Annotated in this window: 56 protein-coding genes, 1 tRNA gene, 1 other RNA gene and 1 riboswitch (1 of these 59 only partly in view); of the genes, 29 read left to right on the forward strand and 29 right to left on the reverse strand. The window is 35.0% G+C overall.

Translation table 11 applies throughout. The features are described from left to right. Window positions 1–534 carry the 5' portion of a PLP-dependent cysteine synthase family protein gene (locus E2R68_RS11295; RefSeq protein WP_134277793.1) on the reverse strand. 513 nt of this gene lie to the left of the window's left edge, so the window shows 534 of its 1,047 coding nt (coding positions 1–534); the start codon lies at window positions 532–534; the stop codon falls past the left edge of the window. A gap of 165 nt (window positions 535–699) precedes the next feature. Between E2R68_RS11295 and E2R68_RS11300 the strand changes: the two genes are divergently transcribed. From E2R68_RS11300 to E2R68_RS11350, 11 genes are all read left to right on the forward strand, one after another. Then, window positions 700–1,161, forward strand: coding sequence for an Lrp/AsnC family transcriptional regulator (locus E2R68_RS11300; RefSeq protein ID WP_134277794.1), 462 nt, complete (start codon window positions 700–702; stop codon window positions 1,159–1,161). A gap of 83 nt (window positions 1,162–1,244) precedes the next feature. Beyond that, window positions 1,245–3,602 (forward strand): AsmA family protein, encoded by a 2,358-nt coding sequence (locus E2R68_RS11305; protein WP_134277795.1) that lies wholly within the window; start codon window positions 1,245–1,247, stop codon window positions 3,600–3,602. An 82-nt stretch (window positions 3,603–3,684) separates the two neighbouring features. Further along, on the forward strand, window positions 3,685–3,900 hold the full coding sequence (locus E2R68_RS11310; RefSeq protein WP_134277796.1) for a (2Fe-2S)-binding protein: 216 nt from the start codon (window positions 3,685–3,687) through the stop codon (window positions 3,898–3,900). 129 nt (window positions 3,901–4,029) lie between these two features. Then, window positions 4,030–4,153, forward strand: a riboswitch (TPP riboswitch). Window positions 4,154–4,215: 62 nt separating this feature from the next. Continuing rightward, on the forward strand, window positions 4,216–5,058 hold the full coding sequence (gene thiD / locus E2R68_RS11315; protein WP_445177087.1) for a bifunctional hydroxymethylpyrimidine kinase/phosphomethylpyrimidine kinase: 843 nt from the start codon (window positions 4,216–4,218) through the stop codon (window positions 5,056–5,058). Between the two features lie 9 nt (window positions 5,059–5,067). Then, a complete protein-coding gene (locus E2R68_RS11320; RefSeq protein WP_134277798.1) occupies window positions 5,068–5,823 on the forward strand; it encodes an ABC transporter ATP-binding protein in 756 nt (251 codons plus the stop codon). Next, the gene (locus tag E2R68_RS11325; RefSeq protein ID WP_134277799.1) at window positions 5,816–6,613 is read left to right on the forward strand and encodes an ABC transporter permease; all 798 of its coding nucleotides are present in this window, start codon (window positions 5,816–5,818) and stop codon (window positions 6,611–6,613) included. Before E2R68_RS11320 ends, E2R68_RS11325 begins: the two co-directional genes overlap by 8 nt. Window positions 6,614–6,671: 58 nt before the next feature. After that, entirely contained in the window at window positions 6,672–7,622 is a 951-nt protein-coding gene (locus E2R68_RS11330) for an ABC transporter substrate-binding protein (protein ID WP_134277800.1), read from the forward strand. A 48-nt stretch (window positions 7,623–7,670) separates the two neighbouring features. Then, complete coding sequence (locus E2R68_RS11335) at window positions 7,671–8,348, forward strand: TenA family protein (RefSeq protein WP_134277801.1); 678 nt, start codon at window positions 7,671–7,673, stop codon at window positions 8,346–8,348. Between the two features lie 5 nt (window positions 8,349–8,353). Further along, complete coding sequence (thiM, locus tag E2R68_RS11340; RefSeq protein ID WP_134277802.1) at window positions 8,354–9,169, forward strand: hydroxyethylthiazole kinase; 816 nt, start codon at window positions 8,354–8,356, stop codon at window positions 9,167–9,169. Window positions 9,170–9,202: 33 nt separating this feature from the next. Next, window positions 9,203–9,832 (forward strand): thiamine phosphate synthase, encoded by a 630-nt coding sequence (gene thiE / locus E2R68_RS11345; RefSeq protein ID WP_134277803.1) that lies wholly within the window; start codon window positions 9,203–9,205, stop codon window positions 9,830–9,832. A gap of 190 nt (window positions 9,833–10,022) precedes the next feature. After that, window positions 10,023–10,910, forward strand: coding sequence for a LysR family transcriptional regulator (locus tag E2R68_RS11350; protein WP_134277804.1), 888 nt, complete (start codon window positions 10,023–10,025; stop codon window positions 10,908–10,910). 121 nt (window positions 10,911–11,031) lie between these two features. Here E2R68_RS11350 and E2R68_RS11355 read toward each other — a convergent pair whose 3' ends face one another. The 4 genes from E2R68_RS11355 to E2R68_RS11370 form a co-directional block, all read right to left on the reverse strand. After that, the gene (locus E2R68_RS11355; protein WP_134277805.1) at window positions 11,032–11,763 is read right to left on the reverse strand and encodes an EF-hand domain-containing protein; all 732 of its coding nucleotides are present in this window, start codon (window positions 11,761–11,763) and stop codon (window positions 11,032–11,034) included. A 333-nt stretch (window positions 11,764–12,096) separates the two neighbouring features. Next, a complete protein-coding gene (locus E2R68_RS11360) occupies window positions 12,097–12,765 on the reverse strand; it encodes a response regulator (protein WP_208380217.1) in 669 nt (222 codons plus the stop codon). A gap of 9 nt (window positions 12,766–12,774) precedes the next feature. Then, window positions 12,775–14,175 (reverse strand): ATP-binding protein, encoded by a 1,401-nt coding sequence (locus E2R68_RS11365; protein WP_134277807.1) that lies wholly within the window; start codon window positions 14,173–14,175, stop codon window positions 12,775–12,777. Between the two features lie 176 nt (window positions 14,176–14,351). Beyond that, window positions 14,352–16,580: an NADP-dependent isocitrate dehydrogenase gene (locus tag E2R68_RS11370; protein ID WP_134277808.1), complete on the reverse strand. Its 2,229-nt coding sequence runs from the start codon at window positions 16,578–16,580 to the stop codon at window positions 14,352–14,354. Window positions 16,581–16,848: 268 nt separating this feature from the next. Between E2R68_RS11370 and E2R68_RS11375 the strand changes: the two genes are divergently transcribed. After that, the gene (locus E2R68_RS11375) at window positions 16,849–17,544 is read left to right on the forward strand and encodes an rRNA large subunit pseudouridine synthase E (RefSeq protein ID WP_243834667.1); all 696 of its coding nucleotides are present in this window, start codon (window positions 16,849–16,851) and stop codon (window positions 17,542–17,544) included. 52 nt (window positions 17,545–17,596) lie between these two features. Here E2R68_RS11375 and murI read toward each other — a convergent pair whose 3' ends face one another. Next, window positions 17,597–18,424: a glutamate racemase gene (gene murI / locus E2R68_RS11380; protein WP_134277809.1), complete on the reverse strand. Its 828-nt coding sequence runs from the start codon at window positions 18,422–18,424 to the stop codon at window positions 17,597–17,599. A 191-nt stretch (window positions 18,425–18,615) separates the two neighbouring features. On the opposite strand from murI, the gene trmA reads away from it, so the two are divergent. Beyond that, the gene (gene trmA / locus E2R68_RS11385; RefSeq protein ID WP_134277810.1) at window positions 18,616–19,719 is read left to right on the forward strand and encodes a tRNA (uridine(54)-C5)-methyltransferase TrmA; all 1,104 of its coding nucleotides are present in this window, start codon (window positions 18,616–18,618) and stop codon (window positions 19,717–19,719) included. Between the two features lie 97 nt (window positions 19,720–19,816). Here the strand turns inward: trmA and E2R68_RS11390 are convergent, their stop codons facing one another. The 7 genes from E2R68_RS11390 to ftsY all read right to left on the reverse strand — a co-directional run bounded on the left by E2R68_RS11390 (window position 19,817) and on the right by ftsY (window position 26,387). Further along, window positions 19,817–20,740 (reverse strand): dienelactone hydrolase family protein, encoded by a 924-nt coding sequence (locus E2R68_RS11390; RefSeq protein WP_134277811.1) that lies wholly within the window; start codon window positions 20,738–20,740, stop codon window positions 19,817–19,819. Window positions 20,741–20,916: 176 nt separating this feature from the next. Next, on the reverse strand, window positions 20,917–21,759 hold the full coding sequence (locus E2R68_RS11395; protein ID WP_134277812.1) for a prephenate dehydratase: 843 nt from the start codon (window positions 21,757–21,759) through the stop codon (window positions 20,917–20,919). Between the two features lie 63 nt (window positions 21,760–21,822). Beyond that, window positions 21,823–22,671: an RNA polymerase sigma factor RpoH gene (gene rpoH, locus E2R68_RS11400; protein ID WP_134277813.1), complete on the reverse strand. Its 849-nt coding sequence runs from the start codon at window positions 22,669–22,671 to the stop codon at window positions 21,823–21,825. 113 nt (window positions 22,672–22,784) lie between these two features. Then, on the reverse strand, window positions 22,785–23,105 hold the full coding sequence (locus E2R68_RS11405; RefSeq protein ID WP_134277814.1) for a hypothetical protein: 321 nt from the start codon (window positions 23,103–23,105) through the stop codon (window positions 22,785–22,787). Window positions 23,106–23,234: 129 nt separating this feature from the next. Beyond that, window positions 23,235–24,224 (reverse strand): permease-like cell division protein FtsX, encoded by a 990-nt coding sequence (gene ftsX, locus E2R68_RS11410; protein ID WP_134277815.1) that lies wholly within the window; start codon window positions 24,222–24,224, stop codon window positions 23,235–23,237. After that, the gene (ftsE, locus tag E2R68_RS11415; RefSeq protein ID WP_134277816.1) at window positions 24,214–24,897 is read right to left on the reverse strand and encodes a cell division ATP-binding protein FtsE; all 684 of its coding nucleotides are present in this window, start codon (window positions 24,895–24,897) and stop codon (window positions 24,214–24,216) included. The genes ftsX and ftsE overlap by 11 nt, the downstream gene beginning before the upstream one ends. Then, a complete protein-coding gene (ftsY, locus tag E2R68_RS11420) occupies window positions 24,894–26,387 on the reverse strand; it encodes a signal recognition particle-docking protein FtsY (protein ID WP_134277817.1) in 1,494 nt (497 codons plus the stop codon). The genes ftsE and ftsY overlap by 4 nt, the downstream gene beginning before the upstream one ends. A gap of 95 nt (window positions 26,388–26,482) precedes the next feature. On the opposite strand from ftsY, the gene rsmD reads away from it, so the two are divergent. Both rsmD and E2R68_RS11430 read left to right on the forward strand, forming a co-directional pair. Further along, on the forward strand, window positions 26,483–27,088 hold the full coding sequence (gene rsmD / locus E2R68_RS11425; RefSeq protein WP_134277818.1) for a 16S rRNA (guanine(966)-N(2))-methyltransferase RsmD: 606 nt from the start codon (window positions 26,483–26,485) through the stop codon (window positions 27,086–27,088). Between the two features lies 1 nt (window position 27,089). Next, a complete protein-coding gene (locus E2R68_RS11430) occupies window positions 27,090–27,356 on the forward strand; it encodes a DUF1145 domain-containing protein (protein WP_134277819.1) in 267 nt (88 codons plus the stop codon). 743 nt (window positions 27,357–28,099) lie between these two features. Here the strand turns inward: E2R68_RS11430 and E2R68_RS11435 are convergent. From E2R68_RS11435 to E2R68_RS11465, 7 genes are all read right to left on the reverse strand, one after another. Next, window positions 28,100–29,059, reverse strand: coding sequence for a KpsF/GutQ family sugar-phosphate isomerase (locus tag E2R68_RS11435; RefSeq protein ID WP_134277820.1), 960 nt, complete (start codon window positions 29,057–29,059; stop codon window positions 28,100–28,102). A 41-nt stretch (window positions 29,060–29,100) separates the two neighbouring features. After that, window positions 29,101–29,177 (reverse strand) — tRNA-Pro (locus tag E2R68_RS11440). A gap of 187 nt (window positions 29,178–29,364) precedes the next feature. After that, window positions 29,365–30,561 carry an enoyl-ACP reductase FabV gene (fabV, locus tag E2R68_RS11445; RefSeq protein ID WP_134277821.1) on the reverse strand — a complete coding sequence of 399 codons (1,197 nt, stop codon included), beginning with the start codon at window positions 30,559–30,561 and terminating at the stop codon, window positions 29,365–29,367. A gap of 186 nt (window positions 30,562–30,747) precedes the next feature. Beyond that, window positions 30,748–31,968 carry an FAD-dependent monooxygenase gene (locus tag E2R68_RS11450; RefSeq protein WP_134277822.1) on the reverse strand — a complete coding sequence of 407 codons (1,221 nt, stop codon included), beginning with the start codon at window positions 31,966–31,968 and terminating at the stop codon, window positions 30,748–30,750. After that, window positions 31,965–33,230 carry a 2-octaprenyl-6-methoxyphenyl hydroxylase gene (gene ubiH, locus E2R68_RS11455; RefSeq protein WP_134277823.1) on the reverse strand — a complete coding sequence of 422 codons (1,266 nt, stop codon included), beginning with the start codon at window positions 33,228–33,230 and terminating at the stop codon, window positions 31,965–31,967. Before ubiH ends, E2R68_RS11450 begins: the two co-directional genes overlap by 4 nt. Beyond that, the gene (gene pepP, locus E2R68_RS11460; protein ID WP_134277824.1) at window positions 33,223–34,524 is read right to left on the reverse strand and encodes a Xaa-Pro aminopeptidase; all 1,302 of its coding nucleotides are present in this window, start codon (window positions 34,522–34,524) and stop codon (window positions 33,223–33,225) included. The genes ubiH and pepP overlap by 8 nt, the downstream gene beginning before the upstream one ends. Window positions 34,525–34,535: 11 nt before the next feature. Beyond that, window positions 34,536–35,105: a UPF0149 family protein gene (locus E2R68_RS11465; protein ID WP_134277825.1), complete on the reverse strand. Its 570-nt coding sequence runs from the start codon at window positions 35,103–35,105 to the stop codon at window positions 34,536–34,538. A gap of 172 nt (window positions 35,106–35,277) precedes the next feature. On the opposite strand from E2R68_RS11465, the gene E2R68_RS11470 reads away from it, so the two are divergent. The 5 genes from E2R68_RS11470 (at window position 35,278) to serA (ending at window position 38,855) form a co-directional block, all read left to right on the forward strand. Beyond that, window positions 35,278–35,580 (forward strand): cell division protein ZapA, encoded by a 303-nt coding sequence (locus E2R68_RS11470; protein ID WP_134277826.1) that lies wholly within the window; start codon window positions 35,278–35,280, stop codon window positions 35,578–35,580. Between the two features lie 159 nt (window positions 35,581–35,739). Further along, window positions 35,740–35,923: non-coding RNA, 6S RNA (gene ssrS / locus E2R68_RS11475), on the forward strand. A 129-nt stretch (window positions 35,924–36,052) separates the two neighbouring features. Further along, window positions 36,053–36,682: a 5-formyltetrahydrofolate cyclo-ligase gene (locus tag E2R68_RS11480; protein ID WP_134277827.1), complete on the forward strand. Its 630-nt coding sequence runs from the start codon at window positions 36,053–36,055 to the stop codon at window positions 36,680–36,682. Between the two features lie 112 nt (window positions 36,683–36,794). Continuing rightward, entirely contained in the window at window positions 36,795–37,451 is a 657-nt protein-coding gene (gene rpiA, locus E2R68_RS11485; RefSeq protein ID WP_134277828.1) for a ribose-5-phosphate isomerase RpiA, read from the forward strand. A gap of 174 nt (window positions 37,452–37,625) precedes the next feature. Then, the gene (serA, locus tag E2R68_RS11490; RefSeq protein ID WP_134277829.1) at window positions 37,626–38,855 is read left to right on the forward strand and encodes a phosphoglycerate dehydrogenase; all 1,230 of its coding nucleotides are present in this window, start codon (window positions 37,626–37,628) and stop codon (window positions 38,853–38,855) included. A 138-nt stretch (window positions 38,856–38,993) separates the two neighbouring features. On the opposite strand, the gene E2R68_RS11495 is transcribed toward serA, so the two are convergent. Continuing rightward, entirely contained in the window at window positions 38,994–39,422 is a 429-nt protein-coding gene (locus tag E2R68_RS11495) for an organic hydroperoxide resistance protein (RefSeq protein WP_134277830.1), read from the reverse strand. Window positions 39,423–39,544: 122 nt separating this feature from the next. Between E2R68_RS11495 and E2R68_RS11500 the strand changes: the two genes are divergently transcribed. Beyond that, a complete protein-coding gene (locus tag E2R68_RS11500) occupies window positions 39,545–39,988 on the forward strand; it encodes a MarR family winged helix-turn-helix transcriptional regulator (RefSeq protein WP_134277831.1) in 444 nt (147 codons plus the stop codon). Between the two features lie 21 nt (window positions 39,989–40,009). Here E2R68_RS11500 and E2R68_RS11505 read toward each other — a convergent pair whose 3' ends face one another. The 6 genes from E2R68_RS11505 to hrpB form a co-directional block, all read right to left on the reverse strand. Next, window positions 40,010–41,188: a BamA/TamA family outer membrane protein gene (locus tag E2R68_RS11505; protein WP_134277832.1), complete on the reverse strand. Its 1,179-nt coding sequence runs from the start codon at window positions 41,186–41,188 to the stop codon at window positions 40,010–40,012. Between the two features lie 45 nt (window positions 41,189–41,233). Then, window positions 41,234–42,196, reverse strand: a complete 963-nt coding sequence (gene rlmF, locus E2R68_RS11510) for a 23S rRNA (adenine(1618)-N(6))-methyltransferase RlmF (RefSeq protein WP_134277833.1) — start codon at window positions 42,194–42,196, stop codon at window positions 41,234–41,236. A gap of 231 nt (window positions 42,197–42,427) precedes the next feature. After that, a complete protein-coding gene (locus tag E2R68_RS11515; protein ID WP_134277834.1) occupies window positions 42,428–43,234 on the reverse strand; it encodes a DUF3108 domain-containing protein in 807 nt (268 codons plus the stop codon). Then, the gene (locus E2R68_RS11520; RefSeq protein WP_243834668.1) at window positions 43,227–43,646 is read right to left on the reverse strand and encodes a SufE family protein; all 420 of its coding nucleotides are present in this window, start codon (window positions 43,644–43,646) and stop codon (window positions 43,227–43,229) included. The genes E2R68_RS11515 and E2R68_RS11520 overlap by 8 nt, the downstream gene beginning before the upstream one ends. Window position 43,647: 1 nt before the next feature. Further along, window positions 43,648–45,834 (reverse strand): penicillin-binding protein 1B, encoded by a 2,187-nt coding sequence (mrcB, locus tag E2R68_RS11525; protein WP_134277835.1) that lies wholly within the window; start codon window positions 45,832–45,834, stop codon window positions 43,648–43,650. Window positions 45,835–45,915: 81 nt separating this feature from the next. After that, window positions 45,916–48,417: an ATP-dependent helicase HrpB gene (gene hrpB, locus E2R68_RS11530; RefSeq protein ID WP_134277836.1), complete on the reverse strand. Its 2,502-nt coding sequence runs from the start codon at window positions 48,415–48,417 to the stop codon at window positions 45,916–45,918. A gap of 262 nt (window positions 48,418–48,679) precedes the next feature. Here hrpB and dksA point away from each other — a divergent pair, with 262 nt between their 5' ends. The 8 genes from dksA (at window position 48,680) to E2R68_RS11570 (ending at window position 55,894) form a co-directional block, all read left to right on the forward strand. After that, window positions 48,680–49,129 carry an RNA polymerase-binding protein DksA gene (dksA, locus tag E2R68_RS11535; protein WP_134277857.1) on the forward strand — a complete coding sequence of 150 codons (450 nt, stop codon included), beginning with the start codon at window positions 48,680–48,682 and terminating at the stop codon, window positions 49,127–49,129. 69 nt (window positions 49,130–49,198) lie between these two features. After that, the gene (gene gluQRS / locus E2R68_RS11540) at window positions 49,199–50,089 is read left to right on the forward strand and encodes a tRNA glutamyl-Q(34) synthetase GluQRS (RefSeq protein ID WP_134277837.1); all 891 of its coding nucleotides are present in this window, start codon (window positions 49,199–49,201) and stop codon (window positions 50,087–50,089) included. A gap of 220 nt (window positions 50,090–50,309) precedes the next feature. Beyond that, complete coding sequence (gene pcnB / locus E2R68_RS11545) at window positions 50,310–51,635, forward strand: polynucleotide adenylyltransferase PcnB (RefSeq protein WP_279587479.1); 1,326 nt, start codon at window positions 50,310–50,312, stop codon at window positions 51,633–51,635. After that, a complete protein-coding gene (folK, locus tag E2R68_RS11550; protein WP_134277839.1) occupies window positions 51,628–52,110 on the forward strand; it encodes a 2-amino-4-hydroxy-6-hydroxymethyldihydropteridine diphosphokinase in 483 nt (160 codons plus the stop codon). Before pcnB ends, folK begins: the two co-directional genes overlap by 8 nt. Before the next feature lie 60 nt (window positions 52,111–52,170). Continuing rightward, complete coding sequence (panB, locus tag E2R68_RS11555; RefSeq protein WP_134277840.1) at window positions 52,171–52,965, forward strand: 3-methyl-2-oxobutanoate hydroxymethyltransferase; 795 nt, start codon at window positions 52,171–52,173, stop codon at window positions 52,963–52,965. Between the two features lie 26 nt (window positions 52,966–52,991). Continuing rightward, window positions 52,992–53,846 (forward strand): pantoate--beta-alanine ligase, encoded by an 855-nt coding sequence (gene panC / locus E2R68_RS11560; RefSeq protein ID WP_134277841.1) that lies wholly within the window; start codon window positions 52,992–52,994, stop codon window positions 53,844–53,846. Between the two features lie 69 nt (window positions 53,847–53,915). Beyond that, the gene (gene panD, locus E2R68_RS11565; protein ID WP_134277842.1) at window positions 53,916–54,296 is read left to right on the forward strand and encodes an aspartate 1-decarboxylase; all 381 of its coding nucleotides are present in this window, start codon (window positions 53,916–53,918) and stop codon (window positions 54,294–54,296) included. 458 nt (window positions 54,297–54,754) lie between these two features. Then, window positions 54,755–55,894, forward strand: a complete 1,140-nt coding sequence (locus E2R68_RS11570; RefSeq protein ID WP_134277843.1) for a glycerate kinase — start codon at window positions 54,755–54,757, stop codon at window positions 55,892–55,894. A 21-nt stretch (window positions 55,895–55,915) separates the two neighbouring features. Here the strand turns inward: E2R68_RS11570 and msrQ are convergent, their stop codons facing one another. Together msrQ and msrP are read right to left on the reverse strand one after the other, a co-directional pair. Then, window positions 55,916–56,545: a protein-methionine-sulfoxide reductase heme-binding subunit MsrQ gene (msrQ, locus tag E2R68_RS11575; protein WP_134277844.1), complete on the reverse strand. Its 630-nt coding sequence runs from the start codon at window positions 56,543–56,545 to the stop codon at window positions 55,916–55,918. A gap of 32 nt (window positions 56,546–56,577) precedes the next feature. Next, window positions 56,578–57,594 carry a protein-methionine-sulfoxide reductase catalytic subunit MsrP gene (msrP, locus tag E2R68_RS11580; protein ID WP_134277845.1) on the reverse strand — a complete coding sequence of 339 codons (1,017 nt, stop codon included), beginning with the start codon at window positions 57,592–57,594 and terminating at the stop codon, window positions 56,578–56,580. Window positions 57,595–57,671 lie beyond the last annotated feature (77 nt).

The following is a 57,671-nucleotide window of genomic DNA, read 5'->3' on the forward strand; positions in this document are numbered from 1 at the left end:
TGGTTCATTTAGCATCTGTTCAAAAATAGAATCTGCAATATTATTATTACCTCGCCAATCCGTTGCGCGTTCTGCATTAGTGAATTGATCCATATAATAACCATTTAATTCTTTTGTTAATCGTTCTGATTCAGCATAAATTAAATCAGTCGAATCAACTAAAAAGCACTCTCCACCATAACGTTTTATTTCATTAATTTTTTGTATGCTGGTCGATTTTGCCATGACAGCAATAAAACGCAGACCTAATAATCTTGAAAAATACGCTTCAGAAATAGCAGTACTACCCGATGAGGCTTCAACAACAACTGTATTTTCTTTTATTTTTCCATTACATAATGCATATAAAAATAATGAACGGGCTAAGCGATGCTTTAAACTCCCCGTTGGATGGGTGCTTTCATCTTTTAAGTAAATATCAATGCCTGATAACTGAGGCAAATCAAGCTTGATCAAATGTGTATCAGCACTGCGCTGAAAATCAGCCTGAATTTTAGCGATAGCAGAAACAACCCATTGACGTTGACTACTCATAATACGTTTCCCATGTTTAATTTATCTTTTAATTTTACACTTAAATATAAAGAATAAACGCCTCATATATCTTTAAATTTTTTAAAATAAAGAAAATTATCCTTTTTTAGTTAAAATAAAAGAAAATAACACTAAAAGTTCAAATATTAAAATAAGGTAGATAGTATGAATTTAGATAAAATCGACAAAAAAATTATTAACCTACTACAACATGATGCTTCAATCTCATTACAACAATTAGCAGAAAAGTTAAATTTAACAAGTACTCCCTGTTGGAATAGAATTAAACGTTTAGAACAAAATAGAATCATTCAAAAACGAGTCGCTTTAATCGATCCAGAAAGTGTAGGCCTTGAACTAATTGCCTTTGTACAAATAAAAACACGTCAACATTCAGAGGCTTGGTTGAAGGATTGTGTGCAACAAGTAAAAGGATTTGCACAAGTACTAGAGTTTTATAGAATGGCTGGAGAATATGACTATCTTTTAAAAGTCATTGTTAAGGATATGCGTAACTACGATCAGTTTTATCAACAACTAGTAAATAATGTCACAGGGTTAACCGATGTAAATTCTAGCTTTGCTATGCAACAACTTAAGTTTACTACAGAGTTACCAATCTCTTGATGAAATAATGACCATCAAGCCTTAACGTATTACACTATGCACTGCATTATGCTCAAATATATTTCTCTTATAAGGATATTTTAATGAAACTGTTTTTAAAATTGGCATCTATCTCAATTGTCCTTTTGTTATCCATCATTGTTGTTGTGATCTCGATTATTGATCCCAATGATTATAAACAACAAATTCAAGACCAAGTTAAAAACAATATTAACCGAGAATTAACTATTACAGGCGATCTCGGCTGGAGTTTTTATCCCATTTTAGGATTTAAAAGTGGAGAAATAACTTTACACAATAGCCCTGAATTTACTGAAAAAACATTATTAAAAGTTAACAATACAGCGATCTCAATTAATGTATTACCTTTACTTAAGGGAAAAATACAAATAGGAAAAATAATATTAGAGGGAGCTGAATTCAACCTAATTACTAATAAAGATGGTTTATCAAACCTTGATAATTTACAACCTGCAGTATCTCAAGTTGAACAGGAAAAAGAAGTTACAACAAATATCACAGAAGAAAATAGCAAAACAGAAGTTGTTGACCTTTCTGAGTTTGTGTTATCAGGAATAAGTATCAGCGATGTAAAATTACAAATCATTGATCACCAGAAAAAGGATCATCAAGAAATATCTATTAATAAGATGGAACTAGGCGAGTTTGCTTTTGATAAAACAGCACACTTTAGTTTAAGTAGTATTATTAAAAACAAACAATTAGCAGCGGATATTGCATTAGAAACAGATTTATTTATTGATTCCGCATTAACAACCTTCTCTCTTACAAATTTAAATGTAGAGAGTGAAATACTAACTCAAGCTTTACCTGGCACCACCATTAATACAACTTTGACCAGTGCTTTAAAATACCAAATAAATTCACAGCAATTAGAAGTATCCCCTATTACGATTAATAATGTTTTAACTGGTGCACCTTTAAGTGGGGACATTTATATTGAGACTAGTAATATTCAGGTTATGGATAACAATAAACTAAGTCTTGATAAGTTAGCAATGACTAGCAACTTGACTGGTGATAGTTTAGAAAAAAACCAATTAGAAACTTATTTTGATAGTAATCTTGCACTAAACCTACAGAAGAAAACGGCAAGCATTAATAAATTTGAATTAACAAACACGCTCACAGGTACAGATTTGCAAGGGAGTATGAATATAACACTGAAACAACTTGAAGTGAGCAACTTTGAAAATATAGCTATTAAGCACCTAAAAATGCTCAGTGAGTTTAATGCACCTAACGTACATAAAGAGAAGATAAATACCCTAGTTGAAAGTGATATTACATACGATCTGACTCAACAAAAAGTAAGTTTGACCGACTTAAAATCAAAATTAAACGACCTCCGCTTAGATGGTGATATCAGCTTCAAACAACAATCAATCCCTGTTATTCGATACAACTTGAAAGGTAATGTCTGGAATGTAAATCCATATTTAAATAAACCAGCAATAAAAGAAGAAAAAAATACTCAAGTTACCGCTACGACAGTGACTGCTGAGCAGAAAGAACCTGATTTAAGCATTCTAAAATCATTTGATGTAAAAGGTAATTTAACGCTTGATGGTCTTTTATATGAAGAAATCGTTATAGGTAAAATCACAAACCATTTAATCGTTAAAAATGGTAAAGCAACCTTATCTCCTTTAACTGCAAAATTATATAATGGTACGTTAAATGTAAATGGCTGGACTGATGAAGCGAAAGGCAAAAATAAATATAAGGTAACCACTAAAATAAAAAATATTACCTTAATGCCATTATTAAAAGCTGCTGCTCAAATAGATATGCTTAGCGGTAAAGCTAACATAAATGTAGTTGCATCAGGGCAAGGTTTAACATCAGAAAAAATCCACCAAGGTGCAAACGCTAAAGGTGACTTTAAAATAGTTGATGGGGAGCTATATGGTATTAATATCCCTCAAGAAATTAGAATCTTAAAAGCAAAAATAAAAGGTGATCCTTTACCTACAAATAAAGATGTTAAAAAAACTGACTTTGCTTCGTTAATTGGAGAGTTTACTTTACAAAAAGGCATCATAAATAATCAAAAACTCATTATGCTCTCTCCTGTTATGCGTTTAGATGGAACGGGATTAGCAGATACGCTTAAAGAAAATATAAATTATAAGTTAGGTGTAACACCTTTATCTAAAAGTCATGAAAAAACAGATTATCTAGATCTAAATGGCATTACCATACCTTTGTTAATTGAAGGAACTTTCACTGAGCCAACTTTTAAACTTGATACGAGTGGTGCATTAAAAGAGCAACTCAAAGCGAATAAAAAAATACTACAAGAAAAAGCTAAAAAAGAACTTTTACGACAACAGCAAAAGCTACAAGGAAAATCAAAGGATGAATTAAAAGAAGAAGCTAAAAAATTAGAAAATAAATTTAAAAGCTTTTTTAGATAGTCTCAAATAATAAAAAATAAGCAGTACAAGTTTAACTGCTTATTTTACTTTTTTAGCATAGAATCATTAAGTCATGTTTATTATGGATACACAAAGAAAAGAACAAGACCCAACCCTAGTATGTACCTGCAATGATCTCTATATTGAAGAGATCCGAGATGCTATTAACATCGGCATTTATGATTACCTTGAAATTATGCAATACAGCGATACATTGCTTAGATGTGGTGAATGCCAACCTCATGTGGAAATACTAGTAAAAGAAATCTTAGCAACAACCAATAAAACAACTGATTAATTACTATATAACTTGATTGCAGTCGCAGTAGATATTTAAGTTAAAAATAAATAACTTTTATCAACAATCAAATATGACTTTAAACTCATGTTTGATTGCGCTTTCAACAGAACTTGTTATCATTCTCAGTTCTTATAGTCGGGGAGCCTAATTCAGTAATAAAGACTGAGAATATAGTGCTGAGATCGATATATCGATACCCGTTGAACCTGATACAGTTAATACTGACGCAGGGAACTATTTATAAACCGTCCATCTGTAACTCACTTGGTTCTTTCTGGTTGATATAGTTTCGATAGCGCAGTATTCGGAGCAATGATGACTCACTCAACAACAGCGAATACTCAACAACTCTCTACACCGATCGTATTAACTATTGCCGGCTCAGATAGTAGCGGCGGTGCAGGTATTCAAGCAGATATTAAAGCTATTTCAGCAACAGGAAGTTATGCTTGTTCAGTGATAACAGCGATCACTGCACAAAATACGCTGGGGGTTTCTGCCATATTTCCAATCCCTCTTGAACACGTCGAAAAGCAACTTGATGCCGTTTTTAGTGATTTAAATATAGTTGCAGTCAAAGTGGGCATGCTTGCTGATTGTGACATTATTAGAGTTGTAGCCAAAAAATTAAAACAATACTCACCTAAATTTTTAGTTATCGATCCCGTCATGATCACTAGTAATGGCGATCTATTGTTAGAACAAAAAGCAATTGAAACACTAAAGACAGAATTATTAGCGATGGCTGATTTGATCACCCCTAATTTACCCGAAGCAGCTGCATTACTTGATAGTCAAATCCCAAAAAATGAACAGGATATGCAAGCGATGATTGGTGGTTTACGTCAACTAGGTGCAAAAGCAGTATTATTAAAAGGCGGATATTTAATACAATATAAAAATAGCAATGATTTATTAGTTTTAGAAAATACTACGCAACAATTTACAGCAAGACGTATTAATACAAAAAATACACACGGGACGGGTTGTACTTTATCATCAGCAATTGCATCTTATTTGGCACAAAATAATCAGTTGATAGACGCTGTTCAACTAGGTAAAAACTATATTACTCAAGCCCTTCAACATGCAGATCAACTTGTCATTGGTCAAGGCCATGGCCCTGTCCATCATTTTTATCAAATCAATCAATAAGTTATCTACATGTCAGAACTGCAACAGCCAAGCATAACTATACGCGATGCATCTCTACGTTATAACGAGAGTCAACTCAGTGTCTTACAATCATTAAATATGGACATCCCAGCTGCACAATGGACCTGTATTTTAGGTCGTAGTGGTTGTGGTAAAAGTTCTTTGTTACGCTATCTTGCTAATTTACTCGACAACAAAGTGCAATGGTCAGGTCAACTATCCATCAACTGTAATATCAAATTGCAGGAGCAAGTGGCTTATATGGCACAACAGGATTTATTAATGCCATGGTTATCCGTATTAGATAACGTAATGCTCAGCGAGCAATTTGGTGTTATTAAAAAAGCATCACAACAAGAAAAAGCCCAACAATTATTAGCACAAGTTGGCCTTGCAGACAAAGCACATTATCTGCCGCAACAATTATCAGGGGGAATGCGTCAACGTGTCGCTTTAGCGAGAACCTTGATGCAAAATAAACCTATTGTATTAATGGATGAACCTTTCTCTGCCTTAGATGCTGTCACACGTTATCGCTTACAAAACCTTGCACATCAGTTATTAAAAAATAAAACCGTAGTATTAATTACGCATGATCCACAAGAAGCTATTCGCTTAGCGGATCAACTTTACATTATGCAAGGTCAACCGGCTTTTGCTGAAGCATTAACAGTACCAACCACCTCATCACCAAGAAAAATTGATGCTCAATGCGCACTATTGCAACAAACTATCATTGAACGATTAGAGCAAGATTATGAGTAATTTACCACCGATTACCGGCTTAACTAAAACTATTACACACCAAGAAAAAACACTATATCCAGTATTACGTATGATAATTAGCTTATTCGTTATTATCGGAATATGGCAAGCCATCGTACTGATTTTTCAACTTCCTTCTTTTATTCTTCCCTCTCCAATATCTGTATTTGAGCGTCTTATTGAACGTCACGAGGTTTTATTTCGGCATAGTTGGGTGACAGCACAAGAAATTATTTTAGGTTTGATATTAGGTTTATCAATGGGATTATGTTTTGCATTACAAATGCTCTTATTTAAACCTGTAAAACGTTGGTTGTTGCCTATTTTAATCACAAGCCAAGCAATTCCAGTTTTTGCTATCGCCCCTATTTTAATGCTTTGGTTAGGTTATGGCATTTCATCAAAAGTAGTGATGGCCGCTATGATCATATTCTTTCCTGTTACAACATGTTGTTATGATGGATTAAAAAACACACCTACTGGTTATCTAGATTTAGCTAAAACAATGGGTGCAACAAAGTGGCAAATGTTACGCCATATTCAACTACCAGCAGCGCTGCCAACATTAGCTTCCGGTATAAGAGTCGCCGTAGTAATAGCCCCCATTGGCGCAGTCGCAGGAGAATGGGTAGGTTCTAGTGAAGGGCTTGGTTATTTAATGTTACAAGCAAATGCACGTATGTTAATCGATGAAATGTTTGCGGCATTATTTATTTTATCAGCTATTTCTGTGAGCTTATATTTTGTTACAGATAAGCTATTAAAGAAATTAATTCCATGGGAAGTATAACCCCCCCATCATAGAGACTTAATAACAAAAAAATCATATAAATAAGGAAATACACCATATGAAAAAGCAGTTTATTTTAATTTTATTCACCGTACTCACAACATTATTATCATTTACAGCACAGGCTGAAACAAAAAAAGTAACTTTAATGTTAGATTGGTTTGTTAATCCAAATCACGGTCCAATTGTTATTGCACAACAACGAGGCTATTTTAAAGAGCAAGGCTTAGCAGTCACCATACAAGAACCAGCTGACCCAAGCATGCCCCCAAAATTAGTTGCAGCAGGAAATGTTGACCTTGCAATCACTTATCAACCAAGCTTAATTATTGATGTTGCAGAAGGTTTACCTTTAGTACGCTCAGCAACGCTTATTTCTACCCCTCTTAATACATTGATGGTGTTAGATAATGGTAAAATTAATAGCCTTAAAGATCTCAAAGGTAAAAAAATTGGTGTTTCTATTTCAGGCTCTGAAGAAGTCAGCATACGCCAAATGTTATCCTCTTCAGGTGTTGATTATAAAGATATCCAAATAATCAATGTAGGTTGGGCTCTTTCTTCATCATTAGCATCGGGAAGAGTTGATGCTATTTGGGGCGGTATGCGCAACTTTGAAACCAATCAACTTGCCATTGAAGGATTTAAAGCAAAAGCTTACTTTCCAGAAGAGCATGGGATTCCAACATACGATGAGTTAGTGATCGTAGCAAATGCCAAAAAATATGATGCAAAGATGATTAACGCATTCAATAAGGCAATAGAACAAGCAACTACTTACATTGTTAATCATCCAAAAGATGCGTGGAAAGAATTCATAAGCTACGCGCCAGATACATTAAATAACGAACTAAATAAACGTGCTTGGAATGATACATTAACACGTTTTGCATTACGTCCAGCGGCGATTGATTTAAAGCGATATGACGATTATGCGCAGTTTATGTTTGATAACAAACAGATTAAAACGCTACCCAACGCAAAGGATTACATGCCAATATTTGAATAATATTGCAAATGATTAAACCGGGTTTATAACTAACAAAATGAGAAGATCATGAACCATCAAGACTTAATTAATGCTTGCCGATCTGATTGGCAAGCTTATACACAACATGAGTTTGTGCTGACTTTAGCGAATGGTAGTTTAGCGCAACCATGTTTTTTACATTACCTTAAACAAGATTTTTTATTTCTAAAACAGTACGCTCGCGCTTATGCTTTAGCTATCTATAAAGCAAATACGCTAGCTGATATGCGTAAAGCATTACCTAGTGTACACGCTTTATTAGACTCTGAAATCAATCATCATGTCACTTATTGTGCAGACTGGGGATTAACAGAAGCTGATTTAGAAACTGAAGATGAAGACTTTGGTACCGTGGCTTATACTCGTTATGTTTTAGACGCAGGCATGAGTGGTGACCTAGTTGATTTATATGCAGCTTTAGCGCCCTGCTCTATTGGTTATGCAGAAATAGGACGCTTATTAGCAAAAGATAGCAAGACTAAAAAAGTAGATAACCCATTCTCAAGTTGGATCGATTTATACTCAGGAGAAGAATTTCAAAAAAGTGTTGCCGATGGAGCAAAACATTTTGACCAATTATTAGCTGAGATTGATGTTAAAAGTCAGCGAGGCCAACGCCTTATTAATGTATTTAAAACAGCAACTCGAATGGAAGTTGCCTTTTGGCAACAAGGTTTAAACGCAATGATTGACGGTAAGGTATAAAAACAATGACTAATCAACAATCAGAAACAAAAGTACAAATAATTACTGATGCTTTAAAAACATTACGAGCACAAAAGCCTCTCGTTGTTAACATAACTAATTATGTGGTAATGAATAATACAGCAAATGCATTATTAGCAATTGGTGCTTCTCCAATCATGGCCCACTCTCGTCAAGAAATGGCAGAAATGATGTCGTTTAGTGGAGCTTTAGTGATCAATATTGGCACTTTAGATGAGCAATGGATCCCACGAATGATGTTTGCAGTTGAGCAAGCAAATTTAAATAATAAAGTAGTAGTGTTAGATCCTGTTGGTTGTGGAGCAAGTACATTGAGAACAGAGACTGCTCGTCAAGTCGCTAAACTAGCAAAACATTTAATTGTTCGAGCAAACGCCTCTGAAATCATCGCGTTAGCAGGCGAACAAGCACAAAGTAAAGGTGTTGATTCACTTGATAGTAGCCAAGCGGCTGTAGGTGCAGCCCGTTATTTAGTGACAACTTATCAATGTAATATTGTGATCTCTGGTGAAGTTGATTACATCATTACAGAAAATGATGAAATTCAGCTTCATAATGGTCATGTGATGATGCCTAATATCACAGGAATGGGCTGTAGTTTAAGTGCATTAACAGGTGCTTTTGCCGCGATTGGAGAAGATACTGGCCTAGCCGCTACAGCCATTTTAGGTGTAGCAGGCGAAATAGCTGCAGAGTTATCTGCAGGTCCAGGTAGTTTACAAATGAACTTGCTCGATGTGTTATATCAGTTAGATACAACAACATTAATGAGCCGTTTAAAATTAACTGTAAATAATTAAATCGCTCACCCTATTTTGAATCAAGGAAATAACATGTCCGCATATTGCCTCTATCTTGTCACAGATGATAAACAAGATATTAATACCTTAATTAATGTGGTCAATGAGGCTGTATCTGGAGGTGTCACTATGGTACAAGTACGAGAAAAAAGTGGTCACATTCAATCATTTATTAAAAGAGCAAAAGCAGTCAAAAATATTTTAAAAGATACAAACGTTAAACTCATTATTAATGATAGAGTGGATGTTGCATTGGCAATCGATGCTGATGGAGTGCATTTAGGTCAATCTGATATGCCAGCAAGTATCGCTCGCAAATTAATAGGAGCAAATAAACTATTGGGACTTTCAATTGAAAATGAACAACAACTTATTGAAGCTAACTCATTACCTCTTGATTACATTGGTTTAAGTGCTATTTTTTCCACGCCAACAAAAACGAACATAAAAAAACAATGGGGTATTGAAGGCTTAAAGAAAGCAATGCAAATAAGTCATTTTCCTATTGTTGCTATCGGTGGAATTAACCAAAAAAATCTGACTGATATTATTCAAACAGGCGTTGATGGAGTTGCATTGGTTTCAGCAATTTGCCATGCAAAAAATCCTAAAAAAGCAGCATCATTATTACGCTTACAAATACAAGAAGCACAAATCAACTAGCCTAATATTCCTATTTATCAACAGCATAAAAACTCGATCAATTTTCGTTAAGAATAACTTACAATATTTCTGTTATAGTTAATCAAAGCAAAACCAATTTCATTAACTATGTATCTATATTTATACAGAAGAATAGATCTGAGAATGAGTGTGATTGGTGTAATTATCAATAAAAATATAATGGTCAATAATGAATATTACCCTAAAACAGTTACATGTATTTATTACGATTACACAAGAAAAAACCTTAACAGCGGCTTCGGAAAAGTTATTTTTAAGTAAACCGGCAGTCAGCATGGCATTAGCTGAATTAGAAAAGCAGCTAGGCCATAAGTTATTTGAAAGAAAAAATAATCGTTTATTAATTAATGAAATGGGTAGAGCCTTATTACCTTTGGCCGATGAACAAATAGAGCGTAGCCAAGCCATCACTAGTTTATTTGATAATAATAACTTCCAAGGAAAAATTAGAATTGGCTCAAGTAATACTGTCGGTAACCATTTATTACCTATTTTATTAGCACAATTTCGAGCTTTCAAAAATCATCATGACCAATCTATGTGTATCGATAACAGCACCAGCATCGGAGAACAACTCAAAGATTATGAACTTGATATCGCATTAGTTGAAGCTTTGCTCGTAGATAAGCAATTACACGTAGAACGTTGGATCAAAGATGAAATGGTTATTGTTGCCAATCCACAACACCCACTAATCAATAAAAATTTAATCTCTATACATGATCTAAATAAACAAGCTTGGATCTTACGAGAAGAAGGTTCAGGTACTCGACACTTTTTTCTTAATCATATTGGTAAGCATCTAACGGATCTTAATATCGCCTTTGAATTAAAATCCACCGAAGCAATTATTAATTGCTGTGCAGCAGACTTAGGGATTGGATGTATGGCAAAAACGGCAGCAAGACATGCTTTGCAAGATAAGCGAGTTGTTACATTACCCATCGATATTGATATGTCGCGTGATTTATACCTAGTTTGGCATAAAGATAAGTACCAAAGCCCAATACTAAAAGAGTTTATTGAGTATTGTCAGCAATGGAGTTTACCTTTCTAAGTTGCTTGAAAGTTCTCTTTATACAAAAAGGTTTGATGAATTTACTCACCAAACCTTCATATTAAAAGAAGTGAAAATTAGAATGACTCAACTTCTTATAAAAAAATATTATTTACAGGGCCTATTTGGCTGCTTGTTTTTGTCCCTTTTTTTCTTCCATTTTTTGTTCAACAAATGCTTTGTGCTCTTCTTTTGTAATAACACCATTGCCATCTGCATCTAACATTGCAAAAGTAGGACGATTTTTTTCACGTTCCGCACGCTTCGCTTCTTTTGCTGCCGTCATTGCATCAAATTCTTGTTTTGAGATTTGACCATTGCCATCAGTATCAAATTTAGCTAAGTGCTTTTCTTTACCGCCTTTTCTTCCTTTATGCTGCTTACCACCTTTATTTTCTTTATCCGCTTTTTTAGCTTCTTTCATCGCTTGACGCTCTTCTTTTGAAATCTGACCATTTCCATCAGTATCAATTGAAGCAAATGTTGGGCGGTTTTTATCTCGATCTGCTTGGCGTTCTTGCATTGCAGCAACAGCAGCATTAAATTCTGCTTCAGTTACTTCACCATTGTTATCTGTATCCATCTTTTTAAAGTGGTTTTGCCCTTTTCCTTTTCGCTTTCCTTTCATCATTTGCTTCATTACATCAAATTCAGCTTCTGTAATTGAACCATCTTTATCTGTATCAATATTGGCAAAGAATTTACTTACTTTTCCAGTTGCTTCATCGGCAGAAATAACGCCGTTGCTATTGTTATCAAAACTAGCAAAGTCTTTACCATGACCATTAGCCGCCATTGTTAATGAACTTGTTGCCATTAAAACTGCACCACCTAATATAAATAACTTTTTCATATTGACCTCTTTATTTAAATAAAGCTCACCTTGTTGAGCCGATATGTAAACTATAGAGAATCATTGTGAAGAAAAAATGGAGAAAAAATGGAGTTAACCAATGACTGTAAAAAAGAGAGAGTCATTAACAAAGAATATAAAGTAGCAGTAAAAAAAACAGCACTACTTTAACCATACATTATACCAATTACATTAACGATGAGATCTACATTTTGCACAGAAAAAAATTAATTCGAGGCGTAAATGGAGATAAATGGTTGTTTCAACCATAAAATTCATAACAAAGAAAAAATTAATTTAAAGAAATAAAATCAGCCGCTTATACCACTTCCGTTATAGCGCAAAGCGATAACCAACTCCATAGATAGATTGAATACAATCGACTTCTGCATCGACACTTTGAATTTTTCGACGTAAGTTTTTAATGTGACTATCGATCGTTCTATCTGTCACAATACGATTATCGGAATAAATCTGCGACATAAGTTGATCACGACTAAATACACGATCTCGATGTTGATAAAAATGAAATAACAAACGAAATTCAGCACGAGTTAAATTAACTTCTTTACCTTTGACTAATACTTGCATTGTAGCTTCATCAATACTCAACACTTGTGAAGAAACTTTTACATCATCATGAGTACGACGTAATATATTTTTTACTCGCACAACAACTTCCCGAGGGCTATAAGGTTTACAAATATAATCGTCAGCACCTAACTCTAAGCCAATTAAACGATCAATTTCATCTACTCTAGCTGTTGCCATCACTACAGGTACATTTGTAAAAGTACGTAACTCTCGATAAATATCTAAACCATTTTTTCCTGGCAACATTAAATCTAATATAATTAAATCAATAGTATGTTTTTTTACCCAGTCAACAACTGACACTCCATCATTAATAATATCAGTAATAAAACCAGACTGATTAAGATACTCACCTAATACTTGTGCTAATGATTGTTCGTCTTCTACGATTAAAATATGCTGAGACATTGTTATTCCTTATTTATGAGAAGCAACTGATAGTGGCAAACTAATAGTGATAGCTAATCCACCTAGCTGTGAATGTGTTGCAACCATCTTACCTTGATGTGCTTGTACAATTTTTTGGCAAATAGATAACCCTAATCCTGCGCCACCACTTAAACGACTACGAGATTTATCTACTCGGTATAAACGTTCAAATAACTTTGGCAATGCCTCTTCAGGGACACCTGGAGCACTGTCTTCAATACAGATATTGACCAATTTATTACTACAACTTAAGTGTACTTTTAATGAGCCTGGCGCGTCGGTATAACGCAGACTATTTTCTAATAAATTAGAGAGCAATTGAGTTAATGACTTTTTATCGCCTTCAATCCAAACAGCCTCTGCTGTATCAAAAGAAGTCTGTAACTGAATATTTTTTTCTGTACTACGTAATTGGTATTGAGCACAACTTGTATTAATAATTTGTAATACATCAACTCGATCCGATAAATCAAATTGTATGCCTTCATCAGATAATGATAATTGATATAAATCATTCACCAACTCGCTCAAATTTTGTACCTGATAATGTAACGAATTAATATATTTAGGCTCTGCTTTTCGAATACCGTCTTGTATTGCTTCAATCTCACTCTTTAAGACTGAAATAGGGGTGCGTAATTCGTGTGATATATCAGCGAGCCATTGCTCTCTACTTTCTTTTTGATGCAACAAACTACGGCTTAATTCATTAAAACGATTTGATAAAGCGGCAAGCTCATCTTCGCCGCTGACTTCTATTTGCGTCGAATAATCGCCTTCTTGCAATGCACAAGCTGCGTTTTCTAGACGTTTCAGAGGAGTTAAAAAATGACGAACTAATAACCATGCTAAAACAAAAGAAAGTAATGTCATCCATAAAACAACCCACATAAAATGAGTTTGTTGTTGATGATAAAAGCTTCTTTCTAAGGCACCAGATATTGCATTGTGTTTTTTGGTAACAACCCAGCCAATTGTTTTTTCTTGTTGTTTAATAGGAACTTTAATTAATTCATCTTGAGGTTTGGGTTTACGATTATTGAAAATAGAAATGAAACTCTCATCTAATATATCAATACGTTTAAGAAAACGACGAGTTCGATTGTCTAGTTTCTTTGGTTCTTCCCCTCCTTTTACAGGACGAAAAAAAACAGGAGCCGCGGCTACTTCCCATTCATCAATCGTTAACTTTTTCCAACCTGTTTGTTCTGAATAATAAGGCGATATTTGTTCTGCAATTAATTGCATTCTCTCTTCTTCACCTCGATTAACATAATTCTTTAAACCAGATTGAAAGCTATAATTAATTAACCAAGCCATACCTAGTACCATCAAAGTACAAATAAACAGCATTGATATCAGAATTTTTTTGAACAAGGTAAAGCGCATTAACAGTCCTTTTAACTAAAATAAAATTTTCTAAGTATTAACTGTAACGTAAAACTAACGTTATAAATGCGATTATTTTTCAACTTTTTATTTTTTATAATGCTTAAAAGCAAAAAAGCCATTAAGTAAATACTTAATGGCTTTTAAACTGATTAGGTTAAAGCGGTATAAGTAGCTTAAATATTATCAATTGAAGCATTTAATGTTGCACTTGGACGCATCGCTGCAGTCACTTTCGCAGGGTCTGTATGGAAATAACCACCTAGATCAACCGTTACACCTTGTGCATCGTTAAGCTCTTGAACAATAACAGTTTCATTGCTTAATAATACTTCAGCTAATGGTTTAAATTGCGCTTGTAGCTCAAGATCTTTAGTTTGTGTTGCAAGAGCTTCAGCCCAGTACATAGCCAGGTAGAAGTGACTACCACGGTTATCTAATTCACCCACTTTACGTGAAGGAGATTTATCTTCTTTTAAGAATTTACCGTTAGCTACATGCAACGCTTCAGCTAAAACAACTGCTTTTTCGTTACCTGTTTTAGCTGCAATATCTTCAATTGATACTGCTAATGCTAAGAACTCACCTAAAGAATCCCAACGTAAGTGGTTTTCTTCAGTAAACTGTTGAACATGCTTAGGAGCTGAACCACCAGCCCCTGTTTCAAATAGGCCACCACCATTAAGTAGCGGTACAATTGAAAGCATTTTAGCACTTGTACCCAATTCTAAAATTGGGAATAAATCTGTTAAGTAATCACGTAAAACGTTACCAGTTACAGAGATAGTATTTTTACCTTCTTTAACACGTTGTAAAGTGTATTTACATGCATCAACAGGCGCTAATATTTGGATATCTAAACCACTTGTATCATGATCTTTAAGGTAAATATTTACCTTAGCGATTAGATTTTTATCGTGAGCACGTTTTTCATCTAACCAGAAAATTGCTGGTTGGCCAGTTGCTTGTGCACGACTAACCGCTAAACGAACCCAATCTCGGATTGGAATGTCTTTAGCTTGACACATACGCCAGATATCACCTTCCTCAACATCGTGAGACATTAATGTGTTACCAGCAGAATCCGTTACTTTAACCGTACCCGCTTCAGTAATTTGGAATGTCTTATCATGTGAACCGTATTCTTCAGCTTTCTGAGCCATTAAACCAACGTTTGATACGTTACCCATTATTGCTGGATCAAAAGCACCATTTTCACGACAAAATTTAATAGTTTCTTCGTAGATACCTGAGTAACAACGGTCAGGGATCATTGCTTTAGTATCTTCAAGGTTACCTTCTGCATTCCACATTTGACCGCTAGAACGAACCATAGCAGGCATAGAAGCATCGATGATCACATCACTTGGTACGTGTAAGTTAGTAATGCCTTTATCAGAATCAACCATTGCTAAACTTGGGCGTGTTACGTAAACCGCAGCGATGTCAGCTTCAATAACCGCTTTTTGATCTGCAGGTAAGCTAGCAATTTTAGCGTAAACATCACCTAATCCATTGCGCTCATCAACACCTAGCTCTTTAAATAAGTCAGCGTGTTTTGCAAATACATCTTTAAAGTAAACAGTTACAGCATGACCAAACATAATAGGATCAGACACTTTCATCATGGTTGCTTTAAGGTGTAAAGAAAGCATGATGTTGTTTTCTTTCGCTTCCGTCATCTCTTTTTCAAAAAAAGCACGTAGCGCTTTAGCACTCATACGAGATGAATCAATAATTTCATCTTTTAATACTGGTGTAGATGCTTTTAATACGCTTGTTTGGCCTGCAGTGTTAGTGAATTCGATTTTAACATCATCATTTTGACCTAATACAACTGATTGCTCAGAGCTGTAAAAATCGCCATCTGTCATGTTTGCCACATGAGATTTAGACTCTGTAGACCATTTGCCCATACGGTGCGGATGGTCTTGTGCATATTGCTTAACAGCATCAGCAACACGACGGTCAGAGTTACCTTCACGTAATACAGGGTTTACTGCACTACCTAAGACTTTAGCGTAACGTGCTTGTGTTTCTTTTTCTTCATCAGTTGTCGCTACTTCAGGGTAATTTGGTAAGTCAAAACCATGTGCTTGTAATTCTTTAATTGCCGCTTGTAATTGTGGGATAGAGGCACTTACATTCGGTAATTTAATAATATTTGCTTCAGGTGTTTTAGCTAAATCACCTAATTCAGCTAACGTATCAGCTTGTTGCTGTGCTGGCGGTAACTTGTCAGAGAAGTTAGCAATAATTCGAGCTGCTACAGAGATGTCACGAGTTTCTACTACGATATTTGCTGCTTTAGTAAATGCATTAACGATTGGTAATAGAGAGTGAGTTGCAAGTGCAGGTGCTTCATCTGTTTGCGTATAGATGATCTTTGCTGATTTATCTGTCATTTTATTTCCTTTAACAAAAATTTATGAGGTGAATTAATAGCGTGAAAAATGTTATCAAAATGTTACATGTGATAATTATGCGCATATAATAACGAAAAAAATAAAATTATCTAGCTCCACTTAAACAAGTATTCAATTTTAACTAAAACAAGATCATTATTTGTGAAGCTTGTGTTAGAGATTGATTAACATAACATTTCATAGTGGATACTGCTTGGAAAAATTATTCTGCTACAATGACTATTTTTAACTGCTTTAAGGATAATAAGTGAATCAACCAACAAACAAAAAAAGTAATAACAAATTTAAAGCAGACTCAAATTCAAATAAACGTAAGACTAAAAAAAACTCTCACTTTAATGTTAAAAAATCTGCTCATAAAACCTTTGTCCCTAAAAAAACACTACCTAAATCGATGCAAAAAATCGTGCTATTTAATAAGCCTTTTGACGTATTAAGTCAGTTTACCGATGAAGGCAATAAAAATAACTTCCGTGAAACATTAAAAGACTATATCGATATTCCTGATATTTATGCCGCCGGTCGTTTAGATAGAGATAGTGAAGGTTTATTAGTATTAACCAATGATGGACAATTGCAGGCTGACATTACTCAACCAGGCAAAAAAACTGAAAAAACTTACTGGGTTCAAGTAGAAGGCGCACCAACTGAGCATGATTTAGAAAAATTACGCCAAGGTGTCAAACTCAAAGATGGTATGACCTTACCTGCAAAAGCTAAAATAATGGATAATCCTGATATTTGGGAGCGTTATCCGCCTATTCGCGAGCGAGCAAATATTCCTACTACATGGTTAAGTCTAACGATCTCTGAAGGTCGTAATCGTCAAGTGCGTCGTATGACTGCAAACATTGGTTTCCCGACATTACGTTTAATTCGTTATTCAATTGGGGAGTGGACAATAAAAGGGTTAGATAACGGTACTTATAAACAACTGTCTTGAATACCCGTTAAATAAAAATTCTCCGCATTTAGCAGAACACAAAGTCACATGTTTATAAATCACAGAATGTCATCCTCTGAAAAGAGTACTCAGCAAAACTACACTTCAATGTTGATAAATGTTCAGTATTTGTAAAATTTTTTGTATAAAAAGCTTGGTGTTCTTGCTTAGTCTTATTGCAGGGGGATAGTTTAAGTGCTTTATGATCCAAGGTTAATAATTGTTTTACGCGAACAGCAATTGCGGCTCCTGAATCAACAAAATAAATAGGACGATCAAAGCATGCCTCTATCTCATCTTTTATCAATGGAAAATGTGTGCAACCTAATACAATGGTATCTGGCATATTATGTTCATTCTTAAGCCAAGGGCTAACAACGGCTTTTACATCATTAAGGTTAATGCTTTTACCAATTAACTTATCTTCAGCTAAGGTAACTAATTTAGTTGAACCGATTCGTAATACCGTTTTTCCTGTCGCAAATTGCTCAATTAAAGTTGTGGTATAAGCTCGCTCAATTGTGCCCGGTGTCGCCAATAAACCAATGACATTGTTTTGTGTTATGAGAGTAGCAGGTTTAATCGCAGGCACAACACCAACGATAGGAATAGAAAAGTGCTTTCGTAACGCTTCTAATGCAACTGTACTTGCAGAGTTACAAGCAATCACCAATAGATCGGCAGGATGCTGCGACATAAACTCGCTTAATAATTGAATAAGTCGTTTAATCAGCTGTAAATGAGGTAATTCACCATAAGGAAAATAAGCATTATCAAACAAATAATGACATTTGATCGAAGGGGTTAGTTTAATGATCTGTTGATATACCGACAAACCACCTACCCCTGAATCAAATATAAGTACTCGTTTTGCAGGCATCTTGCTTATTCCTAAGTAAAAAAAAGTATTTTAGCCTGTAATAACAAAAGAAAGAAACAAAATGATCTTCACCTGCTTATTGCTATTAGCGGTTTTAACTAGCCAACAGCTACAGCCTGTTTTAGAATGCCCCTCCATTTAAGTACTATTCAAAAGATAGTGAACAATAGCGTTAGAATACAGAGGTAAAAATGAGCTTAGAATTTGTTGATCCGGATAACTATGAATCACAATTAAATGCTAAAAAAGAGCAGTTTACAGAACTCTTTTCAACCTTTGAATTACCAGAACTAGAGTGTTTTGCATCAGAAAAATTACATTATCGTATGCGTAGTCAATTTCGAGTTTGGCACGAAGATGAAGAATTGTATTTTTATATGACAGACCAAGAAACAAAAGCGCGTATTCGCGTCGATCAGTTTTTACCCGCTAGCACTTTAATTAACCAGTTAATGCCTCGTTTAGTGGAAGAATTAAAAGTCTCTCCTATTTTACGCTACAAACTATTCCAAGCGAATTTTATATCTAGTCTGAACGGCGAAATTATGGTGAGCTTGCTTTACCATAAACCCTTAGATGATGAATGGTTAACAGCAATTAAAGCGTTAAAAGAACGCTTATCAAAAGATTTTTCCATTAATATTATTGGTCGAGCAAGAAAGCAAAAGTTCATTGTTGATAATGACTTTGTTATTGAAAAATTAGATGTTGATGGCCAGCAGTTAACTTATCAACAAGTTGAGAATAGCTTTACTCAGCCTAATGCTAAAGTATCTATTAATATGCTGGAATGGGCAATTGATTGCACCCGAAATAGTCAAGGTGATTTATTGGAGTTATATTGCGGTAACGGTAACTTCTCATTAGCATTGGCTAAAAACTTTAAGCGAGTATTAGCAACTGAAGTATCAAAACCCGCCGTACACTCAGCACAATTTAATATCACTGAAAATAATATTGATAATGTAGCAATTATTCGTATGTCTGCAGAAGAGTTTACACAAGCGATTAATGGTGTTCGTGAATTTAATCGTTTAAAAGAAAGTGGTATAGATTTATCAAGCTATCAATGCAACACTATTTTTGTTGACCCTCCTCGTGCAGGACTTGATGATGGGACAGTTAAGATGGTGCAGAAATATGACAATATAATGTACATCAGCTGCAACCCTGAAACACTTAAAAATAACCTAGATGTATTTACTCAAACCCATGAAATTAAAAGATTTTCATTGTTTGATCAGTTTCCTTATACACACCATACAGAAGCCGGTGTCTTTTTAGTCAAACGCTAAGCAATTAATTAGCAAAGAATAAGCCCAAGTAAAAAGAGCTGATTACACCTGTCATTCAGCTCTTTTTTGAGAATGATTTTATATTCGCTTTATATACTTAACCGCTAACTAAGTTCTTTGTAAAGAAGGCTAACGTTCTATCCCACGCTAACTCAGCCATTTTTGGATCATAACGAGCGGTAGAGTCATTATGGAAACCATGATTTGCTTTTTCATACATATACATAGTGTAATCAACGTTATTTGCTTTTAAATCAACCTCATAATCTGGCCAATAAGCATTTACTCTTTTATCAAGTTCACCTAGTTGAATTAATAATGGTGATTTAATATTTTTTCTTAACTTTTGCTCCGCTGGCGTACCATAAAAAGAAACACCTGCATCTAATATCTGTGGAACATTCGTCGCTAATAAATTAACAATATAACCACCAAAACAAAAACCTACAGCACCTAATTTTCCAGAGCTTAATGGATGGGCTTTTAAGAATGTAGCAGCAGCAATAAAGTCTTGTTCAATTTTATTTTTATCAAGTGACTTTTGCATCACTTTACCTTCATCATCATTTCCAGGATAACCACCTAATGAGTATAAAGCATCTGGGGCAAAGGCAATGAAGCCTGCTTTGGCTAAACGGCGAGCCACATCTTTAATATAGGGATTTAATCCCCTATTCTCATGTATAACCAAAACAACAGGTAATTTCCCATCAACTTTTTTAGGCGTTACAAAATAACCTCGTCCTTCGCCATAACCTTTTGGAGAAGGGAAAGTGAGGTAACTAGCTGTAATTGACTCATCGTTAAAAGAAACCTGCTCAGCTAAAGCATAGTTAGGCAATAATGCACTTGAAAGCATGGCTAAGGTAATACCTGCCCCAGTCATTCCAGCAAGTCTTTTTAAGAAGGTTCGTCTATCGATATCACCATGTGCATATTCGTCATACCAATCAAATGCTTCAACTGGTATTTGTACCGCATCAACTTGATCTAATTGGGTTACTTCCTTTTCATTGCTCATACTCACACTCACTCTATTAAGGGGTTATAGTGTTAAAAATAATCAAGTTAAAACATAGCCAATTTTTAAGTCAGTGTAAAATTAATTAACTTATTTTTAACATAAAGGTGAGAGGTAAACGATATTAAAGGAAGTGATATAGAAACTTTTATTACTAGGAAAAATAATAGCAGTCGTTAATTTGCTTTAATATATGACCCAATTACAGTCACTGCATATTGTTTTTTTATCTGCGCAAGCGCTGCTGCAATGTGAGCATCTTCTTGATGCCCATCTACATCAATAAAAAAATGGTAATTACCAATTTGAGAACGAGTAGGACGAGACATTATTGAGGTTAAATTAACTTTTTGTAACGCAAATGCACTCACAATATGCCCTAATACGCCGGGACAATCTTGCTTATTATTAACCACTAATGTTGTTTTATATTGTTTACCTTCAACCCGGGGTTGTGGCTTTTCTGATATGACTAAAAAACGAGTTTGGTTATTTGCATAATTAGTTACATCGTTATTAATTAATTTCGCATCTTGCGCATGAGTAAGTGCATGCTGCGGAATAATAGCCCCTGCCGTTTTACCTTTTTTTTGTGCAAGAATTAAAGATTCAATATTACTTTGTGCCGTATGCACCTGCACCCCTGTTAAACTATTAATAAACTCAGAACATTGTCCATGTGCAACAAATTGTACATATAAATCACGAAGTTCTGACATATCTTCACAAAAACCAACAAATGAAAACTGAATTGGTAATAATAATTCAGAAATAACTGATAACTTAGTGTTAAGCAACTGATCTAAAACAACTTGTACATAACCTTCAGACAAGTTTTCTATAGGTAATACACCTAACTGACACTCATTTCCAACCGCTTCGAAAGTTTGAGATAACGTCGAATAATATTGAATATGGGTATTTTCTACTGAGTTTTGTTCTTGTATTGCTTGAATATATTGCTTGGTGGCAAGGTCTGAAAATGTATCTTTAGGGCCAAGAGTTGCAATAGTAAGCATAGAATACCGAGAGATTATCGAAAGAGAATATAAAAGGTGAGCATTCAGCTCACCTAATAATGTTTAAAAATCCATATTAGTTTTTAATTTTTTAAGTGCATTTGCTTCTAACTGACGAACACGTTCAGCAGAAATATTATACCGTGCAGCTAAATCATGTAATGTCGCTTTTGGTTCGCTTAACCAACGAGAACTTAAGATATCTTGGCTACGAGAATCTAATGTTGATAATGCAGAATACAATTTATCTTTAGTATGTGACTCAGTATTTTCTTGCTCAATCTGAGTCTCTACACTTGCACTTTTATCTTCTAGGTAATGCATCGGTGAAAAATTATTATCGTCATCATCATTAACACTTAAATCAAATGAATGATCTTGCGCATTTAAACGAGATTCCATTTCAAGAACATCTTTAGTACTTACATTTAAGTCCGCAGCAACAGCTTCTACTTCTTCTTTTTTGAACCAACCTAAACGCTTTTTAGATTTGCGAAGGTTAAAAAATAATTTTCGCTGTGCTTTGGTCGTTGCAATTTTAACAACACGCCAATTACGAATAACATATTCATGAATTTCAGCTTTTATCCAATGTACAGCAAAAGAAACAAGGCGTACGCCAACGGTTGGATCAAAGCGTTTAACCGCTTTCATTAAACCTACGTTACCTTCTTGAATTAAATCAGCTTGGGCTAAACCATAACCTGCATAACTTTTAGCGATATAAGCAACAAAACGAAGATGTGACATAACTAGCTTTTTAGCTGCTTCTAAATCACCCTCATAGAATAAACGTTCTGCTAGCTCTTGCTCTTCTTCAGCGCTTAGCTTAGAAAATGAGTTTACAGATTGAACATAGGCTCCAATACTTCCTTGAGGAATAAGACTCATTGAATTTATTGTTTCACTCATGTTTCACCTTTGAATACTTAAATTTTGAAAATAGGAGTTTTCTTATTAGAAATAACGATGCTCATTATACAGTAGCAAATTGAAAATAAAATATATTAACTTAACAATAAAGGTTAACTAGCTATCAAAAAATTTAAATAACACTTTTTCTCTAGTTTACGCTTAACATAACGTGATAACCAATACTGCGCTAATGTATGATTTTGTAAAACATCTCTAAAATGTAAAGAATTAATACGCATCATTTGACCATGGTGTAAATCAAAAGTTCCATAGGCAATCAAAGTATTGTTACGACGAATAACTAATACTTCTTTACAATCAGCAATTAAATTACCTAATTCCATATTTTTTTGCAGAGCAATTTGCTCCTGAATTAATGCTTGGCATATAGGAGATGAGATTGGTAGCAACTTAATATCAATACTTTTCATAAAAATTCCTGTATTAAATCAGCCTCACCAACACCGTGAGATGGGTCACATATTACAGGCAAAAAAAAAGAGATCAAGCCTGATCTCTTCAATTTACATTTCTTTACAATTGCTCTCTAACGCAGCATTTTATTTCGGTTCAATTTTTACAAGATATTGTTTTACGGAGATAAATGATGCAATAAACCCTAACAAAGCTCCGACACCAAGTAAAGTTGCAGACTCTTGGAAATTTAGTGAAATAATTTCAAATTGAACTTGATATACACCCGTTAAACTCATCACCCCAGACTGCAACCACAGTACTAAAATAAAAGTAAATAACCAAGCAATAAGGCCACCTAAAAATCCATACCAAGCTCCGATATAAATATAGGGCAACTGAATAAAACTATTGGTGGCCCCAACCAGCTTTAACACTTCAATTTCGGATCGCTGATTGAGGATATTAAGACGAATAGTATTACTCACAATTAAAAGTACAGAGAGTAATAATAAAGCAGCAATGCCGATAACAATATCAACAACTAGGTAGAAAATAGCCTGTAATTTTTCAATCCAATCAATATCAACCCGCACCAGATCTATATCTTGTTCTCGCTCTAATTTTGCAACCAAAAGCTTACTGCCCGCTGTATTCATGGCAGACTTAACAGGAATAACCACTAATACCGCAGGTAATGGGTTTTCATCTAAATAATTAAGTGCCTTTGAAAAGCCAGACATCTCTTTAAATTCTTCTAAAGCTTGATGACGCGAAATATACGTAACGGTTTCTATATCTTTATATAGACTGAGTTTATTGATCAATACTTGTACACGCTCTTCAGAAATATCTTTCTTTAAGAAAAGACTAATTTCAGACGCACTGTCCCATTGACCACTAACGCGCTCCACATTTTTATACAAAACATGAAAAACAGTAGGTAATGAAAGCGCAATACCTAACACCAAAATTGTCATAACTGTCGCAAAAGGTGTTTTCCATAATTCAGTAAAACTTGCAGTCAATTGACGAGTATGTTGCCCTAAGCTTGATTTAATACGTCCTATTAAAGAGACTTTATTAATTCTTGGTGAGCCAGATAACTTTTTATTTCCTTCCATATTAATACTCATTACGTTCCCTCAACAAGCCATCATTAATCATTTCACCTTCACGTAAAGTGAGAGTGCGGTAGCGCATTTTAGCAATCAGACCTAAATCATGCGTTGCGATTAATACAGACATACCAAATTCATTTAATGATTCAAATAAACTTAAAATTTCTAACGATAATTTTGGGTCTAAATTACCCGTAGGTTCATCGGCTAATAATAATGGAGGTTGATTAATAATAGCGCGAGCAATACCAACACGTTGCTGTTCACCACCAGATAAATGAATAGGAAAACTATTTTCTTTACCTGATAAACCTACTTTTTCAAGTGCAGACAGACTACGACGTTTAATCTCATAACGACTATAACCTTCAATCAATAACGGTAGCCCTACATTTTCAAGTACCGTTCTATTCATCAACAAACGATGATCCTGAAAAATCATACCAATATGACGACGTAGATAAGGAATATCGTTACCTTTGATATGACTAATATCGTTGCCATTTAAAACAATTCGTCCCGTTGTCGGGCGTTCCATTAAACTGACTAATTTTAACAAGGTGCTTTTACCTGAACCTGAATGACCGGTTAAAAATGCCATTTCACCTTGTTTTAAATGGAAATCTACTTTATTTAAAGCAACTTGGTTGTCAGCATATATCTTGCTAACCTCTTCAAATAATATCATTGTATTTTTCCACCTTGTTCTGAATCATCTTCCTTAGAAAAAAGAGCATCAATAAATTCCTTTGCATTAAACTCTCTTAAATCATCGATACCTTCACCAACACCAATATAGCGAATAGGTAATTTAAATTGATCAGCAATTGAGAAAATAATCCCACCTTTTGCTGTTCCATCTAGCTTAGTAAAAGTAACCCCTGTTAACCCAACTGCTTCATGAAACAATTTAACTTGGCTAATTGCATTTTGACCTGTGCCAGCATCAATTGTTAACATTATTTCATGTGGAGCTGTTGCATCTTTTTTACGCATAATACGTACAACTTTTGCAAGTTCATCCATGAGATGATCTTTATTTTGTAAACGACCCGCAGTATCTGCAATTAAAACATCTGCTCCTCGAGCGTGTGCAGCATCCATTGCATCAAATAAGACAGAAGCACTATCAGCGCCAGTCTGTTGAGCAATAACAGGGATATCATTACGTTCCCCCCATACTTGTAATTGTTCAACGGCTGCAGCTCTAAATGTATCACCCGCCGCAAGCATTACTGATTTTCCTTCACTTTGATATTTTTTAGCAAGTTTGCCAATAGTTGTAGTTTTACCAACACCATTAACCCCTACCATTAAAATAACATAAGGCTTTTTATCTTCATCAATCACTAATGGTTTTTCAACTTTTTGCAAAATATCTGATAGATCTTTTTTCAATAACTCATAAAGGACTTCAGCATCTTTTAGTTGTTTTCTATTAGCATGGTCGGTCAAATTTTCAATGATACGTAAAGTGGTTTCAACACCAATATCTGCAACAATTAATTGCTCTTCTAATTCTTCAAAAAGATCATCATCTATTTTTTTGCCTTTAAATAATGATAATAATCCGCTACCAATATTTAGACGAGTTTTCTTCAAACCGAGCGCAAAGCGAGCAAAAAAACCTAATTTTTTTTCTTTTTGTTTAGGTTGCTTTGCATTTTCCTCATCAACAAGTTCACTTTCATTCCTAGTGCTTGCATCTTGCTCTTGAGCTAATATTTCAGCCTGTTTTGCAGCTTCAGCGGCTGCTAATTCAGTTTCTTTTTGGGCTAAAACCTCTGCCTGTCGTGCAGCTTCAGCGGCGGCTAACTCAGCTTCTTTTTGGGCTAAAATTTCGGCCTGTCGAGCAGCTTCAGCAGCGGCTAATTCAGCTTCTTTTTGGGCTAAAATCTCGGCCTGTCGTGCTGCTTCAGCGGCGGCTAACTTAGCCTCTTCTTTTGCTAAAATCTCTGCCTGTCGTGCAACTTCAGCGGCGGCTAACTTAGCCTCTTCTTTTGCTAAAATCTCGGCCTGTCGTGCAACTTCAGCAGCTGCTAACTCAGCTTGTTGATTAGACTTGTCTACATCACTTTCGTTAGTGAGTGATTCCTGTAATGTATCTTTATCTTGCTGTTCTGTTTTCTCGACTGATTTTCTAGAAAACCATGAAAACATTCCTTTCTTCTTTGACATTAATTAAAAACCTTACTAACAACCTGTTTACCCTGCTAAAATAGCTAGCATATTGAAACGCTATATTAACACTATCTTGCCGGACTAAAAATTATATGCGCAAAAATCAACGTGCTTTAACACAAGAAAAAAGCAGAAAATCGACTAATGACGGATTTATTCGCCTGATCTCTGGTCAATGGCGGGGAAAAAAGTTACCAGTAAAGGATAAACAAGGTTTACGACCAACAACAGATCGCACCAAAGAAACACTTTTTAATTGGTTAATGCATGATATTCGAAAAGCAAATTGTTTAGATTGCTTTAGTGGAAGTGGTAGTTTAGGTTTCGAAGCATTATCTCGCTATGCCAATTTCTGTACTTTTTTAGAGCTTGATAAGCAAGTCGTAAATCAATTACAAACCAATATCAACATGCTTAAAGTAGAAAATGCACAAATCATTCAAGGTGATTCGCTTGCATATTTATCATCCCCAGCCAAACAACAATATACCGTTGTTTTTATTGACCCCCCATTTAATAAAGGTTTAGTTCAACCTTGTATTGAACAATTAGAAACGAAGGGACATTTAGCTGATAATTCCCTTATTTATGTTGAATTAGAAAATGAATTAACAAATCTTTCTATACCTGATAATTGGGATTTATTAAAAGAAAAAATATCGGGACAAGTACGTTATCAATTATTTAAGAGAAGCTAAATTGGCATCCTATTTTATACCTTTAGCAAAAATATTAATGGGCTTAATATGGGGGTTATTAATCATTAACCTCGCACTCCCTTTTCCAGGCCAATTAGCTAATGCAGCTTATTTTTTGCTTGTTTTTATTTGTATCGTACATTTAATTCAACTACTAATAATCAAAATTGTATTTGCTAAGAAAGTACAACTAGATACAAAAGAGACACTGTCTATTTTCTTTTTTGGTGCATTTAAATTATGGCAAATAAAGACGAAATTATTTTAGAATCGGACAAATAAACGGAAAAAGGCGAGCATATAAATATGCTCGCCTTTTTTATAGTCTTAAATTCATTCCGTTGAGAGTATCCACGCCCTTGTGGTTCCATGACAATGCTTTTTCCTAAGCGAATCCTTTTACCAATCCTTTAGCTTGTTCCTGATCCTAATTAACAGTTCCACTGCAACCGCTTCATCCTGAAGGCGTCCTAATAACATCCAATTCCTATAAACCTAATTTCCCTTTACACAAACTAGTGCTTATTTTAACTGATATCCAAATCAGTGTTTTCCTAATAATATGGAGAGTTACTTTGAACTATTCCTTTTTAACACTCCTTTAATAACTCTTTCCGTATTAAATCTTCATCCTGAAGGTTGTTTTCCATAACAACTCAATTCCCTTTACTTGTGACCAAGTATAAAAATAAATGAACCATTAGTAGTCTTCAAAAATAAAAAATAAAAAACAAAATAGTTAAACAAGATAAAACAAAGGAAAATAAAGTTAAATATCAATAAGTTAATTATTTAACCTTGTAAATGTAAGGATATAAACAATATAAAAAAGGCACATAACTTTCAATTTTATAGTCAATATCTCACAACGTAAGTCAATGATTTTAAATGAATAAAAAAGTATAGCTAAAATATTAGGGGGAGATAAAATTTGTCTGTATAAAAACCACCAATAATAGCAGTGGTTTTATACAAAAATACGTTAATAATATTGATATGCAGAGTAATTACCTATTGAGCCCACTCAATAATTCCATCTACTTTTTTACCATCATCACTTACCACTAACCATTTTATATGCTTTTCTCGCATTAATTCTTCAGCTTCAGTTAAACGTGCAGATGCAGAAATAACTCGAGGAGTTGTATTCATTAAATGCACTGCTTGGCTATTAACAATACTTTCTCCTGCAATTAAAAAGCGGCGTACATCACCATCAGTAATCACTCCTTGTAGGTTATTATCCTTTAAGACTAAAGCTAAGCCTGTACGAGTTTCTGTCATCACCATTAATACATCTGTTACTGAAGTCTCTGCAGATACGATAGGTAGATTATCACTGCGCATTTCATCCCTAACAAAAGTAAGTAGACGCTTACCTAAACTTCCTCCAGGATGAAAACGAGCAAAATCCATTGGACTAAAGTCTTTTTCTAAAGTCAGAGTATTAGCTAATGCATCGCCAATAACTAACGTCAATGTTGTTGAGGTACTTGGCGCAAGGTTATTAGGGCAAGTTTCTTTTTCTATGCTCGCATCTAAAACCACATCGGAGTTTTTAGCTAAAGTAGAGTTTTTACCGCCAGTGATAGAAATAATTTTATTGCCAAAATGCTGAATAGAAGGGATTATTTTTAACAACTCATCTGTTTCACCACTATATGAAATAAGTAATAATACATCTTCTTTGGTTACCATCCCCAAATCTCCATGGAATGCTTCACCTGGATGCATAAAAAATGCAGGCGTTCCCACAGAAGCTAATGTAGCAGCGATCTTGGTACCAATATGACCAGATTTTCCCATGCCACAAACAATCACTCTACCTTTGCAGTTTTTCATTAATTCGAGTGCTTGCAGATAATCTTCCCCTACTTGTTTGCTATGCGCAGTTAAAGCTGCACTTTGCACTTCAAAAACGGTTTGAACTTCTTCTAATAGTTTTGATTCAGGTAATGAAAAACGAGACATGAAACTTCCTTTAAATGGAGGAAAGTGGACAAAAAGTGAGCTGGTCGGTATGAGAGGATTTGAACCTCTGACCCCTGACACCCCATGACAGTGCGCTACCAAACTGCGCTACATACCGATTTACATGTAAGTCTAATTATTTATCTTTAAGTTGCAACAAAAAAGTGTTGTTATGTTATTACGATGACGGTCAATAATAGCGCTACTTTCTCTTCATTAAACTTAGATTCAATGTCACAAGAATTAGAAACAAAAATACCCGCATATAGCGGGTATTTTAGAAAATATGTAAGCAACTTAATTATTTATAAGCAGTCAAACTCAACTAAAGTATCAACATCGGCATCATAATCAACGCCTTCGATGCCAAAACCAAATAACTGTAAAAACTCTTCTTTGTATTCTTTATAGTCAGTTAACTCAAACAGATTTTCTGTTGTAATTTGTGGCCATAAATCTTTACATGCTTGTTGTACTTCATCTTGTAATTCCCAGTCATCAAGACGTAAACGACGAGCATCATCAGTTGTTGGCGCAGAACCATCTTGTTTAAATAACTGAGCTGTAAATAAACGATGAATTTGCTCCATACAACCTTCGTGTAAACCTTTTTCTTTCATGATTTTGAAAACCATTGAGATGTATAGAGGCATAACAGGAATAGCTGAACTTGCTTGAGTTACAACACTTTTTTGCACTGAAACATAAGCTTCACCATTTAAAGAGTCTAATTGTGCTTGAATAGCAGTCGATGCGCGATCTAAGTCTAATTTCGCTTTACCAAGTGCACCATCCCAATAAATAGGCCATGTTAATTCAGTACCAATGTATGAATAAGCAACCGTTTTAACACCTTCTGCTAGTACGCCGGCGTCAGCTAATGCGTTCATCCAAAGTTCCCAATCTTGTCCACCCATCACGGTAACAGTGTTTGCAATCTCTTCTTCTGTCGCAGGTTCAACTGAAGCTTCGATAATACAATCTTTATTAGTATCGATAGCAGTAGAAGTATAAACTTCACCAATTGGTTTTAGGCTTGAACGGATCACTTCACCAGTCTCTGGTAGTTTACGAACAGGTGCTGCAACTGAATAGATGATTGCATCAATTTGACCTAAATCAGCTTTAATTGTATCAATAACAAGTTGCTTTGTTTCGTTTGAAAACGCATCACCATTTACGCTTTTTGCGTATAACCCATCTGCTTTTGCTTGTTTTTCAAATGCGGCACTGTTGTACCAACCAGCAGAGCCTGGTTTACGATCTGTTGCTGGCTTTTCAAAAAACACACCGATAGTTGCAGCATCACTTCCATATGCAGCGGCAATACGTGATGACATGCCATAACCTGCAGATGAACCAATAACGAGTACACGTTTAGGGCCTTTTTCAATTTTGCCTTGTTGTTTTGTATATTCAATTTGTGCTTGAATATTTTTTTCACAACCTGTTGGATGTGTTGTTGTACAAATAAAACCACGAATCTTCGGTTTAATGATCATATTGTTTCCGCTCTTATTAATATTTGAAACCTTCAATGTAAACACAATAATCAAAGATTGTAGTTTTTAAAATCAAAGGCGTAAGTAAAATTATCGCTAATATACCTGTTATCAGACAAAATGCCAAAAATCAGCCGGCATATCAACACGATTGAAAATAATAAACTCTCTTTTGTTAGCTAGAGTTTATTTTGTTACTGATTGCTTTAAACACAAATAAGGACGATCGCCATTCAATCCCATTGCTTGTTGTATAAATTGTTTTTTTAATGGTGAAATATTATCTGCCATTAATAATGCCGTATCTCGTAATGCTTTTTTAAATGGATTATTACCATTAAATAATTGTTTTAATAATTCCATTGAAGCAATCATTTGCGTTGCTTCTGTTTTTCGCCAACGTTCAAAGTGACGTAAATTTTGATACAACCCAATATCATCACCTACATTTGCATGCGCTAATATTTCTTGCCCTAAACATGCGGCATCAAGAACACCCAAATTAACTCCCTGACCAGCTAACGGGTGAATGGTATGAGCCGCATCACCGATTAATGCAATACGATGTTTTGCAAAATCACGAGCATATCTCATGCTAAGTGGAATACTTTGACGCTTTCCTTGTACTTCACATAAGCCTAAACGATTATCAAAAGTACGGCTTAATTGCTGATTAAAAGCTTCATCATCTAAAGCTAACAATAATGTCGCTTGTATCGGTGGCAATGACCAAACAATAGAACTTAAGTTATTTTCATACAATGGTAAAAAAGCTAGTGGGCCTTGGGGTGTAAAGACTTGTCTCGCACAAGCTTGATGTGGTTCATCTGTTTTAACCGTTGCAACAATGGCATGGTGTTGATAATCCCATTGTGTTAATGGAATATTAACTTGTTGTCTCACCCATGAGTTAGCACCATCCGCAGCAACAACTAATTTAGAAGTGAGTTGTTTACCACTACTTAATGTTAACCAAGCTTCTCCATCACCTATCGCCATATTTTGTAATGTTTCAGGACAAAGAAAAGTAATGTTTGCTTGCTGTTGAACGGCATTTAATAAAGCAAGCTGTAGATTTTTATTTTCTACAATATAACCAAGATCATTTTGATTCACTTGTTTCGCATCAAAATCTATTTTCCCAAAACTATCTTTTTCCCACACCTGCATGGTGTGATAAGGAGTAATGCGTGAAGCATTTAATGAAGTCCAAATACCTAAGTTATCAAATAAATTTTTGCTAGCAAAACTGATCGCGCTAACTCGATTTTCAGTTTCTGCTGTCAACTCACTTGCTTCACGAGCTTCAATGATTGCAACGGTTAAATGACTATTAGCTAAAGATTTAGCTAACGTTAACCCTACCATTCCGCCACCGACTATGGTGACATCATAAGATTGCATCATGATAAATTTTCTCCATTAAACCATTCAAACTTTCCTTTGGCTTGTTCAATAATAGGAACTGATAAAAAAGGAAAAAAACTCATTGCCTGTAATCCAATATTACGAGGCAAACTGAATAAATGATATTTATTGCTAAATAGACGCACCAAACTATCTGTCATTAAAATAGTGTTGTTATGATCACTTTCTCTGCACATCCAATAATGATTAAGCATGCTAAAAGAGCCAATTTTTTCAGTACCAGCTTTACTTACAATGTTAGCTAATACATGCAGATCACGTAACCCTAAATTAAAACCTTGGCCTGCAACAGGATGTAAACTATGTGCGGCATTGCCAATACACACAATACGGTGTGCTATAGGACGTATGGTTTTAATCAGACTCAATGGATAAATATCACGCTTTCCTGCTTCTTCGAATAATCCTGATCGATATCCAAATTCACATTGTAGATGTTGTAAAAATGCTTTATCAGATAACTTTGTAATTGTTTCAGCTTGATCATTGTCAACGCAATAGACTAACGAATAACGATCCTCTAAAAGAGGTAACAAAGCAATAGGGCCATTTTTAGAAAAACGTTCATAAGCAATACTTTGATGAGGTTTAGAACAACGAACATTACATATCACGGCACTAGATTTATAATCATGGTGTTCTGTATTAATTTTAGCAAAATGTCTAACTTGACTGTTACTGCCATCAGCACCAACACACAATTTTGCATAAGCTACTTGTCCATTATTCAAATCACAAATAACGTGGTTTTGTGTTTGTTGAAGATTATTTAATTTAACATTATATAATGTGGTTAACGAAGAGAAGGAAGCTAAAGTACGAGCCAGTATTTTCCCCACATGCCGTAGTTCAACGACATAACCAAAAGCATCAATATCAGAGGTTAAATCCAATGCGCCAAAAGCCCCTCTATCAGAGACTTCGATCTGCTTAATTGGCTGCGCATTTATTCGAATATCAGCCCATAATGATAAATCATTTAAAATGTCGACAGAACCTGAGCTCAAAGCAATGCATCGAGCATCAAAACTAGGGTGAGTATGAGATGGGTCGATTGTTTGTTCTTTTGTTACACGCTCAGCATTCTCATCCAGTAATAAAATATTCAATTCTTTATTTTGCTTCAATAAAGATAAAGCTAATAAACTACCAGACATCCCCGCACCAACGATAACAACGTCATATATAGGGACATCATTAATCACTGCGTGAGATATTTTTAAAGAAGTAGACTTAACCATGTTGCATCAGTGCTTCAATTTCTTGGATGCTTTTAGGAACAGCTGCAGTTAATATTTCATTTCCATTTTCTGTTACTAATAGGTCATCTTCTATACGAATACCAATTCCTTTCCAACACTCATCAACATCCGCATCATGACTAATATATAAACCAGGCTCAATAGTTACTACCATTCCAGCTTCTAATGCACGGGGCTCTGCAACACTACCTGAGTTACCAACATCATGTACATCTAAGCCAATAAAATGTCCTAAGCCATGCATATAAAATACTTTATATTTCTCTTCTTTAATAAAGCTTTCTAAATCACCTTTTACGATACTTAAATTGAATAAACCTTCGCTCATTTTACGCACTACTAATGCGTTAATTGCTAACATACTAATATTGGGTTTAACTTGTGCAATGGCAAATAGTTGGCAATCTAACACCAATTCATAAAGCGCCGCTTGTTGTGGAGAAAATCGACCATTAACAGGGAAAGTACGTGTAATATCACCCGCATAACCTTGATATTCGGCCCCTGCATCAATCAAGACTAAATCACCATCTTGCAACTGCTTATCATTTTCGGTGTAATGCAAAATACAAGCGTTATTACCACTGGCAACGATACTGTTATAAGCAACATCGCGAGTTCCCTGCCTAGCAAATTCATATTCAACTTCTAGCTGTAATTGATACTCCCACATTCCTGGCTGACATTGTTGCATAGCTCGAACATGGCCAAGTGCTGATATTTCACCCGCCTTACGCATTAATTCCTGCTCATAGCTACTTTTAAATAAACGCATTTCATGTATCTGTGGTTGCCAATTTAAAAATTGATTGGTGTCAATCAAACCACTACGCGTTTTACTACGCAATTTATTTAATACTGACTGTAAACAGTGATCTAATGATGCGCCACTTAAGACGGGATAATACAGATGCTCAACATTAGTAAAAAATTCACTTAACTTAATTTCTAAGTCATCTATAGGAAAAGCCTGATCAATTGCTAATTCCGCTAAAGCAGCTTCTTGTCCCAAACGGTAACCATGCCAAATTTCAGCAGTTTTATCTTTTTTACGATTAAATAAAACACTTTTAACCAGACCATCTTTTTTAATTAACAACAAACATGCATCGGGTTCATTAAAACCCGTTAAATAATAAAAATCACTGTTTTGACGAAAACGAAACTCTGTATCGTTACTTCGCATCAGTTCTTTATTAGCAGGGAAAATTGCCATGCTGTTGTCCAGCATACTATTAGCAAATATTTGACGACGCTTTATAAATTCAGTCATATGATCTCGATTTAATGAAGAGTATTAGAAATAGGAGAGGGAGCCTGACGAGAAAAAGTATTAAAGCATAACATTGCACTCACTCGAAGATATTCAACAATTTCAGTAAAAGCAATTTCAGAATCTTCATCTTCTTGCTCAAAATCCAATGATAGTTGTGAAATATCTCGAATATCACGGATCACTTCTTGAACATCCTCAGGCGCTTGATTAAGAGCTTGTTGCACCATACCAAATCCAACTAAAAAACCCTGAGCCCATTGTGCCATAGCTTCAGCTCGCTCATCTAATGGTTTGTCATCAGCAGGTAATAACAAATTAAAACCAAGTCCATCATCGGTACATTGCTTTACTACATCTGCATAAATCTCTGAAATTAATTTTTTCATAGAAGATGGTAACGCCATTCCCTCATTAACAACGTCATTAAATAGCGATTGCCAACTATTATTATCAAGGGAAATACCACCACAAACAAACCCAGATAATACACCGTGAGTTTCAGCTGCATTGGTAAATAATTCAGCATCTTCAAGTGCTTGTGAGATTTTTTCAAAACTGGGTAAAACAACAGAATTCATGGTCACACTCTTAATCAACAAGGAACAATATATTTATTCTATCACCCACAAGATCTCGTCGCCACTAAGTACTTGAAACTTGATAGCTAGGTGGATATAGTTCGGGCGTAATCTCACATTTTTTAAGGGGAAAATGATTGTTCCCTTTTTTGGTAATACTAACGGGGTCTTTATGGCACATCTTGACATCACTATATTAGGACAACAATACAAAATAGGCTGCCCAGAAGGTGAGCAAGAAAATTTATTAAAAACGGTCCATCAACTTGATGAGCACCTTAAAGAGATGAAAGGACCTAGCCGAACACTACGTAATGAGCAACTTGTGGTTATGGCAGCATTAAATTACCGTCATCAATTAGATGCACTTAAAGCTGAAAATCGGGCCCAAACAGATAAACTGAATAAACGTATTGAACAACTTCAAGAAGCTATTGCAGGTGCATTAGGAAAAGAAATTGAAAAAGAAGAATAAACCTTAATTTCTCAAAGGTTTATTGATTTTATTTTTAGTATTAATTAAATATTAAACGCAATTATTAAGTCCTTTTCAAAAAATAATCAAGCTTTAAACAAGTTGAAATTTTTACTTAAAAATCCCTTTAAAAAACATTTAAAAAAGGTTAGAGTTTATTTAACCCTCGGGTACCCGCTAATCTTGACTACGTCCCTGAGCCGATAAGCATTACCCTGGTGAATTAGTTCGGATGCTATTGTGTAAGCTCGACTTGTATCGAGAAACCTGCGGCAAACACTGATATACCAACCTTGACCTTCGGGTTCAAGGTCACAGTCAACAACGGTATCCTTGGGTTACTTTTCACTTTAAAATATCTATAAAGAACAACTATTTTTTATATTAATCCCCTTTAAATTAAATTTATCAATGCGTAACACACTCTTATTTGTTATGTTACATCACATACTTTGATCACCTTAAAAATACTATGCCTAACCATATTTCTGAACAACGAAATACGATCCGTCAGCAGATACGTGCATCACGTCGAGAGTTGTCATTAACAGAACAAAAAAATGCATCACAGAAACTCTTTACGCGACTAATCACACACCCTAAAATTTTAAAAGCTCAGTCTGTATCAGTTACCTTGGCCCATGATGGTGAGATTAATTTATCTTTATTTATAGATTGGTGCTGGAAACATCAAAAACAAGTTTGCCTACCAGTACTCCACCCAACAGAAGAAGGAAAACTACTCTTTATTGAATACTGTCCAGACACGCCTATGATTAAAAATCACTATGGAATTACAGAGCCAAAATTAATTCATGGACACCATGATAGCAACCACTTTATCAACACCACCCTCATTAACAATTTAGACATTGTATTCACTCCTTTAGTTGCTTTTGATATTCAAGGTAATCGTATTGGCATGGGGGGCGGTTATTATGATCGATTATTAGCACCTTGGTTTACACAAAAAACAGGCCCCTACCCTATTGGTTTAGCGCATAACTGCCAATATATTAATGAGTTACCAATACAGAGTTGGGATGTCCCATTACCAGAGATAATCACTCCGAACCAACATTTTCATTTTAATAGAAGTTAATTATTTACAAAATGCACATAAATATTGCTTAAATTTAAAGCATAATTAAGGGTATAATCGCCCCACTTTTAAGACATATACACATAATGTTTCATTTAATAGGATACAAACCATGACTCAAGATGATAAGAAAAAAGCCGCTGCTTATGCTGCCTTAAAATATGTTGAAAAATTCAGCATTGTTGGCGTTGGCACAGGCTCAACTGTCAATCATTTCATTGATGCATTAGCAACAATGAAAAATGATATTGAAGGTGCAGTATCTAGCTCAGAAGCATCAACCGCTAAATTAAAAGAATACGGTATTCGTGTATTTGACTTAAATGATGTATCTGAATTAAGCATTTATGTTGATGGTGCAGATGAAATCAATTCTTTTAATCATATGATTAAAGGCGGCGGTGCAGCATTAACTCGTGAAAAAATTGTATCAGCGGTCGCAGACAAATTTATTTGTATTGTAGATGACACAAAAAATGTAGATATTTTAGGTGGATTTCCACTACCAGTAGAAGTTATTCCAATGGCTCGCAGTTACGTAGCTCGAGAATTAGTTAAATTAGGCGGTTCTCCAGAATACCGCGAAGGTGTTATTACTGATAATGGAAATGTCATTTTAGATGTGCATAACCTAAAAATAACTGAACCACTAACACTAGAAAATAAAATAAATTCTATTGTTGGTGTTGTAACTAATGGTTTATTTGCAAACCGAGCTGCCGATGTTGTACTTGTAGGCACTGAAGATGGTGTAAAAACACTAAAATAAGCAAATAAAGTAAATAAAAATTCAAATGGTAATAAGTAGTTTCGATTTTTCATATATGAAATAAGCGTCTCATATTCACAACGACATCTATTTTTGCTATTTTAATTGCACTAAAAATTTTAATATTAATTGTTGGTCCACTTGCCTTATTTTCATAAGGCCCAAGGAAATAAAATGACAAAGTTTTCGCTCAATAAAGATAAAATTAAAATTCTTCTACTAGAAGGTTTACACCAGAGTTCAGTTGATACTTTTACTCAAGCTGGTTATACCAACATCGAAAGTATTAAAACCTCATTAAGTGAAGAAGATTTAATTAAAAAGATTAAAGATGTACATTTTATCGGTATTCGCTCTCGCTCTAACTTATCAGAAAAAGTATTAGCAGAAGCTGACAAACTTGTCGCAATTGGTTGTTTTTGTATTGGCACAAACCAAGTTGATTTGGTTGCAGCACAAAAGAAAGGGATTGCTGTTTTTAACGCTCCTTTCTCAAATACACGAAGTGTTGCTGAATTAGTACTAGGCCAAGCTTTACTTTTATTACGTGGTGTACCTGAGCGTAACGCTAAAGCTCATCGTGGTGAATGGGATAAATCAGCAACGGCTTCATATGAAGCTCGTGGTAAAAACTTAGGCATTATTGGTTACGGTCATATCGGTACTCAATTTGGTATTCTTGCTGAAGGTTTAGGTTTTAATGTTTCTTTCTACGATATTGAAAGTAAGCTAACTTTAGGCAATGCAACGCAAGTTGCATCTATGCAAGAGCTATTAGCAACATCAGATGTGGTTAGCTTGCATGTACCTGAAGTTGATTCAACAAAAAATATGATGGGCGCAAATGAATTTGAACAAATGAAAGATGGTGCCATTTTCATGAATGCAGCTCGCGGAACAGTTGTTGATATTCCTGCATTATGTGATGCTTTAAGAAGCAAGAAATTATCTGGTGCTGCTGTAGATGTATTTCCTACAGAGCCAAAATCAAATAATGAAGAATTTGATTCTCCATTACGTGAATTCGACAATGTAATTCTAACACCACATGTTGGTGGTAGCACACAAGAAGCACAAGAAAACATCGGTTATGAAGTAGCAGGAAAATTAGTGAAGTATTCTGATAATGGCTCTACATTATCATCTAAAAACTTCCCTGAAGTATCTTTACCAATCCATAAAGGTACAAGCCGTTTATTACATATCCACCAAAATCAACCTGGTATTTTAACTAAGATCAACTTAGCTTTTGCTGATAACGATATCAATATCGCAGCACAATATTTACAAACAAATGAAAATATTGGTTATGTAGTTATTGATGTGAATAGTGAAGATGCTAAAAAAGCATTAATCAAACTAAAAGAAATCGAAGGTACAATTCGAGCTCGTTTATTAAACTAATCAACTAGTTATAATAAATTTAGGATATAAAAAATGAGACTTTTAAGTCTCATTTTTTTGATCTTATTTAAAATAATATTTTCTAATACCAATTGTATTAAGCATGCAATCTATTTACTGTGATTAGTATAAATATTATTAAATAACTGAAAGCTCTACTGAAATATTACCACGAGTCGCATTTGAGTATGGACAGACTTGATGTGCTTTCTCTACTAATGCTTCAGCACTCGCTTTATCCATATCGCCTAGTGATACAGCTAATTTCACAGCAATACCAAAACCGCCTTCGATTGGGCCAACAGCAACTTCTGAATTAATATAAACATCAGCAGGTAATTTAATTTTTTCAGCACCTGCAACGAATTTAATAGCACCGATAAAACAAGCAGCATAACCTGCAGCAAATAATTGTTCAGGATTAGTCCCTTGGCCATCATCACCACCTAAGCCTTTAGGAGTTGATAAATTAACATCTAAACGACTGTCATCAGATTTAGCAACACCTTCACGACCACCCGTTGCAGTGGCTTTTGCTGTATAAGCGACTTCTTGTAATACATTCATAATTAACTCCTAAAATTAATATTAACCAAAAAAATTAGTTTGCATGCAAAATAATAACGCGGGAAAATTACAATTGCAAATAATTTGCATGCAAACTAAAATGTTGTTTTTAAGGAGCCTTTATGCGACACGAACAGTTAAAGTTAAAAAACCAGCTATGTCATCGTTTATATATGGCTTCTAATAGTATTGCTCGAGCGTATCGAGAACCATTAGCAAAGGTTAATTTAACCTATCCGCAGTATGTTGTCATGATGGCATTATGGGAGCAGGATAAAATAACCATCGCAGAACTTATTGAAAAAACAGCGATTGATGGTGGTGCTATGACACAGATTTTAAAAAAAATGACAGAAAAATGCTTACTTAGCATTATCAAAGATGAGCAGGATAAACGAAAAAGAGTAATTAAATTAACTCAAGAAGGGCAAAAAATAAAAATAAAAGCCGTTGATATCCCGAGTCAAATTCGATGTAAATTTAATAATGTAAATTCACTACAAATAGAGCAATTAGTACAATTATTGGATTTAATAAACCATGATTTAAAGACAGATAATAGATAAAAACAGTTTAAAACAATGAAACTATTTCATTGCCCAAGCACTGCCTACCTGAAAATATAATGCAGTATCATCAGGTCCTTGAGCGACATCCATGCCAACTTGTAAACCTAGTTTTGATGCGATCAAGTAACGGATCCCCGCACCTTTGCTATATACAATATCCGAATCATTTTTAAAAGAATCATGATTGAATGCTTTAGCAATACCTCCAAAACCTACCAATGTCCATCTAGGAATAAAGGTCCAACGTAACTCCAGTTCACCTTCTGTGATTAAACTTCCTTGAAATTGCATTGCTTTCACACCACGTAGGTCAACAAAGGGATAAGCATAATAAGGCGCATCATCTCCATCCACACCACTAGCTGCAAAACGAGAACCTAAAACCCAATTTTTAGCAAAGTCGTTGTAATAGAGTAAAGATAAATCATAATGAAGATAATCTTCATCACTTCCCCATGCACTATTCGCAGAAGATAAACTCAAGCGACTTGCGATCCCATTATTAGGAGTAAATATATTATCTCGACTGTCATAACTTAATATGCCCGAAATAGAGGCGCTACGGCTCTGAAAATTAACACCAGGTAACTCTATAGGTAATTGATTAAGACTAACTTGGAAATCACTATCAGAATCGATAAAGGTATAACTTAAACCAGCAAAAAAATTACTTTCTGCCAGTCGAAATTGAATTTCTTGTAAGAAAAAAGCCGCATTAGCTTCTAAATTAATATTTGATGAAGGTTTATCAATATTGTCTGATAGTCCATAATACTCAATATTAACGTCGGCTTTACCTGCTGCGGCTACATATCGAATATTATCATCATCCCAAATACCAAGATGTTTACCTCCAACAAACCAAGTTCCATTCTCAGTTCCACCAGCAGCGACGACACTAACACTTGGTTTGCTTTTTGCTCCACCAAACTTATCATGAAAGTATACCAAGGCTAAACCACCACCATAACCAACGGCAGGCTCAGTAATAATAATAGGAGTAGGTAAAAAACCTTTTTTTTCAAGTAGCCAATTACTCATATCTAACTGACCATCAGTTGGGTCAATAAATGCTTCAGACATAAAACTAGCGGCGACCGAGCTTTGCGAACAAAGTAAAGCAAATAAAAATGACTTTATTAAATTGAACGTAGCGTTATTAATACTTTTAGTACAACACCCTAGATAAAACTGCATGATGAATCCCTTTAAACACACAATAATTATTGATGAGTAAATACCTTACACAAAAAAATCCTTTTGCTCTTGCAACTCTAAATATGTCCACGCAATAAAACGACTTATTTTTTGACCTTGTGACATCTCAACCACTTTCACTTGTTGTACTTTTTGTGCTTCTAATAGCTTTTTCAAAGGATTAACATTTTCAGATTTAGATAATAAACAAGTAAACCAACAAACTTGGTTTTTTATTAACAAGCTCTCTTCAACCATCTGTTTTACAAAAGCAATTTCACCACCAGCACAACTTAACTCATGTGCTTGCCCTGCAAAATTTAGTACATCATTAGGTTGTTTATTGGATACTGCATTTTTACTTAGATTCTTACGCTTTAATCGACTACCTTGCTCTGCTTTTTCCATTGAAGCATGAAAAGGAGGGTTGCACATAGTAAACGTAAAACGATCTGTTGTTTTCACCATACTAGAGAATATTTTTTGCGTATTTTTTTGCTGGCGAACAATGATCTTTTTACTAATATTTTTATTTGCATCTACCAATAACTTTGCCGTTTTAACAGCTAATGCATCAATATCAGAAGCAACAAAAGACCATTCATAACAACGACTGCCTAGAATAGGGTAAATACAATTAGCACCACAGCCGATATCCAAACCTTTAATTTGACTACCTTTAGGTATATTTCCAGCAAAAGCAGCACTTAATAAGTCAGCTATATAATGAATATAATCAACTCGCCCAGGAATAGGTGGGCATAAATACCCAGCAGGAATTTGCCAAAATTTAACATCATAAAAATGAGTTAATAATGCTTTATTGAGTAATAAAACCCCTTGAGGATCACTAAAGTTAATTGTTAAATCACCTTTAGGGTTATGGATGACATAAGGCTTAAGCTCAGGGCATGTTTTGATTAAAGCTGAAAAGTCATATTGCCCTTGATGAATATTTCTAGAGTGTAGCAATCCTTTGCTAGGATTAATTTTCTGACAATTATTCACAATAGCGCCTTTTAGTATTTTAGTATTCTATTTTTCATTCAATATCTTAAGTTTATTCAACCAATGAAGCTGAGACTGTTTTATTATACCGATTACATTCAATATGTTGTCTAAATTTCGCACTGAAAAAACAGTTCAATTCAAGGCGTAAATTGATGTAAATGGCTATTCCCTTTACAAAATTTGCAACAAGTAAGTTGGCTGTTTTAACAAGTAAAATAGATAAGCTATTTATTGTAATTTGGTATTATTATGTTCAATTAACTCACCGTTAATATCTAACACCTTTCTTTTATAATGAAATTTAACCATTTGATTCTCAAACGTTGGAGCAAACCACGCAATAAAAGTACGATCGTTTTTTCTAACCTGCTCTACACGATAAGCTTCTAACTCGCCAAACTTTGTTTTTATTTTTTCTTTCCCTACTACTTTAAAGAAATAATGAGCCACACTTGTAGAAGTTTGCATATAAAACTCAAAATCAATTTGTCCTGCTTTTAACCCCTCTGAAATTTGCAAAGTGATGGTATTAAAATCAACAATTGGAGCACTGTCATTAGTATATTCAGCTTTTTCTCCATTATTTACCACATGAGTCTTACGGCCATCTTTATCAAAATTAACCGTCATATCAACAACACTAAAACCAACACTTTGACGAAAAAACGAACGACTTAAAAAAAGTTTTTGTTGTTCATCCCAATCAATATCCGATTTTTGGCTACCACCAAATGAGAAATATAAAAAAGAAAAATCAGCAACAGAATTTACTTCAACATCTTTTCCTGTCCAATGATATTCCTGCGTCATTTTTCCTATTGAGATACTTTTATAATTCACCTGATAAACATAACGATTTTTAGTATCTAGCACATTCGTAGCAATTGCTTCATTTGCATTAGTTGTTGGAGTGCTTACAGTGCTTCCTTTTGTGACTTGTTCAGTTGGAACAGAATTTAATTCGTTTGCTATTAGTGTATTTGTGAATAATAAAAACAAACCTGAAAAAAGAAGTGTAAATCGTGTTTTAGTCAATGGAGGTAATTCCTTTAATGTTTTTTATAATGGCAAATAAACCGTTAGATCGAGAAGGGCTTAAATAGTTTAATAGTCCTAATTCTGAAAATAATTTTTCACAATCAATGCTTTCTATTTGTTGTTTTGTTTTATTTTGGAAAATGAGTAAAATAATTTTCATTAACCCTTTTACGACTCTAGTATCACTATCCATTTCGAAATGGTAAATACCTTCTTTTTCGCTAATAACTAACCAAGCTAAACTTTCACAGCCTTTAACTTGATTGCTTTCTATTTTCAAATGCTCAGGCAAGCTAACAAGCATTTTACCCAGTTGGATAATTAAACGATATTGCGCGTCCCAACTTTTATTGTCTGAAAAAGCGTTTTTTAATTGTTGATAATCTGTAATGGTCGCTAATAGCTGCACTTTATTTTCCTTTTTTTGTTTTCATATAATCAGAAAATAATACCAAGGCACCGCTACTACCGGTCAATTTTGCACTTCTATTATTATCTTTGCCAACCCAAGTCGTGACAACTTCATCATTATCAAAGCCAACAAACCAACTATCATTCAAGTTATTTGTTGTGCCTGTTTTACCTGCAAAATATTGCCCAGGATTACGCCAACGTAAACTACGAGCAGTTCCTTCTGTTGTCACTTTATGTAACGTGTCAGATAACACTTCAACAGATTCAGGTGAAAATATTTGACGAGCATGCTGGCTACGTTGAAATATAGGGCTCCCTTCTTTTGACATGATAGAGCGAATAATAGTTAAAGGTTTATATACGCCTTGCATGGTAATGGGTTGATACATCTGTGCCACTTGGAAAGGTGATAACGGTACACTTCCTAAAACTAAAGATGGATAAGCAGGTATCTTTTCATCAACCCCCATTTTGTGCAAACTATTGATCACATTATTCAGACCAACTTGCATCCCTAAATTAACCGTAGGCACATTTAAAGAATGTACCAGTGCATATTCTAAACTAACTTCCCCCCGAAATTTTCTATCATAATTATTAGGTTGCCAACGTTGACCAGAACTATTTTTAAGAATAATTTTTTTATCACTAAGGGTATCTGATAACTTATAGCCATTATTTAATGCTGTTAAATAAACAGCAGGTTTCACTAATGATCCAATTGGACGCTTTGCATCTAAAGCACGATTGAAACCACTAAATTTTACATCTTTACCAGATACAATGGCACGTACTTCCGCATATTCTCGATCCGTTACTACCATTGCACCTTGTAGATCATTTTGATCTTTATGCTGAACCCTTTTAATGCCTTGTTGAATTGCTTTTTCTGCATTTTTTTGTGCTAAAGGTGAAATTGAAGTAAAGATAGATAAACCACTCTGACGACTTACCTGAGTTGGTACTCCACTATTTAATTCTCGATTTAATAAACTGACAAAAGCGGGATTAGCTCGATGATTAAGAGCTTTAGCATTACTTAAATTTAAATGACTGTTTACCGCTACTCGGTATTGAGCAGTATTAATATAATTATTCTCAACCATTAAACGTAATACTAAATCTCGACGGGCAAGCGCTCGTTCTGGATTACGTCTAGGGTTGTAATAAGATGGCCCTTTGATAATTGCCACCATTAATGCTATTTGCTCAACACGTAACTCATCAATTGGGCGAGCAAAATAAAAGTCGCTAGCAAGCCCGATACCATAAATACCTGTCGCCCCATTCTGAGCCAAATACACCTCATTTAAATAAGCTTCTAATATTTTGTCCTTGCTATATTTATGATCCATCAACACAGCCATATAAGCTTCTTGAAATTTACGCCATAAACTTCGCTCTTGAGTAAGAAATAAATTTTTAGCTAATTGCTGAGTTAAAGTACTGCCGCCTTGTACTGTACGACCTGCTTTAAAATTGGCAATAAAAGCACGTAAAATAGCAAACGGAGAGACACCTTGATGATGATAAAAATCACGGTCTTCCATTAACAATAAAGTATTAATAAATAAATCTGGAATTTTTTCAAATGGAATAAATACTCGATCTTGAATATGTTTACTGTTCAATCTATCTAACAATAAAGGATCCAGACGAAACTGTCGTAGATGATTGTATTCATTATCTCTGATACGACTAATGCCATGCTCATTAAAATCGACAATCGCTAATGCAGCAGGTTCTGAACGGTCTGGGAAGTCAAAAGCTCGGCGATAAATAACCACCTCTTTACCTTTAACAGCAAATTGCCCCACATCTTGTACAATACTAACTGGTCGATAATTAAGTAATTTAAGCTCACTGACCAATGCACTTTTTGTTAATGGCTTATCAAGATCTAAAACTAAAGGGCGAGCATACAAAGTCGCAGGTAGTGTCCAAGTTGAACCATCTAAACGACGTTCAATTTTTTTATCAAAATAAATTCCACAAATAATAATAAAGGCAATAAAAGCCAAACTTGATTTCCAAGTAACTGACCATAACCCTCTTAAAAAACGTTGTTTAAATGGCTGTTTTTTAGGTTTACGTGTTGCTGTTTTTCTTTTAGTTTTAGGATTTTTAGCAGCAACTTTTTTTGCTGGCTGTTTATTACTTTCTTTATTTGTTGTTTTTGCCATAACGAATTTTGATAACTCAATTTTTTAATAAATTAGTAGTTTGAAACAAATAACTATTGGTACTTGTTCTATCAAGTAAAATTATTTTTTCTCACTCGATATATATTTTTTAGTTCTACGTGTTGCCACTGCCTTAGCAGGGTCATCAGGCCAAAAATGCTTTGGATAACGCCCTTTCATCTCTTTCTGCACCTCTTTATAAGCACCAGACCAAAATGAACTTAGATTTTGAGTGACTTGCAATGGTTTCATTGAAGGTGATAACAAAGCTAGCTGAACAGCAATAGTGCCATTAAAAATGCTTGGAGTGTCAGCTTGCCCATATAATTCCTGCATTTTAACTGACAATAATGGATTATGCTGCTCTCGGTACTCTAGTTTAATTAGAGATCCTGTTGGAACCGCTAATTTTTCTGGAAATAGCTGATCTAACATTTTCTGTTTCTGCCAAGTTAAACGAGATAATAATGCCGCTTTAAGATCTATTTTTTTCAACTGTTCAAGCTGAGTAATACCAACACAAAAAGGCGCTAACCATTGATCTAACTGCTCAATTAAAATGGCTTCACTGAAATCAACAAAGTCATTATTTTGTATTAGCTGAGATTGTAAATAGGCATAACGTAAACGAGTCAATAATACTTTATTCTGTTCACTCCAATATAACATTGATAATCCTGTTTGGCGTAAACCATTTAATAGCGCTTCTCGTTTTTGTGTATTAGTAACTTTTCTTAAGGGGCTACGAGAAAGGACAATTTTACCTAACATTAAACGCTGCTCTGCAATTAATTTATTCTCTTTTAATGACCAACTCAGGTAATCAATTGATATTAAATAATGCGCGAGCAATGTTTTTATTTCTTCCAATGAAATTGCACAAGCTTTAAAAATAAGGCTATTTGTTTGCTGTGCAGATAAGGCGAGATCAGCGACCACCAGCATTTTTTCATTTAATAAAACAGAGTGATGGGATAAACAAGCTCCAACACCATTACTTAATTGATAGTCAAATTGTTGGGCATTACCCCGCTTTAAGGCAATACGGTCAGGAAAAGCAATTGCTAATAACACACCGCAATAAGTAAATGGTAAAACAATAGGAGCTTTAATTGCACATTTTTTTAATAATACTTGGTATTGCTTTTTGACTTGGAATGAAGGAGACAACAACTCAGTCATAATATCATCACTACTCTTTTCATTACTTTCTAAGAATGCAGCAAGTAAACAGGCAAGAGCGACTAGACCAGGTTGTTTTAATTGCCCTTCTAAGTTTTTAGCTGTGATCAACATGTGCCCTAAACGAGGACTCAAAGCAAGATCTATAATTTTCTCGCCATGGGTGGTGCAACGTGCATTGTTGTCTAACGCTCCTATTTTTTGTAATAATATCTGTGCAACTTGCACATGTTTTTCATTAGGTTGTGTTAAAAATGGTAACTGACTTGGATGATTAACACCCCAAGCACTAATTTCTAAGATTAATGAGGTTAAGTCACTTTGTAGTATCGGCACTTCATTTTGAGCAGTTAAGCGCTTTTCTTTTGACCATAAACGATAACAAGTACCGGCACTTAATCTTCCTGCCCGCCCTGCTCTTTGAGTTGCACTCGCTTCACTAATTGTTTGACTTATTAACTTCCCAATCCCTGTTTGTGGTTGAAATTGAAAACTACGTTCAATACCAGAGTCCACTACCACAGTAATACCATCAATGGTTAAACTCGTTTCTGCGATATTAGTGGCTATCACTATTTTTCGTTTATTATTGGGAGCTGGCTGAATGGCTAATTGTTGCTGCTCTAAGCTTAACTGACCATACAATGGTGCTAATAACACTGGTAAATTATTGATACGGATCCAATCTTGTAGATCACTACAACAATTTAAAATTTCTTTTACACCTGCAACAAAAACCAAAATATTGCCCTGTTGTTGCTGATATGCAGTTTGGATGAGTGTGATGAAAGCTTTTTGTTGATTATATTGAATACCTTGTTTAAGGCGTTCATTTGAAGGCTTTTGATAAATATATTCAATAGGATACATACGCCCCTTACAATTGACACAAGTTGCCTCAGGTAAATGCTGTTGTAATGATTGGTTGTTTAAGGTAGCAGACATGATCAATAGAGAAAGATCCTCACGCAAACTCGCTTGACTATCCAGACACAAAGCAAGTCCTAAATCAGCTTGTACATTACGTTCATGGAATTCATCAAAAATAACTAAATCAATACCGTTCAATTCAGGATCTTTTTGCAATAAACGGATCAATATTCCTTCAGTCACAATCTCTAATTGTGTAGTTTGGCTAACTTTAGATTCACCTCGTAAACGATAACCAACTTGTTTCCCGATAGGTTGCCCTAACTGTTCGGCTAAATAATGAGCAATATTACGAGCAGCTAAACGTCGAGGCTCTAACATTATTATTTTTCCAGTAAACCATTGCTCTTTTAATAGCACTAGAGGTAAATAAGTAGACTTACCTGCACCTGGGGGAGCTTGAAGAATAACTTGAGGGTTATGGATAAGTTGTTGTTTCAGTTCAGTTAGAACGGCGTGAACAGGTAACATTTTGAATACAATTCCTTAATAAGAGTAAAGGCATATAGAGCGGACATAACTGGAAACAAATTTAATAAAAAACCGAATAACAAGATCAGCTGTTCACAATTAATAACAGAGCATTTGACTCGCTCTCGTATACTTGCTATAGATAGCCGCCGAAAAAACAGATGCACCTATGTTAGCAAAGTTTGTTCGCCCTATTATTTATATTTATCACCGTTTGGTGCGTTTAAAAAATATTTATGCAGCATCGAAAGAAGGAAATTTTATGCCCGCTAATCAAAGCAAAAAAACACTCGGTATTCTAGCCATTGCAGGAGTAGATCCATATCAGGAAAAACCTGGCGAAGAGTACATGTGTAAGGAACAACGAGATCACTTTACAAGTATTCTAACAGCCTGGACAACTCAACTACGTGAAGAAGTTGACCGTACAGTTGATCACATGAAAGATGAAGCATCTAATTTCCCTGATCCAGTTGACCGTGCAACTCAAGAAGAAGAGTTCAGTCTAGAATTACGAGCTCGTGATCGTGAACGTCAACTAATCAAAAAAATCTCAAAAACATTAAAGAAAATTGAAGTTGATGATTTTGGTTTTTGTGAGTCATGTGGTGTTGAAATCGGTATTCGCCGTTTAGAAGCACGCCCTACAGCAGATCTATGTATCGACTGTAAAACCCTTGCAGAAATAAAAGAAAAACAAAGTATTGGTTAATCAATACTTTTAGATTTAATAAAAACGGTTAGCATTTGCTAGCCGTTTTTGTTTACAGAGATAGATAACTTGTTAAAAGAAAATAAACCTTATATTGGCAGATTTGCGCCATCACCTTCAGGTGCATTACATTTTGGTTCTTTAGTGGCGGCAGTCGGAAGTTACTTACAAGCAAAATCTCAACAAGGTCTATGGCAAGTGCGTATTGAAGACATAGATCCACCCCGAGAAATCGCTGGCTCAAGTAAAGATATTCTTGAAACATTACAAGCTTATGGTTTGCAATGGGATGGCGAAGTCATTTATCAACATCAACAAAGCCAAGCTTATGAAAGCGTATTAGCAGAATTAATCTCTCGTGGTTTATGTTATGCCTGTAGTTGCACTCGTAAAATGATCAAACAACAAGGTGGATATTATCAAGGTAAATGTCGGGATGCTAAGCAGACTCTTACCGGCAATGCATTACGTATTAATTTATTATCCATTATCCATAAAGCAAAGTCTTTTGAAGATAAGCTGCAGGGATTAATCATATTAGATGAGACTGACATCGAAGATGATTTCATTATTAAACGTAAAGATGGTTTATATGCTTACAATTTGGCAGTTGTTATTGATGATATTCAACAAGGTATTACCGAAGTTGTAAGAGGAGCTGATTTAATCAGCACAACAGGAAAGCAATTAAGCTTATATCAATTATTAGGTGCTGAGCCCCCTCAATATGTGCATTTGCCTCTTGCTGTCACAGAACCAGGTTTTAAACTCTCGAAACAAAATCATGCTCAAGCAGTGGATAAAAAAGATCCAATTCCCACGTTAAAGCAAGTATTAGCTTTTTTAGGTCACCCAATTCCTAAACATATCAAACAAAGCAGTTGTCACGATATTTTAAACTGGGCGACTGAAAGTTGGTCTTTGAATAACGTACCTAAACAGCTTGAAATTCAGCTATAAATAGCAGCATTTATTATCTTAACAATGACTGTTTTTACACAAATATAAATATCATTTGTTTTTAATGATCCGCACACTTAAAATAAGCGCATAATTTTAAGACTAATTCCATCTAACAGATGCAGGGGATAGAGCTATTAAACGCTTAAGCAAACTAGTAAAAAAAGTATTCACCAAGAAAACAAGGCCAGAAGCCGCTATTTCGCTAGATCGATATAAGATCCCGCGCGAACAACACTCTATTTCACGATCAGATATTGACGAGAATGCATTGAAGGTTTTATACCGTTTACATAATGCAGGTTACCGTGCTTTATTAGTTGGCGGAGGTGTTCGTGACTTATTATTAGGCTTAAAACCAAAAGATTTTGACATTACAACCAATGCGACACCAGAAGAGGTAAAAGCTTTATTTAGAAATTGCCGTTTAATTGGACGTCGTTTTCGTCTTGCACATATCCTATTTGGTCGTGAAATTATAGAAGTCGCCACTTTCCGCGGCCATCATGATGAAACAGAGCAAGACAAGCAAAAAGTAAAACAATCACAAGCAGGCATGTTATTGCGTGATAACGTTTATGGCTCATTAGAAGAAGACGCTGAACGTCGTGACTTTACAGTTAATGCGCTGTATTACGATATTGCTGATTACGCTTTATATGATTTTTGTGGTGGTATGGATGACTTAGCACAACGTCGATTAACGTTAATTGGTGAACCTGAAGTACGTTACCGAGAAGATCCCGTTCGCATGTTACGTGCAATTCGCTTTGCTGCTAAATTAGATTTATCTATCAGTGAAGAATGTGCAGAACCGATCCGCCGTTTAGCTCCCCTTTTACAAGATATTCCTGCCGCTCGTCATTTTGATGAAGTCATAAAATTATTGTTATCAGGTCAAGGCTTAGCAACCTATCGTTTATTAAAAGAATATAGATTATTAGCAATGTTATTTCCTATTTTATTTAAAGATGGTGAAGATGACAAAGCAACGAAGATGATAGAACAAGCATTGATGGATACAGACAAACGTATTGCTGATGGTAAACGTGTTACTCCTGCGTATATTTATGCTGTCATGCTTTGGTATCCGCTTGAACAACGTGCTCAAGAGATGAGCTTTGAAAGTGGCATTGAATTACACGATGCATTTATGCTCGCAATGAACGAAGTACTTACGATCCAAGTCAAAACAATTGCCATTCCGAAACGTTTTACTGCAGCTATTCGAGATATATGGATATTACAACATCGTTTACCTCGATTTGGTGGTAAACGAGCACAACGCGTTTATGCACATGAAAAGTTCAGAGCTGCATTTGATTTCCTTTCTTTAAGAGCGCGTGTAGAACAAAGCCGGGAACTAGCAGAGCTAACTGCATGGTGGGAAGAATACCAATTACATAACAAGTTACCAGAACATAATTATGCTCGTAACAATGTAAATAAAGCAAAAGAATTTAAACCAGATGCCAATAAACCAGCAAAAAAACGTCGTTATAGCAAAGCAAAGCGTAAACCGGCGATGAGTAAAAAGAATGATTAGTTACATTGGTATTGGTAGTAATCAATCACAGCCAATAGAACAAGCTAAACAAGCCATTACAGCGCTTAATCAGATAAAGAACACAACGCTAGTCACTTGTTCTTCTTTATACTGTAGCGCACCTATGGGGCCACAAGATCAACCCGATTATATTAATGCAGTGGCTAAATTAGAAACAACATTATCAGCACTTGAATTATTAGATGAACTACAAGCGATAGAGCAAAAGCAAGGACGTGTACGGAAAGATAATCGTTGGGGTCCAAGAACACTAGACTTAGATATTATTCTTTATGCAGAACAAACTATAAATAATGAACGTTTAACAATTCCACATTATGGAATGCAACAACGAGAGTTTGTCCTCTATCCCTTATTTGAAATAGCACCACAATTACAATTACCTAATGGTACTTTTTTGACTGAAATGCTTAAAGATTGTGATAAAAACGGCTTGACTACTATAACAAGTTGAATTAATTAATCACCTCAGTAGAATAATCACATATCAACCCACTGCGAGTTAGGAGCAACAATGGCTAAAATAAGCGTTTCTCGTTTAGCTAAAATGAAACAAGAGCACGAAAAAATCACCTGTATTACAGCATATGACGCTAGTTTTGCAGCAATTTTTGATCAAGCAGGGATTCAAGTTTTATTGGTGGGCGACTCTTTAGGCATGGTATTACAAGGCCATGATTCAACACTTCCAGTAACAGTTGAACATATTGCCTACCACACTGCATCTGTTGCAAGTACGGCAGAAAAATCTTTAATCATTGCTGACTTACCATTTATGAGTTATGCAACACCAGAGCAAACCTATAGTAACGCAGCAATTTTAATGCGCGCAGGTGCAAATATGGTGAAACTTGAAGGTGGAAATTGGGTAGCCGACTCAGTTAAAGGTTTAGTAGAGCGTGGTATTCCTGTATGTGGTCACTTAGGATTAACCCCACAATCAGTTAATGTTTTTGGTGGTTATAAAGTACAAGGCCGTAATGATCAACAAGCAGAAAAATTATTAGATGATGCACTTGCTTTACAAACTGCTGGTGTCCAATTATTAATACTTGAATGTGTGCCTGTGGCATTAGCTAAACGTGTAACTGATGCATTACATATTCCTGTGATTGGTATCGGAGCGGGTGCTGAAACAGATGGGCAAATATTAGTGATGCATGATGCCTTTGGTATTTCTGCAGGTTTTTGCCCTAAATTTTCTAAAAACTTTTTAGTAGAAACAGGTGATATTCGTCGTGCTGTTGAACTTTATAAAGAACAAGTAGAAAATAAAATATTTCCTGGTGCTGAACACAGTTTTTATTAACTGAAGCTTTTTATTAAGAGTTAACAATGCAAGTAATCGAAGATCCTAAGCTGCTGCGCAGCGAAATTAAAAAATTAAAGCAGCAAGGAGAGCTGATCAGTTTCATACCAACAATGGGAAACTTACATCAAGGCCATTTGACATTAGTTAAAGAGGGCCAACTGCATGCGAAGATTACCATCGTAAGTATTTTTGTTAATCCAATGCAATTTAACAATGCACAAGACTTAGCAAACTATCCAAAAACATTAGCAGAAGATTGTGCTCAACTTAAAGAGGCAGGGGTTGATATTGTATTCACTCCTACCCCAGAAGTTATTTATCCTAATGGATTAAACGCGCAAACTTTTGTTGAAGTTCCTGGTATTTCAGATTCGTTAGAAGGTGAATTACGTCCAGGGCATTTCCGAGGAGTCAGCACCATTGTCACTAAATTATTCAATTTAGTACAACCTGACTTTGCTTGTTTTGGTAAAAAGGACTTTCAACAACTAGCAGTGATCAAGCAAATGGTATTGGATTTAGCAATGCCAATTAAGATCATCCCAGTAGAAACTGTTCGAGAAAATTCAGGCTTAGCCATGAGCTCTCGAAACAGTAAATTATCAGAAGCTGAAAAATTAATTGCTCCCAAAATTGCAGAAGTAATGAATAACATTGGTCAAAATTTGCCAACTAATTCAGAAAACTGTGAGCAATTAATTAAAGACGCACAACAGACATTGAATAACTCAGGTTTTAAAACTGATGAAATTCATATAGTTGACCCTCTTACATTTGCTCCTTTACACAAAGCAAGTAAGCAAGCGGTTATATTAATGGCTGCCTTTCTAGGTAATACGCGATTAATTGATAACTTAGTTGTTAATTTGCACCAATAAAGTTTTTACTTTATAGTCGCCCTGCTGAAAAAGACAACAAATTTAAATTTTTAGAATTAAAGGTTTTGTATGAAAAAGACACTGCTAACAGGTAAATTGCACCAAGCTCGCGTTACTCACGCTGAATTAAACTACGAAGGGTCATGTGCGATTGATCAAGACCTTCTTGAGCAAGCGGGCATTTTAGAATACGAACAAATTGAAATTTATAATATTGATAATGGTAACCGTTTTTCAACCTATGCAATCATAGGTGAACGCGGTTCAAAAATAATTTCTGTTAATGGTGCAGCAGCACGTCAAGCCGCTGTTGGTGATCGTGTTATTATTTGTACTTATGCAAGTTTAGACGCTGAAGAAATTAAAGGTCACAAACCAAGTTTAGTTTATTTAGATAAAGATAATAATATCGTTCGTACTAGTAAAGATGTACCAATCCAAGTAGCTTAATAGCCACATAGATTGATCAAAACATTTCTAAAGCCACTAGTCTCCAGTGGCTTTTTTATTACCTCATCCTGCCCCACATTAAGAATCCACCTCACCTATTGCAATTAATTTTTGAAATTAGCAAAAAAAATTATTTTTATATTTTCTGAAATAAAAATCGCTTATTTGATCTATTAATATTTTTCCGGTAGCGTTGAAATAAATATAAAACTTAATCAACTGTTGCTTTCGTCTTTATATCTAATACCAATTACATTAAGTATATGATCTAAATTTTACGCAGAAAAAACAATTCAATTCGGAGTATAAATTTAGATAAACGATTGTTTCATTGACGAAATTTATAACAAAGAAGAGGATTATTTTAACCAGTAAAATAGAGCAGCTATTTACTGTGTTCCCTATAATAAACCATAGCAACATTATGACAGCAGCATAACTATGACACAGGAGAGGATATGAAAATAATTATCGCACCAGATTCATTCAAAGAAAGCCTTACTGCAAAACAAGTTTGTGTCGCTATTGAAACTGGCATGAAACGAGTTATAAAGCACGCTGAATATCATTTAATTCCTGTCGCTGATGGCGGAGAAGGTACTGTACAATCTTTAGTTGATGCAACTGATGGAAAAATAGTTAACCTTACAGTCACAGGACCTTTAAGCGCTCCTGTACAAGCTTTCTATGGGTTATTAGGTAATAACTCCGATACAGCCGTTATTGAAATGGCAGCCGCAAGTGGTTTGCATCATGTTGCAGAGCATTTACGCGATCCTAAACAAACCTCCAGCTACGGCACAGGTGAGTTAATCAAGGCCGCACTTGATAATGGTGTAAGTAAAATTATTATCGGCTTAGGCGGCAGTGCAACCAATGATGGCGGTATCGGTATGTTAAGTGCGCTTGGTGTTACCTTTATTGATAAAGATGGCAATGAGATCGAAGCAAATGGTGATGGTTTACAAAAAATACACCAGATTAACATCGATGCATTAGATAAGCGTTTAGCAAGTTGTGAAATATTAGTCGCCTGTGATGTTGATAATCCATTATGTGGTGAGCGAGGCGCGAGTCATGTCTTTGGCCCGCAAAAAGGCGCGACAAAGGAAGATATCCAACTATTAGATAAAGCACTAAAACATTACGGTGAATGTATTCAGCAACAATTTAATATTGATGTACTGAATCAAGCAGGAACTGGTGCCGCAGGAGGCATAGGAGCGGCTCTTATCGCATTTACTAATGCCACATTAAAACCAGGTATTGAGCTTGTATTAGAAGCTGTTCAATTAAAACAATGTATACACGATGCCGATTTAGTGATCACAGGAGAAGGTAGAATTGATGGACAAACTATCTATGGAAAAACACCAATGGGGGTCGCTAAAATAGCTAAACAATTCGATATTCCAGTCATTGCCGTAGCGGGTTGTTTAGGTGACAAGCACCAAGCAGTCTATGGGTGTGGGATAGATGCTGTTTTTGCAGCAACACCAGGCGCAATGACGCTACAACAAGCTTTTGCTAATGCGAGTGTTAACCTAGAAAACGTATCTGAAAATATTGCTAAGCTCTGGTCAATAAAAATAAATTAACGAAATATCTAAGCCTCTATATCAAGAGGCTTTCTTAACGCGTTTAAGTAAATTGTTTAATTTCAATTTAAAATATGAACTCCGCTCTCTTAATAAGATAAAACAGATAATAAAGTAAATAATTGGTTCAGTTAGGCCTGACTTAACAGACCAATAATAGTGAATAGTTCCTAATAATACAGCAACATATACCCAACGATGTAAACTAAACCAAGCCTGTTTCATTTTACGTCTAATGGCATTAATTGAAGTGATACTGAGCAACAATAAAATTGTCCAAGCAAACATACCCAGAGTTAAATACGGTCGTTTAATAACTTCTTCAAATAGTAAAAATAATTCCCAGTTTAACTCTAACCATATAAATACAATGACATGTAAACACAACCAGAAGAAGCTATACAAGCCTAATAAACGTCTTAATCTCCCTAATAAAGGCTGTTTAAACCGCTTACTTAAAGGTGTGATCATTAATGTTAGCAATAGATAATTTAAAGCTGTTTTACCTAAAAAATGGATCATCTCTTTGACAGGATCCGCGCCTAAACGGCCACTATCAATTAACAAATAAAAGTACATTAACACCGATAACGAAGCTAAATGAATAATTATCTTTATTAAAGTAATAGCAACTGGGGGTAATTTTCCCATTAATTTACACTCTATTTATTATTGAAATAAAATTAAAAATGTCGCAAAAGATCCATATCTTTGTATAAATGAGCAACCTCTTCTTCATAGCCATTAAACATGAGCGTTTTCTTTCTTTCTTGCTGGAATACATTACCTTCAGCAATAATACGTTCGTTCTTCTGACTCCAACGAGGGTGATCAACTCTTGGATTCACATTGGCATAAAACCCATATTCGTCAGGCCCAATAGCTTGCCATGTATTACGAGGTTGTTTATCAGTTAATGTAATTTTGACAATCGATTTAATACTTTTAAAACCGTATTTCCAAGGCACAACTAAGCGGATCGGAGCACCATTTTGTGGAGCAAGTGTTTTTCCATATAGACCAACGGATAGAAGAACTAAAGGATTCATCGCTTCTTCAATAGTTAAGCCTTCTACATAAGGGAAGTTGATACTACCGCCAATAAATTTAGAGGATTGACCTCGCATTTGCTCAGGATCATAAACGGTTTCAAAACGGACATATTTAGCATCAGATTTAACACCCACCTGCTTTAATAATGTTGCTAAAGTAAAACCTAACCACGGAATATTCATTGACCAAGCTTCAACACAACGCATCCGATATAAACGTTCTTCGATATCAAATTTTTTAAGCAGATCTTCATAATTGAGTGTTATAGGCTTATCAACTAAACCATCAATTGTTAGCGACCAAGGATCTACTTTAAACTGTTGGCTATATTGGAAAGGATCACCTTTCCCCGTTCCAAATTCATAGAAGTTGTTATATTGAAGCACTTTATTTTCAGGTGTTAACGGTGTAAGTGATTGGTAATTCGTATTTTTAGTAAAATTTAAAGGAGAACGTTTAAATGTAACATCATTACTTTTTTCTTCAGAAAAAACATCGAATAATGCTGCGCTAACAGGTTTAGCAAAAGGAAAAGTTAATGCCGCTAAACCGAGACTTTTAATAATATTACGTCGATCTTTATAAATCGACTCGCTAGTTAATTGAGACTCTTTTAATTGTGATTTTTTGCTGTGTTTTATAAGCATTATATTTCCCTCGATTATCAGCGATATAAAATATAGACCTATAAAACACTATTAAAATTTCAATAATTCAATAAATT

Origin of the sequence: Psychromonas algarum (assembly GCF_004376845.1) — a bacterium.
Lineage (GTDB): Bacteria > Pseudomonadota > Gammaproteobacteria > Enterobacterales > Psychromonadaceae > Psychromonas.

What these genes read in the sequence shown, in the direction of transcription:
- fabV (WP_134277821.1), bottom strand. Translation starts at nt 30,561, where the DNA reads ATGATCATTAAACCGAAGATTCGTGGTTTTATTTGTACAACAACACAT.
- E2R68_RS11505 (WP_134277832.1), bottom strand. Translation starts at nt 41,188, where the DNA reads ATGCAGTTTTATCTAGGGTGTTGTACTAAAAGTATTAATAACGCTACG.
- thiM (WP_134277802.1), top strand. Translation starts at nt 8,354, where the DNA reads ATGACTAATCAACAATCAGAAACAAAAGTACAAATAATTACTGATGCT.
- trmA (WP_134277810.1), top strand. Translation starts at nt 18,616, where the DNA reads ATGAGCTTAGAATTTGTTGATCCGGATAACTATGAATCACAATTAAAT.
- E2R68_RS11305 (WP_134277795.1), top strand. Translation starts at nt 1,245, where the DNA reads ATGAAACTGTTTTTAAAATTGGCATCTATCTCAATTGTCCTTTTGTTA.
- panD (WP_134277842.1), top strand. Translation starts at nt 53,916, where the DNA reads ATGAAAAAGACACTGCTAACAGGTAAATTGCACCAAGCTCGCGTTACT.
- msrQ (WP_134277844.1), bottom strand. Translation starts at nt 56,545, where the DNA reads ATGGGAAAATTACCCCCAGTTGCTATTACTTTAATAAAGATAATTATT.
- pepP (WP_134277824.1), bottom strand. Translation starts at nt 34,524, where the DNA reads ATGACTGAATTTATAAAGCGTCGTCAAATATTTGCTAATAGTATGCTG.
- panB (WP_134277840.1), top strand. Translation starts at nt 52,171, where the DNA reads ATGGCTAAAATAAGCGTTTCTCGTTTAGCTAAAATGAAACAAGAGCAC.
- thiE (WP_134277803.1), top strand. Translation starts at nt 9,203, where the DNA reads ATGTCCGCATATTGCCTCTATCTTGTCACAGATGATAAACAAGATATT.
- E2R68_RS11495 (WP_134277830.1), bottom strand. Translation starts at nt 39,422, where the DNA reads ATGAATGTATTACAAGAAGTCGCTTATACAGCAAAAGCCACTGCAACG.
- dksA (WP_134277857.1), top strand. Translation starts at nt 48,680, where the DNA reads ATGCCCGCTAATCAAAGCAAAAAAACACTCGGTATTCTAGCCATTGCA.
- serA (WP_134277829.1), top strand. Translation starts at nt 37,626, where the DNA reads ATGACAAAGTTTTCGCTCAATAAAGATAAAATTAAAATTCTTCTACTA.
- E2R68_RS11310 (WP_134277796.1), top strand. Translation starts at nt 3,685, where the DNA reads ATGGATACACAAAGAAAAGAACAAGACCCAACCCTAGTATGTACCTGC.
- E2R68_RS11335 (WP_134277801.1), top strand. Translation starts at nt 7,671, where the DNA reads ATGAACCATCAAGACTTAATTAATGCTTGCCGATCTGATTGGCAAGCT.
- thiD (WP_445177087.1), top strand. Translation starts at nt 4,216, where the DNA reads ATGATGACTCACTCAACAACAGCGAATACTCAACAACTCTCTACACCG.
- E2R68_RS11350 (WP_134277804.1), top strand. Translation starts at nt 10,023, where the DNA reads ATGAATATTACCCTAAAACAGTTACATGTATTTATTACGATTACACAA.
- E2R68_RS11405 (WP_134277814.1), bottom strand. Translation starts at nt 23,105, where the DNA reads ATGAAAAGTATTGATATTAAGTTGCTACCAATCTCATCTCCTATATGC.
- E2R68_RS11500 (WP_134277831.1), top strand. Translation starts at nt 39,545, where the DNA reads ATGCGACACGAACAGTTAAAGTTAAAAAACCAGCTATGTCATCGTTTA.
- E2R68_RS11390 (WP_134277811.1), bottom strand. Translation starts at nt 20,740, where the DNA reads ATGAGCAATGAAAAGGAAGTAACCCAATTAGATCAAGTTGATGCGGTA.
- murI (WP_134277809.1), bottom strand. Translation starts at nt 18,424, where the DNA reads ATGCCTGCAAAACGAGTACTTATATTTGATTCAGGGGTAGGTGGTTTG.
- ftsE (WP_134277816.1), bottom strand. Translation starts at nt 24,897, where the DNA reads ATGATATTATTTGAAGAGGTTAGCAAGATATATGCTGACAACCAAGTT.
- E2R68_RS11570 (WP_134277843.1), top strand. Translation starts at nt 54,755, where the DNA reads ATGAAAATAATTATCGCACCAGATTCATTCAAAGAAAGCCTTACTGCA.
- ubiH (WP_134277823.1), bottom strand. Translation starts at nt 33,230, where the DNA reads ATGGTTAAGTCTACTTCTTTAAAAATATCTCACGCAGTGATTAATGAT.
- E2R68_RS11470 (WP_134277826.1), top strand. Translation starts at nt 35,278, where the DNA reads ATGGCACATCTTGACATCACTATATTAGGACAACAATACAAAATAGGC.
- E2R68_RS11325 (WP_134277799.1), top strand. Translation starts at nt 5,816, where the DNA reads ATGAGTAATTTACCACCGATTACCGGCTTAACTAAAACTATTACACAC.
- E2R68_RS11370 (WP_134277808.1), bottom strand. Translation starts at nt 16,580, where the DNA reads ATGACAGATAAATCAGCAAAGATCATCTATACGCAAACAGATGAAGCA.
- ftsY (WP_134277817.1), bottom strand. Translation starts at nt 26,387, where the DNA reads ATGTCAAAGAAGAAAGGAATGTTTTCATGGTTTTCTAGAAAATCAGTC.
- rpiA (WP_134277828.1), top strand. Translation starts at nt 36,795, where the DNA reads ATGACTCAAGATGATAAGAAAAAAGCCGCTGCTTATGCTGCCTTAAAA.
- ftsX (WP_134277815.1), bottom strand. Translation starts at nt 24,224, where the DNA reads ATGAGTATTAATATGGAAGGAAATAAAAAGTTATCTGGCTCACCAAGA.
- E2R68_RS11395 (WP_134277812.1), bottom strand. Translation starts at nt 21,759, where the DNA reads ATGCTTACTATTGCAACTCTTGGCCCTAAAGATACATTTTCAGACCTT.
- E2R68_RS11450 (WP_134277822.1), bottom strand. Translation starts at nt 31,968, where the DNA reads ATGATGCAATCTTATGATGTCACCATAGTCGGTGGCGGAATGGTAGGG.
- E2R68_RS11435 (WP_134277820.1), bottom strand. Translation starts at nt 29,059, where the DNA reads ATGTCTCGTTTTTCATTACCTGAATCAAAACTATTAGAAGAAGTTCAA.
- E2R68_RS11480 (WP_134277827.1), top strand. Translation starts at nt 36,053, where the DNA reads ATGCCTAACCATATTTCTGAACAACGAAATACGATCCGTCAGCAGATA.
- rsmD (WP_134277818.1), top strand. Translation starts at nt 26,483, where the DNA reads ATGCGCAAAAATCAACGTGCTTTAACACAAGAAAAAAGCAGAAAATCG.
- rpoH (WP_134277813.1), bottom strand. Translation starts at nt 22,671, where the DNA reads ATGAGTGAAACAATAAATTCAATGAGTCTTATTCCTCAAGGAAGTATT.
- E2R68_RS11360 (WP_208380217.1), bottom strand. Translation starts at nt 12,765, where the DNA reads ATGTCTCAGCATATTTTAATCGTAGAAGACGAACAATCATTAGCACAA.
- folK (WP_134277839.1), top strand. Translation starts at nt 51,628, where the DNA reads ATGATTAGTTACATTGGTATTGGTAGTAATCAATCACAGCCAATAGAA.
- msrP (WP_134277845.1), bottom strand. Translation starts at nt 57,594, where the DNA reads ATGCTTATAAAACACAGCAAAAAATCACAATTAAAAGAGTCTCAATTA.
- E2R68_RS11330 (WP_134277800.1), top strand. Translation starts at nt 6,672, where the DNA reads ATGAAAAAGCAGTTTATTTTAATTTTATTCACCGTACTCACAACATTA.
- hrpB (WP_134277836.1), bottom strand. Translation starts at nt 48,417, where the DNA reads ATGTTACCTGTTCACGCCGTTCTAACTGAACTGAAACAACAACTTATC.
- E2R68_RS11465 (WP_134277825.1), bottom strand. Translation starts at nt 35,105, where the DNA reads ATGAATTCTGTTGTTTTACCCAGTTTTGAAAAAATCTCACAAGCACTT.
- mrcB (WP_134277835.1), bottom strand. Translation starts at nt 45,834, where the DNA reads ATGGCAAAAACAACAAATAAAGAAAGTAATAAACAGCCAGCAAAAAAA.
- panC (WP_134277841.1), top strand. Translation starts at nt 52,992, where the DNA reads ATGCAAGTAATCGAAGATCCTAAGCTGCTGCGCAGCGAAATTAAAAAA.
- E2R68_RS11300 (WP_134277794.1), top strand. Translation starts at nt 700, where the DNA reads ATGAATTTAGATAAAATCGACAAAAAAATTATTAACCTACTACAACAT.
- E2R68_RS11320 (WP_134277798.1), top strand. Translation starts at nt 5,068, where the DNA reads ATGTCAGAACTGCAACAGCCAAGCATAACTATACGCGATGCATCTCTA.
- E2R68_RS11365 (WP_134277807.1), bottom strand. Translation starts at nt 14,175, where the DNA reads ATGCGCTTTACCTTGTTCAAAAAAATTCTGATATCAATGCTGTTTATT.
- E2R68_RS11355 (WP_134277805.1), bottom strand. Translation starts at nt 11,763, where the DNA reads ATGAAAAAGTTATTTATATTAGGTGGTGCAGTTTTAATGGCAACAAGT.